Origin of the sequence: Desulfuromonas sp. TF, assembly GCF_000472285.1 — a bacterium.
In the GTDB taxonomy this organism is placed as follows: Bacteria; Desulfobacterota; Desulfuromonadia; order Desulfuromonadales; family ATBO01; genus ATBO01.
This window is the reverse complement of record NZ_KI421424.1, coordinates 4,154-61,824: the sequence shown is the minus strand read 5'-3', so window position 1 is coordinate 61,824 and position 57,671 is coordinate 4,154. Positions and strand designations below refer to the sequence as shown.

Genomic DNA, 57,671 nt, shown 5'->3' with positions numbered 1-57,671 from the left:
TTTCCAGTTTATGGATGACGCCCTGGACTATGTGGCTGATCAGTCCGAATTCGGCAAGGCGAAGGGGCACGATCTGGCGGAGGGCAAGATGACGCTTCCGCTGATTCACGCTCTGCGGCATTGCGATGCCGAGGAGCGGAAGAGGGTGGCCGAAATCGTCGAGAAGGAGGAGTTGACTTCTGATGATTTCGCCTATGTCATCGACCTGATAGAACGCTGCAAGGGTATTGACTATACCCGCTCGCGCGCCCGGGAACTGGTGACAATGGCCAAGAGACGCCTGGACGTTTTCCCGGATGGACCTGAAAAAGAGGCCCTTTTCAGTTTGGCCGATTATGCGGTGGACCGGCGCAAGTAAGCTGGAATTTTCCTGTTATTTGACTTAGTCGAGCTTAGTTATATCGCCCCTTCGCCCGAATCAGGCCGGAGGGGCGATTCTTTTTTGTGTGAGAAAACAGAGGATTCCAAGACTGTGGATTCGCGCGATGATGTTGGCTCAGAATTTGCTCATGTGTATTCCGGTTACGGGAAAAATTTACCGGACACTCTGCTCCGCCAAGCGAGAAATGCTATGGATACCGAGAATCTTGTTCACAGAAGCCACTTCAATATTGCAGGACGCGACTACGAAGTCCTGGTGTTCTGCCGACCTGACGGCAGTCATGTCGCCAAAACCTACTTCACTTCCGACGATGTGATCATCAATGATGGCCCGTCTCTGGATCATGTCCTCAATAAGCATCAACGGTTATTGCCCCTGGCCGTTAACTCAAGGCATATTCTTGAAGAGTTCCGACGCGAAACTTGATCAAGACTTTTTCCATCCCGGTTTTCCCCAGCATCTCTGCGCCGCTCCTAAGCTTTTAATCCAGCCTCGTTTTCTGCTATAATCACGCATGTTTCGCCTGAATCTCCATAAAAAAGTTCTAACTGCTTTTCTGGTCCTCTCTCTGGCGCCCCTGGTTCTGCTCGCCCTGAACTCGATCCAGAGTCTGCGCTCGGTCGAAGCGCTTTTGAGGGAGAGTGCGACCGAAGCTCTCGACACGCAGGCTGCACGCGCCCTGGAACTCAGGGCGGAGATGGTGGCCGGCGAGGTGGGCACCTTCCTTCGCTCGGCGGAAGAAGATCTGCGCACACTGGCCCTGCTCTCTCCGGAAGAGCAGACGTATCTCGCCTTCAGTCGCAATCATCGTCGCGAGATCTGGTATCGCGACGGGACAAACGATGCTCCTGTGGAGGTGCGGGAGGCCGTTCCCCTTTATAGCGAGCTGGCTTTCATCGGAGCAGACGGAAAAGAGCGGCTGCGCGTGGTCGGCGACCGTGCCGCGGGTCCTCTGCGCGATCTCTCGGATCCGGCCAATACGACCTACCTGACCGAAACCTACTTTATCGAGGCCAGAGAGCTTCCACCGGGCGAGGTGTACGTTTCCCACGTCACCGGCTGGCATGTCGACAAGGAGCAGCAGCTCCAGGGGGCGTCCACACCGGAGCTGGCCGTGGAGGGCGTCTCCTATGTCGGAGTCGTCCGGTTCGCCATGCCCGTGCGGGACCGGTCCGGGGAAGTCTCCGGAGTCGTGGTTCTCTCCCTTGATCATCGCCACCTGATGGAGTTTACCCAGCACATTATCCCGACCGCGGAAAATCACGTCCTTTTCCCCTCTTATGACAGCGGCAATTATTCCTTCATGTTCGATGACGAAGGCTGGATCATCACTCATCCAAAATACTGGGACATCCGGGGGCTGGACCGAAGGGGTAAGCTGGTTCCTCCCTATACCTCCAGTTCGTCGCCGGAAGTGGTGAAGAAGGGGATCATCCCCTACAATCTCCCTTTTGCCGGGTTTATTCATCCCAATTACCCGGTTGTGGCCGAGGAGGTCCTCTCCGGCAGATCCGGGGTGGTCGATGTCACCAATGTCGGCGGTTCTCAGAAAATCATGGCCTTTGCTCCTATCCCTTACCATGGCGGCGATTACCGGCGCCATGGTATCTTCGGGGGGATTACCATCGGCGCGGAGGTCGAGAACTTTCATAGGCCTGCCCTGGAGGCATCGGTTCTTATCCGGAAGAAATTCACCCAGTTTGTCGGGCAGACATGGGGTCTGATCGCCTTGACAGGTTTTCTGGTCCTTTTTGCCGCCTACCTTCTTTCGCGAAGCATTACTAAACCTCTGATGCAGCTCATCATCGGGACCCGGGAGATGGCCCGTGGCAATCTCTCGACCAGGGTGGTGGTCACCTCTCATGACGAGGTGGGGCAGTTGACTGAATCTTTTAATGCCATGGCCGGAGAACTCAATTCCCGGCGGGCAAAACTACTGAAGACCTTTGAGGCCCTGCGCCGCTCCCGTAAGGAGATCTTCCGGGAGCGCAATTTCAAGGAGACGATCGTCGAAAATATTGAAACCGGCATTCTGACGCTGGATGCCCGTGGTGATGTCACATCGGTCAATGGCCCAGCATGCCGCATCCTCGGCCTGGATGGCTCCCTCGTCTCCGCCCCGCTTTCGGATCTGTTCACCGACTGGCCCGAAATACTGCAGGCCCTGGAGGATGTCGACCTTCAGAAAGAACAGGGACACTGGAGCCGTTATGTCGACTTGGAGCGCAACGAAAAGAACCTGACCTTCAGGATTGCGCTTCTTCCCCTGACCTTCGGTGACGAGGGCGGACGCATTCTGGCTGTTGAAGATCTCACCGAAAGGGTCAATCTCCGCCAGCGCATGGAAAGAATGGAACGTCTTGCATCCCTGGGGCGGCTCTCCGCCGGGATTGCCCACGAGGTCCGCAATCCCTTGACAGGAATCAGTCTGTTGCTGGATGAACTTCATGACCGACTCATCGGCCAGACCGGGGATCAGGTGCTGATCCGCCGGGCCTTGGGGGAGATGGAGCGCCTGGAGCGCCTGGTCGGTGAATTGCTCAACTTTGCTTCCCAGCCCCAGATCAAACTGGAGCCCGGCGATGTGGGCGCCGTGCTCGGGGATAGTCTCTTTTTTATCAAGAAGCAGTGCCAGCAGAGCGGGATCGAACTGGTTGAGCTCATTGCCGAAGACCTTTCCCCCCTGATGCTCGATCAAAGCAAATTGAAGCAGGCGTTTCTCAACCTTTTCACCAATGCCCTCGAGGCCATGCCCAGCGGCGGCACCCTTACGGTCACCGCCCGAAAGGAAGGGGAAAATATCCTGATAATGGTTCGGGATACCGGAGAAGGCATGGCTCCGGAACGCATTCCTCTGATCTTCGAACCCTTTTATACCAGCAAGGGGGAGGGGACCGGCCTGGGGCTGTCTATCACTCATAACATCGTCTCTGAGCATGGCGGACGCATCGAAGTTGAAAGCCGTCCCGGGCATGGGAGTTCCTTCACCCTCCTGTTTCCCTTGACTTCAAGTGGCGGTTAAACGCCGATCCAGCCCCTTTCTTAACCCTTTGATCGCATCTTTTACCGTATCTGTGGCGAAAATCCACCATTTTTTTATTGCCTTTGGTGAAGTGCGCACCTAATATGGTATACGTTTTGCCTTAATGAGTTCTTTGGCTCGCCGAAGCTCAATCGTCGACGAAAACGAAAGATCCTGTTCCCAAGGGATGAAGGGTCCCTGTGTGAGTGATTTTGAAGCCGAGTCCGCCGTCCGGAACGGCAAGGAGCGTCCATGGTAAACATATTGATCGTCGATGATGAAGCCTTTATCCGCGAGAATCTGGAACGCATTCTGGCGGAGGACGGTTATCGCCCATTTTCGACGGAGAGCGGCGCCGAAGCCGTAAAAAAAGTCAGCGAGGAGGATGTGGACCTGGTCCTTCTTGATCTGAATCTGGCCGGCAAAAGCGGTCTCGACGTTCTTCGCGAGCTCAAGGAGATCGATCCCGAGGTTCTGGTGATCATCATTACCGGTTACGGGACGGTGGAAAGCGCCGTAGAGGCTCTCAAGATGGGGGCTTACGACTACATGAAGAAGCCCTTCAAGGCGGACGCCATCCGACTGATCGTCAAGCTTGCCCTTGAAACCCAGAGTCTGCGCAGGGAGGTCCGGCACCTGCGGCGCGACGCCAAGGACAAGGACCTCCTCGATTCGGCCGACATGGTCGGCTCCAGTCCCGCGCTGCTTCAGGTGTATCGCCAGATTCGGGAAGTGTCCAAGCATGAGACGGCGACCGTCCTTATCACCGGCGAGAGCGGTACCGGCAAGGAACTGGTTGCCCGGGGCATTCACAACCTGTCGCCGCGAAAGGAGCGCCCTTTTGTCGAAATCAATTGCGGCTCACTTCCCTTCAACCTGCTCGAAACCGAACTCTTCGGCCACGAGCGGGGCGCCTTCACCGACGCCAAGAACCGCAAAATAGGTCTTTTCGAGGAATCAAACGGCGGGACCATCTTTCTCGATGAGATCGGGGAAATGGACATGAATCTTCAGGTAAAGCTTTTGAGGGTTCTGGAGGACAGGAAGATCCGGCGCCTCGGGGGCAACCGTAATATCGACATCGATGCGCGGGTTATCGCCGCGACCAACCGAAACCTGAAAGAGGCGATCGAAGACAAAACTTTCCGCGAAGATCTCTATTACCGCCTCAATGTTTTCCCCATACATATTTCGCCACTGCGCGATCGGCGGGAGGATATCCCGCCTCTGCTCGATTATTTCATCAAACGCTTCAGCCGCGAATTCAACAAGCGGATCCGGGAGATTTCCCGCGACGCCCTCGACTTGCTTATACGCTATCACTGGCCGGGGAACGTCCGCGAGCTTCGGAACGTGGTCGAGAGAATCTGCATCATGCACAATGCGGAAGTGATCAAACCGGACTTTCTGCCCGGCGAAATATGGGGGGAGGCGCCGCGCCGGGAGGCGCCCTGTTCCTATGACATCCCTCCCGAGGGGATCATGCTTGAAGAAATGATCGGAGAGATTGAAAAGGATCTGATCGAAAAGGCGGTAAGGATCACCGGCGGCAATGTGGCCAAAACGGCCCGTTTGCTCAATGTCCCCCGCGGGACCCTGCGCTATAAACTGGAAAAGTACGGGGTGGCCGGAGAAGGCTGACACGGGAATTTTGGCCAAAAATAGCCATTTATGGCAGACACCTAAAGACCCATCCAGAAAAAGCGGCCAAATCCGGCCGCTTTTTCTGCGTTGAGCACCTGCAATGGCCAGTGGTTTTTATAACGATATTTGAAATCTATCGATTTAATTCTTTTCTAAGTCATTGAAACTCCAATGGTGTATACGCATTGAGCCTCGCAGACCCCCGTGGTTCAGCGGCGAATTGGCACCCGGGTTGCTAAAAGTAAAAAAGCGTGTCGATTTTGAGTTTTCATTTACATCATTGGAAGGAGAGTACGTATCATGATGACAGCAGTCTGGAACCGTCTCTGGCAAATGCATGATGAGACCAAGGCCCTCGTCCTGTTCAGCCCCAAGGCCCTTTTCAAAAAGATCAAGGGAGAAAACCTCCAGTTCAGCAGAGGCCGTCTGGAACGAGACGTCGACCTGGCTGACGAATTTGAGGAGGCGCCGGCGGAGCACTCCCGCCGCATCCAGTCGGGTCCTGGGGGAATAGAGGAGGGAGAGCCCCGGGAATACACCAGACGCCAACAGATCGGTCTTTTCCTGGGCCCCATCCTGTTTGCCCTGATGCTGGTGGCCCCCACGCCGGCCGGCATGGAGCCGATTGCCCAGAAGATGGCGGCCGTAGCCATGCTGATGGCTACCTGGTGGATGTGCGAATCGATTCCCATTCCGGCGACGAGCCTCCTGCCGATCGCCCTTTTCCCTATGCTGGGGATCATGCCCACAGGCAAGGCCACGGCTCCCTACGCCAGTCATCTTATCTATCTCTTCATGGGGGGCTTCATCATCGCCCTGTCCATGCAGCGCTGGAACCTGCACCGGCGCATCGCCATGAATATTGTCAAAATAGTGGGCTTTTCGCCGGGACGGCTGATCTTCGGCTTCATGGCTGCGACCGCCGCACTCTCCGCTTTCGTCTCCAATACAGCCACCACCGTCATGATGATGCCTATCGGCCTGGCCATCATCACGCACGTCATCGAGGAAGGTAAGAAGGAAGGTCTCGACCGGGAGATCGATTTTTCCCCCGACAAGTTCGCCTTCGGCCTCAACCTCATGCTCGGCATCGCCTATGCCGCCTCCATCGGCGGAATCGCCACCCTGATAGGCACCCCTCCCAACACCATTCTGGCCGGATATCTGCAGAAGACCTACGGGTACGAGATCACCTTCGCAGTCTGGATGAAAGTGGGGGTTCCCCTGGTGCTGGTGATGCTGCCGCTGTGCTGGCTGTGGCTGACCCGGGTGGCTAATCCGATGAAACTGAAGAAAGTACCGGGCGGCCGCGACATGATTAATCGGGAATTGCGGCAGATGGGATCCATGAACACCGGCGAACGATGGACTGCGCTGGTCTTCCTGCTGACCGCCTTGGCCTGGATTTTCCGCAAGAATATCGATTTCCTCTTCCCTGATCCCAAGATGGTGACCGACGCCGCCATCGCCATGACCGGGGCCATCGTCCTTTTCCTCATTCCGATCAATCTGAAAAAGAATGAATTCGTCATGGATTGGCATTGGGCCTCCAAAATGCCCTGGGGAGTGCTCATCCTCTTCGGCGGCGGTCTCGCCATGGCCGCCGGCTTCAAGGATACCAAGCTGGCCGACTGGATCGGATCCCAGGTGGGCCTGCTGAGCAACGCCCCGATCCTGATCCTGGTCATTGCCGTGACCACCCTGATCATCTTCCTGACGGAGCTGACCTCCAATACCGCCACCGCGGCCATGGTCATGCCGATCCTCTCGGCGGTCGCCATCGGCCTCGGCCAGAGCCCTCTGTTGCTGATCGTCCCGGCCGCTATCGCCGCTTCCTGCGCCTTCATGCTGCCGGTGGCCACCCCGCCCAACGCCATTGTCTTCGGTTCCGGCTATGTCACCATCCCGCAGATGGTCAAGAGCGGCTTCGGGCTCAATATCATCGGCATCGCCCTGACCGTGGTCGTCACCTATCTCCTGGTGCTTCCCATGTTCGGCGTGATGCTCAACGAAGTGCCCGCCTGGGCTCAGCTCGTCGTAAAGTAAAATAGAAAATTCCCCTTTGGACCCTTCCCCTCCGGGTCCCTTCGCCCCGCTTCCGGCCTCCTCCGAAGCGGGGCATTTTTTTTGAGGCGCGGGACGAGGGACGCGGGACGAGATGTTCATTGCCTCCTCTGCCCGGTGATGGTAAAAAGAGGGAAATTCTTCAAACTGGGAAGTTGAATGTCCGATCTGCAGCGCAGGCGCATCGAAATCGAAGGAATCGTTCAGGGAGTCGGTTTTCGTCCCTTTGTCTATCAGACCGCGCTGAAATGGGGAATTGCCGGTTGGGTGCGCAACGACAGCCGGGGCGTCACCGTGGAGGCGGAAGGGGAAATGAAAAGGCTGGCCCGTTTTCTCTGGGCCCTGCGGGAGGAGATTCCGCCCCTGGCTTCCATCTCCCGATTTGAGGTCGCCGGAGTCCCGGTGAGCGGCGAGACCGATTTCGTCATCCGCAAAAGCGAAGGGGAGGCGGCCAAGACGGCCCAGATCTCCCCCGATACCTTCGTCTGCCCCGACTGCCTCGACGAACTGTTCGAGCCCCAAAACCGTCGTTATCGCTACCCCTTCATCAATTGCACCAATTGCGGACCGCGATACAGCATCGTCATGGCGATCCCCTACGATCGTCCCAACACCACCATGGCCGATTTCCCTCTGTGTCCGGCCTGCCGCGCCGAGTACGACGATCCGTCCTCGCGCCGCTTCCACGCCCAGCCCAACGCTTGTCCCGAATGCGGTCCCCGCCTCTCTCTTCTCGACAAGAAGGGGAGAAGGATGTCTGCGGAAGATCCGATTGCGGCGACGGCCGAACTGCTGCGCCGGGGGAAGATCGTGGCGATCAAGGGGATAGGAGGGTATCATCTCGCCGTCGATGCGATGAACGATGACGCTGTTCGGAAACTGCGCCGGCGCAAGGCGCGGGACGAGAAGCCTTTCGCCCTGATGTCCTGGTCGAGCGCCCAAGTTCTCGAGTACGCCCATGCCGAGGTGGACGAACTGCGCCTTCTCTCCGGTGTCGAGCGCCCCATCGTTCTGCTGAGGCAGAGGGCGGGACATCCTCTCTCGGCGACTATCGCCCCGCGAAACCGTTATTTCGGCGTGATGCTCCCTTATGCTCCCCTGCATTATCTGCTGCTCAAAGACTCCTTCCTCGCCTTGGTCATGACCAGCGGCAACCTCTCCGACGAACCGATCGTCTTCGAGGACGGCGAGGCCGTCGTACGCCTCGGGGGCATCGCCGATGCGGTCCTCACCCACGACCGGCGCATCCATACCCGCACCGACGACTCCATCGCCCGGGTGATGGCCGGTAAAGCCCTGCTGCTGCGCCGCTCCCGGGGGTTTGTGCCGCGCGGCGTTTTTCTCTCCAAGGACCAGCCTTCGGTTCTGGCGGTGGGGGCGGAGCTCAAGAACGCCGTCTGCCTCACCCAGGACAACCGGGCCTATCTGAGCCAGCACGTCGGCGACCTGAAGAATGCAGAAGCTTGCGGCTCCTTCGAAAGGACGATCGAACATCTGCAGGGGATCCTCGAGGTGCGTCCGCGGATCGTCGCTCACGATCTGCATCCCGATTACCATTCCACCCGCTACGCCGAGGGGCTCGAGGGGGTGCGCCGGGTGGCGGTGCAGCACCACCACGCCCACCTGGCGAGCTGCCTGGCCGAACACGGTGCCGAAGGAGAGGCGATCGGGGTCATCTTCGACGGCATCGGATACGGCGACGACGGCCATATCTGGGGGGGTGAGTTCCTGATGGGGGATTGCGCCGGATACCGGCGGGCGGGGCATTTCGCCTATGTGCCGATGCCCGGAGGCGACGCGGCCACAAAGGAGCCCTGGCGCATGGCCCTCAGCTACCTCCACCTCGCCTACGGTCGAGACCTGCCGGAATTGCCGGTGGTGGAGGAAATTCCCGAAAGGGAACGCACGCTGCTGCTGCAGATGATCGAGAAGGGAATCAACGCCCCTCTTACCTCGAGCTGCGGGCGCCTTTTCGATGCCGTGGCGGCGCTGGCGGGAATCCGCAGCCGGATCAGCTATGAAGGGCAGGCGGCGCTGGAACTGGAGATGGCGGTCGAGGGGGAAGGGGAGGCGGGGTTCTATCCCTATGACATCGACCATGCCGGGGAGTGCTACATCATCGAGCAGGCCGCTGCTATCCGGGCAATCGTGGACGACCTGCGTGGCGGCGTGGCGGCGGGGGTGGTCAGCGCCCGCTTCCACAACACCCTTGCCGCCGTCATCGCCGAGACCTGCGCGCTCCTGCGCGGCGACACCGGCCTGTCCCGCGTCGCCCTCTCAGGCGGCGTTTTCCAGAACCGCTATCTCACGGAAAAGAGCGTGCAGATCCTTCGGCGCGCCGGCTTCGAAGTGCTCACCCACTCCCTTGTTCCCCCCAACGACGGCGGCCTGGCCCTCGGACAGGCGGTGATCGCAGGACATGCCTGCCGGTGAGTGCTGCGACGAAACTCATCACGATCTCTCTGCGCGATTTTGCCCTGCCGGTACCCCGTACCGGAAGCATTGAAGCTCATTCGGGGTATGGATGCTCAGCCGCCGATGGGCAGGAGATCCATGTCCGCGTGCAGAAGAAGAGGGAGAAGGACGATCCCCTGTACCAGTCCGAAGTGGCGATAAGCTCTCTGTTCGATCGGGAGGAGTATCGCTTCCGGATCGACGGCCGGATGGATGGTCTCTTCAAGCACGATCTGCCGAAGATCGAGGAAATCAAATCCGGTTTCAACATCCCGGAGCTTGGACGCCGGCTCGCTGACAACCCGATGGACCACCCCTATGGCCTGCAGCTTCTGACCTACGGATACTTCTACTGGCGCGAGCACGGCGTCCCTCCCGCACTTTCCTTCCACCTCGTCTCCTCCCGCAGCGGCGAATCCCAAGATCTCGACGTTACCCTCGATCTCCCCCTTTATGAACAATGGCTGAACTCCCGTCTCGACGAGCTCGTGGTGGACGCAAGACGGGCGAAAAAGCGTGCGGCCAGGCGGCGGAAAATCGCGTCCCGCTTCATGTTTCCCTTCCCGAACCCGCGACCCGGTCAGGTCGAACTTATGCAGGAGATCGAGCAGGGAATGACGGAGGGGAGACCAGTTCTAGTCCAAGCCCCTACCGGGCTCGGGAAAACCGTCGGAGTCCTCTATCCCGTGCTCCGGGAAGCGCTGAGCCGGGGGCAGAAAACGGTCTACGTCACACCGAAAAACAGCCAGCACTCGGTTGCCGAGGACGCGGTCACCCGTTTTCAGGGGACAGGCGCGCTCGTCAAATCCCTTTCGATCACGGCAAAAGCCAAAATCTGCTTCAAGGACGAGCCGCTGTGCAGCCCCGAATACTGTGAGTACGCCCGTGATTATTACGCGAAGGTCCAGGCTCACGAGCTTGTCGAGATCCTGGCGCGAAAGAGGAAGCTGAAGGCCCGCACCTTTCGCGATCTGGGCGAGCAATACCAGGTCTGTCCCTTCGAATTGCAGCTGGAAGGCGCCCAGGAGGCGGATGTCGTCATCTGCGACTACAACTACGTCTTCGCTCCGCGTTCGGCGCTGGGCCGCGTGACGGACCTCGGCATCGATCAGGCCGGAAAGCCCAGCCTGGTGATCGATGAAGCCCATAATCTCCCCGCCCGGGCCATGGACTATTACTCTCCGGGCCTCTCCTCCGTCACGCTGGAGAGGATGCGTGAAGAGATCCGCGACCTCCCGGCCCGCTTCCGGCGCGAGGCGGAGGAGCTTCTAGACGGCTGCATCCGGGCAGTGGAGTCCTGCCGCCAGGGTGAAAGACCAGGGCCGATGCGGATCGATCCGCCGGGAGATTGCTTTCTCGAACAGGATGCCAGGCTTCGCGCCTTTTTGTCCCGCTACCTCGACTCCGACGTGGAGATAAAGAATAAGGATGTGGTCCTGCGCCTCTGCTTTTACTGGTCTGAGTTCACGGAAATGCTGGAGTACGCCGGCGATCCCGGCAGACAGGAGTTCTTCACCACCTTTCATCCCCATCCGACCGGCGGCACAATCAAGATCAGCTGCTGCGATGCCTCTGCCATGCTGAAGGATTGCTATGGGGAATACGAGCAGGTGGCTGGGTTCTCGGCAACGCTGAAACCTTTCGATTATTACGTGCGGCTCTCCGGTCTGGATGCGGAGAGAGTGAGGACGGCGGAATTCGAAAGCCCCTTTCCGACGGAGAAGCGAAAGCTTCTGATCATTCCTCAGATCTCCACGAGATACTCCCGCCGCGAAAGCAATTATGCCAGGATCGCCGATGCCGTAGAACGAATAACGGTATTGCGCCGCGGCAACTATTTCGTGTTCCTCCCCAGCTTCGACTTCCTTGAAAGAGTGGCCGCTCTCTTTCGAGTCCCTGAAGGCTTCACCGTGCTGAGGCAGGAACGGGGGATGAAGGCCTCCGCCGTAGAGACCGTCGTCGACAGTCTGCGAAACCCTGAGGATCCCACGATTGTCTTTGCCGTGCAGGGAGGTTCGTTCGCCGAGGGGATGGACTACGCTGGGGACATGGTCATCGGGGCCTTTGTGGTCGGGCCGCCGCTGCCCAGTTATGATCTCGAACGAGAGCAGATGAAGGAATATTATCAGCGGAAGTACGGCGCCGGATTCGATTACGCCTATGTGATACCCGCCATGGCCAAGGCGATTCAGGCCGCCGGAAGAGTGATCCGCTCCGAGACCGACCGCGGGCTGATTGTCCTCATGGACAGCCGGTTCATTGAACCGGGCTACACCCGATCCATGCCGGCCGACTGGTTCGAATCCGATGCGACGGAACTGGTTTCCGGCAGCATCCTGAGGGAGATTGCTGATTTCTGGGGAGCTTAGCTCGGAACAGGGGTGGCCTTTGTTTCTGGTCCTTAGGGTCAAGGCAAGACCCTGAAAGGGCCACCCTGAACCAACGGAAGCGCATCGTTGGAAGCGGTTCCTGCTACAGAGACTGCGCTTTGCCGGCCTCTTGGGTATTTATGGCAGCGCCCTGCTGTATCTTCAGCGTTGCTACCGAAGACCGCTCTTCCCAAGCCAGTTTGGCCGTGTAGATCTGCTCGGTCAGCAGCAGTGTTATCCAACTGGTACCAACCACGATCAGGAGGATGGGGATCACGTTCCTGAGCAGGTGGTACCTGCAACGCTCAAGGGTCCTGAAAACATCAGAATGGTACGAGGTTCGCCCGTTAAAAGAAATGTTCCCTCCGGCGTGGTGGATTGCACGACTTCCCATCGTTGAGCCCTCCCTTCATTCGAATGCGCGCTGTTTGCCCCGGCACACCGTGGCAAGTGGTCTACACAGCTGCAAAAACCCAAGGCCCGTTATCACGGACCGATGGGGCATCCCTCTTTCGTCAAGGAAGATCAAGGTTGTTGATCAACTCTTCATCCCTCATGATCAGCTCAACGTCGCTCCCCACTACCTCGCGGTAGCGATCAGGGCTGAAAATATCGATACGCCGAAAATTGCCGACTACCACTATCTCCCGGTCGTCCTCCCCGATGCCGGCCCACTTGCGCTGGGCCTTGCTCAGCGGGATCCGTCCCTGCTTGTCGAGAAGGACCTCTGTTTTTGGGGCGAGGTAGAGGCGGTTCAGGGCCGTGCGTTTCTTGCCGCCGGCGCATTGCTCGAGTCCCTTGACGAACCTGACCCATTCCTCGGGGGGGTAGGCGGTGAGCCCCCCGTCCATGTTCTTGGTGACGACCAGGCCTTCCTCTCCCCCGGCCTGAGTCAGCACGTCCCTGAACTCCCTGGGGATGCTGACGCGGCCCTTATCGTCAAGGGATTTGAAGTGTTCGCCAAAAAACTCCACCCGTTACTCCCTGAGATTTGCCCACGTTTAACCACCAACTCCCACTAATTACCACAACTATATCTGCCGATATCGGCAAGTCAAGCGGGGATGCTTTTTTGTTTCTGCGAGGAATTCTGTGGCAGCAGGGTGCGGCCGTTTGGAGGGGGCTTTACTTGGCCTTACCCCGTTGCTATCCTAGAGCTAGCCCTGTTTTGGGGCGGCAGAGGAGGAGACAATTGAGGATACTGATCGCGGAAGACGACCCGACGGTGCGCCAGATGATGTCGACGCTTCTATCCCGCAAACGCATAGACTGCACCGTGGTGGGGGACGGCCTCAGCGCGGTGGAGGCGTGGGAGGAAAGCGATTACGATTTCATTCTGATGGATGTCCAGATGCCGGTCATGGATGGATTGAGCGCGACCCGAAAGATCAGGGAGAAGGAAAGCGAACGTGGAGGACATACGATAATCATTGCCTTGACCGCCTATGCGATGGCCGGTGACAGAAAGAGATGTCTCGACGCCGGAATGGATGAGTACATGTCCAAGCCGATCGATTTCGAGCAGCTGTTCTCTCTGGTCGACGACTATTTACAGCAAGGGCGATAGCGATACCCGACGCTTTCTCACGTTCAACTCACGACATTCCCATCTCTGTTTCCTCAATTAAAACCGCCATTCTATTTCGCCTTCGCCGTCGGGTGCTTCGAGCTGGGGGAGATTGTCCTTCAAGAGCTGATATTATTTGGAAAGATGACAGGCGGGCCGAACCCCCCTGAAAGAGAGAGAAATTTGGGCAAAGGGCGTGAATATATCCCGGATGAGAAGCCCCTGGACCATCCTGACCTGTACAGGGAGCAGATCTTGACGGAGCAGGTCCGGCAGCTCTATGCCCTGGCACCGATAGGCATTGTGGCGACAGTCATGAATTCGCTGCTCACATTCTTCATCATGAAGGATGTGATGCGCTACAGCTTGCTCGTCCCCTGGTTCGCTGCCGTGTTAATAATCACCCTCCTCAGAGGGGTGCTTGTTGTCCGGTTCCGGAGGGTAGAGCTCGATCCGGCAACGGCCAGAATCTGGGCGAACCGCTTTATTGTGGGTCTGGTCGCCATCGGTATCGCCTGGGGGAGCATCAGTCTTCTCCCTTTTTCGGACATTTCTCTGGCCCACCAGGTTTTCATCGCTTTCGTGCTGGGGGGGATGGCTGCCGGGGCGTCGTCGACATTCGCCATGGTAAGAAATGCCTATGCGGCATTCAGCCTTCCCGCTCTGGTGCCGCTCACCCTGCACTTCTTCCTGATGAACGACGGCTTTCATTACGCCATGGCGGCGATGATCGCTTTGTTCGGCCTGTTGCTCTGGAGAATATCCAATCATAACTATGCGGTCAACAGGATGTCGCTGCTGCTCAGATTCGAAAACAGGGAGATCATCGAAAGCCTCCAAAAAGCCAAGGAAGCCGTCGAAGGACTGAACGCGCAGCTTGTGGCTGAGATCGACGCCAAGCTGAACGCGGAAGCCGAGCTGAGATCTCATCACGAACATCTTGAAAGCGTGGTCAAGGAACGGACGGCCGATCTTGTCACGGCCAACCAGCAGCTGGCCGCCGCAAGGGACGCCGCTGAGGCTGCGAGCATCGCCAAAAGCGCGTTTGTTGCCAATATGAGCCACGAGATGAGGACGCCCCTGGCGGGAGCCCTGGGGATGATCAAACTTGTGCTGGAGATGGAGATCGGCGACGAAGAGAGAAAACTGCTGGAGATGGCGAAGCGCTCCGCCGATTCGCTTCTGCGGATCATAGCGGATGTGCTTGATTTTTCCCGACTGGAAGCAGGCATGATGAGCTTTGAGGACAAGTTTTTTTCCACCAACGACGTGGTAAAGACAGCCGTCGAGGTTGTTTCGTTACACGCCCTGGAGAAAGGGCTCCATCTTTCGTGGAAGGTCGAGGAGTCCGTTCCGGAACAGGTGAAGGGAGATGACGGGAGACTGCGACAGGTGCTGGTGAACCTTCTTGGCAATTCGGTGAAGTTCACCGAGCACGGTCGTGTCGAGGTAACGGTCCGCCTTTTCGATACTCCCGTAGCGGCCGGGCGCCGGTTCATCCTGTTTTCAATCAGGGACACGGGCGAGGGTATTCCGGCGGACCAGATTGAGAAGATTTTCGGCAAATTCACCCAGCTCGACTCGTCGCTCACCAGAAGGCATGGGGGGACGGGGATTGGTCTGGCCCTGACACGGGAGATCGTCGAAAAGATGGGGGGGGAAATCTGGGTCGAAAGCACCATGGGCGTCGGCAGTACCTTTTATTTCACTCTCCCCATTTGGAAATAGGTGTGTCGAACTAGAAAATCGGCTCTGCAACCGGACTCATGGCGAATTACTCCTGCCACCTTTTATTCCTCGCGCCTGCTGTATAATTCTCATATCCCCGGACTTCATATTAACTCAGGAAAGGGTGGTGCCCATGCCGCGTTTCCGGCAGGTGCTCGGTCATCGTCAATATACCTTCGACAGCCTGAAGAGCCTGATGGCCAAGGCGAGTCCGGCACGCTCGGGGGACGAGCTGGCGGGTATCGCCGCACAGAGCACGGAGGAGCGCGTCGCCGCGCAGATCTGTCTGGCGGAGGTGCCGCTCAAGACCTTCCTCGCCGAAACGCTCGTCCCCTATGAGGAGGACGACGTCACCCGACTGATCCTCGATTCCCACGATTCGGCCGCCTTCGCGGCGGTGAGTTCCTTCACCGTCGGTGATTTCCGCAACTGGCTGCTCTCCTATGACACGGACGCCGCGGCCCTTGCCGCCCTCACCCAAGGGGTTACGCCGGAGATGGCGGCGGCGGTTTCCAAGCTGATGCGCAATCAGGACCTGATCCTGGTCTCGAAAAAGTGCCGGGTGGTCACCGCCTTCCGCGACACCATCGGCCTGCCGGGGCGCCTCTCCGTCCGCCTGCAGCCCAACGATCCGACGGACGACCCGCGGAGCATCGCCGCCTCCATCCTCGACGGGCTTCTCTACGGCGCCGGGGATGCGGTGATCGGCGTCAACCCCGCCTCCGACAGCCTGCAGAAGGTCTGCACGCTGCTGGCGATGATCGACGATCTGCGCCGCCGCTTCGACATCCCGACCCAGTCCTGCGTGCTGGCGCATGTCACCACGACCCTCGCCGCCATCGAGGGCGGTGCGCCGGTCGATCTGGTCTTCCAGTCGATCGCCGGCACCGAGGCTGCCAACCGCAGCTTCGGCATCTCGCTAAAGCTCCTGGAGGAGGCTCGGGAGGCGGCGCTGTCGCTCCGGCGCGGGACCGTCGGGGAGAACGTGATGTACTTCGAGACAGGGCAGGGGAGCGCCCTTTCGGCCAGTGCCCACCACGGGATCGACCAGCAGACCTGCGAGGCCCGCGCCTATGCCGTAGCCAGGCACTTCAAGCCGCTCCTGGTGAACACCGTGGTCGGCTTTATAGGTCCGGAGTACCTCTACGACGGCAAACAGATCATCCGCGCCGGCCTGGAGGACCACTTCTGCGGCAAGCTGCTGGGCGTCCCCATGGGGTGCGACGTCTGCTATACGAATCACGCCATGGCCGATCAGGACGACATGGATACCCTGATGACGCTCCTCGGCGTCGCGGGATGCAATTATCTCATGGGGGTGCCGGGGGCGGACGACATCATGCTCCATTACCAGAGCACCTCCTTTCACGATGTCCTCTACCTGCGCCAGGTGCTTGGTCTCAGGCCCGCCCCCGAATTCGAAAGCTGGCTGGAGGCTATCGGGGTGATGCGCGGAGAGAGAATGCTGCCGGTCGGCGAGAAGCACCGGCTGCTCGAAGAGCTACTGCCGGAGGGAAACGGATGAGCGTCAAGGATGCGCCGGTGCGGGAATCCCTGGTCATCGCCGATTCATGGGCAAAGCTGCGGCAGGTCACCGGCGCGCGGATCGCTCTCGGCCGCGTCGGCGGCAGTCTGCCGACGGCCCCGCTCCTGGAGTTTCAGCTGGCCCACGCCCGGGCTCGCGATGCGGTGCATCTGGCCTTCGACGCCGAGGGGGTGCAGCGTCTTCTGCGGGAGCGCGGCCATGAAGTCCTGCGGGTCCACAGCGAGGCGGCAAGCCGCGCCGTCTACCTGCGGCGCCCCGACCTCGGGCGCAGGCTCGACGCACCCTCACGGACGGCGCTCATGGAGTTCGCAACGGGGGGCGGAAGCGGCTTCGATGCCGCTTTCGTCATCGCCGACGGCCTCTCCCCCCTGGCGATCCACCGCCATGCCGTCGCCGTCCTCGAGCTCGCCTGGCAGTCGCTGACGGGGCAGGGATGGCGGCTGGCACCGGTCGTCGTCGCCGAACAGTCGCGGGTAGCGCTCGGCGACGAAATCGGGGAGGTGCTCGCCTCCGAGCAGGTGGCCATCCTTATCGGCGAGCGGCCGGGGCTCTCCTCGGCGGACAGCCTGGGGATCTATCTCACCTATGCCCCCCGCGTCGGGAGCACCGACGCCGAGCGCAACTGCATTTCCAATATCCGCCCGGAAGGGCTCGGCTACCAGGAGGCGGCGCAGACTCTGGTACGTCTCATGATGCGGGCACGGCACTATCGGTTGACCGGCGTAGGGCTCAAGGATGATGGTGACAGCGCGCCGCTGGAGTGAAGGTACCGGCTCTCAATTCTTCTGCTTGTCGTCCGGCAGTTTACTGCGAAGGTTCGGCGGATGGTCGGCTTTCCCGGGGGTTGGGTCTCTCACGATCTCCCAACTCCACCCAGAAGGTAGCCCCGCCGCCGGGGGTCTCCTCGACCCATGAGGCTCCGGCATAGAACTGCGCGATCTTTTTCACCGTGGCCAGTCCGATGCCGGTACCGGCGATCTTCTCCCCCGTGGAGCCACGAAAAAAGACGTCGAAGATGCGATCGCGCTCCCTCTCCGGCACTCCCGGTCCGTGGTCCCGTACGAAAAAGCGCGCCTTTCCCATTATTCTTGTCCCACCGATTTCGATCGGGCCGCCCTGCGGACCCGCATATCGGATAGCATTGCCGATCAGGTTGGAGAAGACCTGGGCTAGAAAAGTCGGCGGTATGTGGACCGAGGGGAGTGGTTCGGTCCGGATATGCAGGCCGGCGTCGGCGATCTGGCTCCCCAATTCCTGGAGAACTTCCTGCAACACTTTTCCGGCATCGACCGCTTCAGCCGGCCTGGGCAATTTGCCGACTCTGGCCAACTCCAGCAGATCCTCCATCATGGCCGACATCCGCTCCGCCTGCTTCTGGATTTCCGCCAAGGCCACCCTGGCGTTCTCATCCAATTGCGTCGATTTCTGCTGCTCCAGAAGAAAATCCGAGAACCCGATGATCGCCGTCAGGGGTGAGCGCAGGTCGTGGGAGACCGTGTAGACGAAAGCGTTCAACTCCTGGAGCGCCCGCTCCCTTTCCGCTTCGGCCCGCTTGCGGTCGCTGATGTCGAGGAAAGTGACCAAGGCGCCGATTTTTTCTTTTCCCTTGATCGGGTGGGACCAGTATTCGATCGGAAAGCTGGTGCCGTCGGCTCGCCATAAAATCTCGTCCTCTCCGTGGATGGCTACATCCTTTCTCAGCACCTCGGAGATCCGGCACTCGTTCGACGGATAGGGCGAGCCGTCGGCGCGGGTGTGATGAATAAGGGAGTGGATCGGTTTTCCCAGTAATTCGCTCTCATCATGGTAGCCGAGCAACCGGAGAGCTGCAGGATTGCAGAACGTGCACGATCCTTCCAGATCAAGCCCGTAGATCGCTTCGGCAGTAGAGGTGAGGAGCAGATCGACCCTCTCTTTCTCCCTCCCCACGGCCGACTTGGCCCGTCGGAGCAGAACGACGCTGAAGCCCAGAACAAGGGTCAGCGCCGTCATGATGCCGATGATGATCCACAACTCCTCCCGGCTGAGGGCGTAGAATGGGGAGGGTTCGTGGACGAGCACGCTCCCTGGCGGCAGCCGCCGCATGGAAAGGGAGAATCTTCTCAGCTCGCGGTAATCGAACATGAAGCGATTGCTCTCGGCAACCACGGGAATTCGGTCCGGGTCTTCTCCCGCCAGAACACGCAAAGCCATCCGGGCGGCAACCTTTCCCTGCTCGCGGCCGTTCACCAGTTTGCCGCCGACGATTCCTTCCCCGAGAAAGAAGTCCCAGAAACTGTAGATGGGGCGGGGACAGGCCGCGCGGAGGGCGCGCATCCCCTCTTCATAGGACAGGATCCTGCCTGAACGGAGGGCGACCGAACCATTGAGGAGTACGAGCGTGTCGGCCGGAAGTTCCGCCATCCGGTCGGTCAATTCCTCAATGGGAATATCGTCCCAGAAGGTGAACCCAGCCGGGAAGTCGTTTTCGGTCAGTACGGATTGAATCATCTGGCGGTTTTGCCGGCTGGTGATGTTGGCGAAACCGCCGATGACGACCACCTCCGTCGTACCCGGATGAAGGTGCAAGGCCGTCTCGATCGTCTCCCGGTAGGACGGGTACTCGGCGACTCCGGTCACTTCCGGAAAACCGGCGACCATCGAGGGGTGAAAATTGTTGATTCCGCAAAAAACGATGGGAGTATCGAGAAAGAGGTCATCGCGGTGCTTGAGGACGAATGACAGTGCCGGATTGTCCGAAAGGAGAATCAGGTCGAACCTTCTTTCTTCGAGCTTGTAGTGGAAAATGGCGTCGAGGATGTAGGTCGCATAGTCCGGGCTCGTGTAACGCAGCGTGTCCAGATATTCGATGTGAAGATGAATATCGTCCCGACCCTTCAGGACTCCACGCATCCCCGCCATGATGCTGTCGGTCCACGGAAGCCCCGGGTGATAGGAATGCAGGATGAGGACGTCCTTATGCTCCCCCGCGTGGGCCGAGACCGAGACCGGACAGGCGGAATAAAGAAGAAATAAACCGAGCAACAGGAGGGTTCGTCCGAAAGGAGGGAGGAGTTCGGTTCGCATAAGGATAAGAACCTTTTCTTCCGGCACCGGCGCCGCAGGGAACTGAATTAGGCGATTATCTCCGTCCGCCACATTAACATTATCTATAATTCATTAGTTTAGTCAACTTGAAAGTCCACCCGCGCCAGATATTCGCTTTATGCCAATCCTAACCTAATCAAAGAGGAAAGACTGTTATCAGAGGCTTTTTTAGAGCATTTTTCTCTGCTCTGTTATATAAAAACAAATCTATACATCGTCCGCATGGAGGGCATTATGTCGATCTTCATTCCGGGTGAAGCCGGAGAAGGGCTCGAATTCCATTCGGTTGAAGGATTCCCGAATGCCATCATAAATGCATGGGACGGATGGATATACGTTGGCGGTCCCGACTTCCGCATCCGCTTCATGAATGGCCGTTTCATCGAAATGCTCGGTCGCGATGCGACCGGCGAACCTTGTTTTCACGCCCTGCATGGTCGCGGCGAACCCTGCCCCTGGTGCCCCCGGGAAGTCTTTGCCGGAAAGAGCGCCAGCGGAATTTTCCAGAAACCGACGGATGGACGCTGGTACCACGTCGTTAATTTACCCCTTCCCCTCTCCGACGGCGCCTTCGCCAAGGTGGCTTTCATCCGCGAATGTTCCGAACCGGAATCCCGGATAAAAGATCTGCCGGTTTTTCGCAACATCGTCGACCAATTGAGCGACGCCGTCTTTTTCCACGCCCCGGAGGACGGGAGGATTCTGTACGTGAACGACCTGGCCTGCAGCAGCCTCGGCCAGAGCCGGGAGGCGCTGCTGGGAATGCTGCCGTCCGGCTACGCGGATGCTCCCGTTTCGCCCCTGGCGTGGCGCAAAATGGTGGACCGCATCGAGAAAGAAGGAGTCGCCGTTTTCGAGGCGAGGCATCGGCGCAAAGACGGCATGTTCATCGATGTGGAGGTCAAGGCGACCAAGGTGCAGGCCGGGCTTGAGCGTTTCATCGTCACGGTGGCGCGGGACATCACCAAGCGGAAGCAGACCGAGAACCGCCTGGTCGAGGAACGGAACAAAGTCGAGGCGATCATGGAGGCCACGGGCGACGGGGTGACCGTCCAGGACCTGGACTTCCGGATCATCTATCAGAATGAAGTCCTGATCCGCCGGCGGGGCCACCGCCTCGGGGAACCTTGCTACCGCGTTTACGCCGACCGCGACGAGATCTGTGAAGATTGCCAGGCGCAGAAGAGCATCGCCGACGGGCAGGTGCATCGCCGCCCCTTTACAACGACGACCCCAGGGGGTGAGCCCCTCCATCTGGAGATCACAGCTTATCCTCTGCATGATGCCGCCGGCAAGGTGATGGCCTGCGTCGAGGTGGTGCGCGACGTGACCGAGCAAAGGCGGCTGGAAAACAGCCGCGAGGAGGCCTTCTCCGCGGTCAGCCATGAGATGCGCACTCCCCTGACCGCCGTTCTGGGTTTCGCCCAGTTCATGAAGGAGAACCCGACGTCGCCGGAGCAGCAGCGGGAGTATCTGGGCCTGATCGAAAAAGAGGGGCGGAGGCTGAAGCGGCTGATCGACAACATGCTCGGCCTGCAGCGGTTGCGGGCTGGATTCGGTCTGATGAATCCCGCTCCGGTACAGCTCTATCCCTTGCTGCACGAGGTAGCGGGACGTTTCTGGAATCCCCTGGTTCCTCAGCGGATTGAAATCGACTGTGTCCCCGACATCTTCCCGGTTCTGGGTGAAGCTGTCAGGCTCCAGGAGGCGCTGACAAATCTTCTCGACAATGCGGTCAAATACTCCCCTGCCGGGAGCATGATCGTCCTCGGTGCACAGGCGGACGGCGACCGGGCCCTGGTGTGGGTGAGGGATGAGGGTCCCGGCATTCCTATGGAGAAGCGAGAGAAAATTTTCGAGCAGTTTTACCGCCTGGAAGAGAGCAGGAGGGCGGCCGGAACCGGGCTGGGTCTCGCTCTGGTCCGGGAAATCGCCCATGCCCATGGTGGAAGGGTGTGGGTGGAAAGTGCCCCTCGGCAGGGAAGTACTTTCTATCTGAGCCTGCCGTTTGCCCCTGATTAGGGCCTGTCAGGAAATAAGTATCACATCTGGCATCTCATCTTCAGGCCATCTTTGACCGTGCCTCAATCGCCAAATCCTCAACGTAGCCTTGCTACGTCTGCGGTTTGGCTCAATCAGCTCAGCCAAATCTGACCTAAATCTGAGCGCCATAGTATTTCACTTATTTCTTGACATGCCCTTAGCCGGCATCAATCTTGAATCAGCTCCTCCAATAACTCCAGTGCCTCTTCAAGGCTCGAGAAGACGAGCTCAAAACAGGGTGTCCGTTCTACAAGGGCAAGCATCGCCTCGATGTCGCCGGAGAGGAATTTCCGGTCGGAGGAACCGGTGGCCGCCAGCCTCTGCAGAGCATCAATCTTGGTGAGCGGAGCCAGCCGGGTCTTCGATCCCTCCCGATAGATCGGATAGACGATGATGTCGATGGGAGCGGCACTGTTTCCCACACCTGTCAGGCTTTCCGGCGGCGGGGAGAGATAGCGCACGTGCTTGCCGTCCGCCCGATGATAAAGGGCACCCGAGGCGAGCCCGGGATAATACCGTTCCAGAGCCTGCACCGAGCCCGGCTTGATGCTCATCGGCATTGGAAACGGCGCAACGCGCAGGTCCCCGATGTCGAGGACCGCCAGTTCGTCGGAGAAAAACCGCCAGCCTCGCGCGGCCAGCGCCGCCGCCAGGGTAGTCTTGCCGCTGCCTGCCTCGGCAGGAAACAGTACCATCTTTTCCTTCCTGCCGATGACAGCGGCATGAAACAGCAGCGCGTGGGGCAGGGCCGCGCAGGTGCGGACGAAGACCAACGTGAAGAGATGGGGGAGGACCTCATTCTCGGCGGCTCCTTCGAGGAAGCGTCGGCCGTCCAGGTAGATGTCCCAAGTATTCTTCGCACCGTCTCCGACGACAGCCAGGCGGGTTTCGGCCCTTACCCTGCGATTCATGGAAAGGTGTTTCATGTACCCGACGAACGTTCGCCCCGGTCCGGGATCCTGGCTGCAGAGTTCGATGATGTGGTTGGGCGTTTGAAACAACTCCCGCAGGGGCCATCTCGCCGGCTCCGTCAAGAGGAGGGCAGAGGAAGGGATTTTCCACTCGCCGTCATCCTCAGGAAGGTCGACCAGCTTTCCTTCGCCCAGCAGTCCCTCATTCCCGAAACAGGCCAGGCTCGCTGCGGTATCCCGCAGGGCCGTGATCTCATCGAGTGAGAACTCTTCGGCCAGGGCTCTAGCCAGCTCATCGACACGGCGGATATTCTCCAGAGAGCGCCACAGAAAAGCGGCGGAGGTATTCAGGCCCCATACCCGGCGAGTGCCTTCCAAAAAAAGGACGCCTCCGCCGGCGAACGGATAAAAGCGGACAGAAGCGGAGGGTAAGGGGAGCGGTGATTCCCCTGCCTGGTGAAAGTGTGCACCGTTCACCCTACCCTCCTGTCATTGCATTGTTGTCCACGGTTAAGGAGTCGGATTGTTGTTCACGCCGACTCCCGGGTTTGGCCCGACCGTTCCGCCGTCGGGCGGTTTCGGCGTTGCGGGTCCCGTGATCTCGCCGTATCCCGAGTTCCAGGATTTCGCCGCACTCGCCTTGTTGACCAGCATCGCCATGATAACCGGTGTGGCATAGGCGGCATACATGCTGGTGCGCAGGAAGTCCCTGCGTCCTTCATCCTTCAATCCCGTTGCTTCAATCCCTTTTTCCTCTTCCATTTTTTTTCCTCCTCTCTCTCCATGTTAACGTCGGAGAACAATACATTCCTGATCTTCGATTTTGTAACTCCGTCTGCCCTGGCGAACCCGATTAAAAAACCGAGCGCACCACGGGGCTTTTGCACCCTTCGGCAGCTCGGCCATCTTCTGTATCGAAGATCCGCGGCTTTCCGCCCCTCCCTCATGGGAAGTTCGGCTTTGTCGGGGTTCCGGTTTTGCTACACGATTATCACCCCCCGATGTTTTGTCAATAATTACTCTAAGGAATTATTTTAGTCTCTTCTCTCCCTCCGCCCGTTTTTTTGCCTCGGCAGAAATCCCGAGGCCGCCCCTTGCCCATTTACGAAAAGTAAACGCAACTCGTAGAGGAAAATTTGCGGCCTCCGGGGCATAGTAGAGATTGCGCCACATCCAGGCCGGCTCTTTCACGCGGTAGTAAATCCTTAGCAGGAATCTGGTGGCCAGGGCGATGATTTTTGCCCTGACGGCCGACGGCGACTCGCCGTCGGCAACCCCTTGTTTTCCCGCGGCCACGATCCGGAACAGATGTATCCCGGCCGTGAAACGCCTCGGGACGCAATCGGGCCAGGGCAGGGCCATCAGCCGGTGGGCCAGCGACAGGTAGACGATGAACTCCATGCCGAGCTTCTGGCCGGCTCCCCGCCTGAACCACTCCTCCCAGTCCAGACGGGATTCGTATCTGCGGGACAGGGAAGCAAATTCGGCAAGATGCGTCAGTGCAATGGAAGAGCGGATGAAATTGCGTTGCGGAACCAGTGCGTGGACGGTGTTGTGCAGGAGGCGATGGGTTGGCGAGAGAATGGCGGCTTCGACGCCTTCCAAGGTCGTTTTTTCACTTCCCTCCCAGGCAAGGTCGTCCGGCAGCGTTCTGCCGTCCTGCCTTCTTGCCGTCCTGGTATGGATCTCTACCGCGACCGGCGTCCCCGGTTTGTTGAAGCGCGGCAGGTGATGATGACGGTTGCCGCTGAAAACCTCGATCTCGTCCTGCTCGCGGCGTACCTGTTGCTCATAACCCAGTTGGAGCAGAGCGGCTCGCGCTTTTTCCGAATACCGAGGTTCGATCAGGATGTCGAGATCCCCCATCATCCGAGCCCCCGGGTCTTCGTACAGGTCATCACAAAAAGTGGCGGCTCCTTTAAGCAGCAGGGTCCGTATGCCGAGCACCTGGAAGGTCCGCAGGAGCTCCTCCAGGGCAAGGCGAAAGGCATCGTTGCGCTCGATATTGGCTTGATGAAGGAGGTTCAGGTATTCCTGCAGCTCGCCGGGTAGAAAGGGTAGAAACCCCTTTTGCCGAAGGCGGACATACCAGAGGGGAGTGCAGAAATTAAGGTTCGCCCTATACAGCAGACTTCCCCAGTCGATCTTCTTCTGTTCGGCGGCCTGAAGAAGGGGGCCGGCCGCCGCATCATTGTTGGAGGGGGAAAGAAAGAATGCCAGCAGGGCATACGGATTGTCGAAGGACAGGCTGGCTAAAGGTCGGCTTTTCGGGCAAACGTCCATCAGATCGCCATTTAGGAATTGGGATGGTGAACGATCAGGTCCGGGAATGTGGCGACCGTCAGGCCGGCATTTCAGCTGGCGACGTCACTTCAAATTAACTGACCAGCACTCCGGCCAGCTTCAGCATGTCCGGATCGATGGGGTGGCTGCCGCTGTTGAGCACCTGGTCGAAGGGCGTCAGTCGCAGCGAGGCGCGATCGAGGCCGATCATGGCCCCCCCGCGGCCGGCTTTGAGAAACTCGACCGCCGCCACGCCGAACCGCGAACCGAGAAGGCGGTCGAAATGGGAGGGTGAGCCGCCGCGCTGGTAGTGGCCGAGGACCATCAGCCGGGTTTCGAAGCCTCCGCAGTCCTTGATCCTGTCGGCGATCTTCTGGGCGGTGGCCACTCCCTCGGCTACCATGATGATCGAATTGCTTCGCCCTTCGAGGTAGCGCTTGCGCAGATTCCTGCAGATTGCCTCCATATCATACTCGGCCTCGGGAATCAGCGCGTGCTCGGCACCGCAGGTGATCGCCGCGGCCAGGGTGAGATAGCCGCAATTGCGCCCCATCACCTCCACGACGAAGGCGCGGTCGTGGCTGGAGGCGGTATCCTTCAGGCAGTCGACGGCGTAGACGACGTTGTTAAGCGCCGTGTCGACGCCGAGAGAAATGTCGGTAAAGGGGATGTCGTTGTCGATGGAGGCCGGTATGCCGATGACGTTGATCCCATGGCGATGCAGGGAATGCGCTCCGCGGAGGGAGCCGTCACCGCCGACCACCACCAGCCCTTCGATGCCGAGGCCCTGGAGGATTTCGGCCGCCTTCTTCTGGCCGGCTTCTTCGAGCATTTCGGCGCAGCGGGCGCTCTGCAGGGAGGTTCCGCCGCGCTGGAGGGTATTGCTGATCAGGCGCGAGGTCAGGGTCTCGAAATCGCGGTTGAGCAGTCCTTTGTATCCTTTTCGAATGCCGAGCACCTCGATTCCCATCGCCTGACCCACCCGGGATACCGCTCGAATGACGGCATTCATCCCCGAGCAGTCTCCTCCGCTGGTCAACACCGCGATACGTTTCACTTTCACCTCCTGAATTTATTCGACCAATGCGAAGACCGACTGCGCACTCAACCTCTGTTTTTCAGTAATATCTTAGAGTTAAACATTTAAAGAATGCTTTGTCAAAGCCCCACACCATCTTGACACCCCAAGCCCCATTGATATTCTTATCTGCAACCCTGTCTATGAAGGGCATGCAGGACGCTCCGCAAAAGGATGCTCAAACTCCTCAAGGCCGAAGGAATATATCGATGAATGAAAAGGTTCTGAAAGAACAGCTTGATCGTTTCCAGAAAGAGCTCAGCCTTGCGGGGGCCGAAACGGACAAGAGTCTTCTCGAACTGAGAGTAGAGATGGACAGACTCAAACTTGAAACTGCCGCTTTGAGATCCTTTCTCAGCGCGGTCTATCCTTCATTCGCGGAACAGTTTCCCCAGATTCTGGCCGAGACAATTCAGGAAGTGGACCCCGAATCCGACTGAATCAGCAAGGGAGATATTCATGAACGGTCGACACCAGCCTATACCGCAGATGCTTCCGATTTACCCCATGCGGGAACAGGTGATGTTTCCTCATATGGTCTTTCCCCTTTTCATCCAGCCGGATGAGATGCCTCTTATAGAAGAAGCCATGCGCAGTGATCATCTGCTTGGCCTTGTCATGTGCTCCTCGAACCACGAGCCGCTGGTTTTTCAGGATCTCGCAAAGGTGGGTACGGTATGCCGCATCAACCAGGTGTTCCGTTTTCCGGAAGGCGGCTGCAAGGTCGTCGTTGAAGGGATCAAACGCATCCGACTGGTCATTGCCACCCAGATGTCCCCTTTTATCATCGCCAAGGTGAATGTGACGGAAGAGCAGGACAGCGGCGGTCTTGTCTCCGAGGCGCTGGTCCAGAGCGTCAACGCCCTGCTGAAGATCGCTCTGGCCTACGGACGTCCCCTGCCGGGCGATGTGGTCAAGATGATCGACCAGATCGAGGACGCCGGCCGGCTCGCCGACCTGGTGGCCGTTTATCTCAACCTTCCGGTTGGAGACCAGCAGCGTCTGCTCGAAATACTTGACCCGCTTGAACGGCTGAAGGAGGTTTACCTTCACCTGACCAGCGAGGTGCAGAAGCTTCAGGTGCGGGGGGAAATCCAGTCCGACCTGGCCAAGCGCATTGGCCGGACCCAGAAGGAATACCTGCTTCGGGAGCAGATGAAGCAGATCCAGGAGGAACTCGGCGATGAAGATCCCCGTCAGGCCGAGATCAACGAATTCAGAAAACGCATAGAAAAAGTGGGGATGCCGGACAATGTCAAAAGCATCGCCGAAAAAGAGCTCGGTCGTCTGGAGCGGATCAATCCCGCCTCGCCGGAATACACCGTGGCGCGAACCTATCTTGAATATCTCTGCACCGTCCCCTGGAGTCGCGGAACGCAAGATCTTCTCGACATCAACCTGGCCCAGAAGGTGCTGGACGAGGACCACTACAATCTCCAAGAGGTCAAGGAGCGGATTCTTGAATATCTCGCGGTCCGCTCACTCAAGACGACGACCAAGGGACCGATCCTCTGCTTCGTCGGCCCTCCGGGCGTCGGGAAAACCTCTCTGGGGCGCTCCATCGCCCGAGCCATGGGTCGCAAATTCATCCGTATTTCACTGGGGGGAATGAAGGACGAAGCGGAGATCCGAGGTCATCGCCGCACCTACATCGGCGCCCTGCCGGGGAGAATCATCCAGGAAATCTGCAGGGTCGAGGCGAACAACCCCGTCTTCATGCTCGATGAGGTGGACAAGATCGGTCAGGACTTCCGCGGCGATCCTTCCTCCGCTCTTCTCGAAGTGCTGGATCCCGAGCAGAACTATTCCTTCACCGATCATTACCTGGACGTTCCCTTCGATCTTTCCGGGGTGATGTTCATTACCACGGCAAATATCATGGATCCCGTTCCCCATCCCCTCAAGGATCGGATGGAGGTTATCCATCTCTCCGGTTACAGCGACGAGGAGAAGGTTCAGATAGCATTCAAGTATCTGATCCCCAAGCAGGTGGTGGAGAACGGTCTGGAGGGCCATACCCTGGAATTTGTCGAGCCCGCGGTGCTCAAAATCATCAAGGATTACACGAGAGAGGCGGGGGTGCGCAATCTTGAGCGGCAGATCGCCTCCATCTGCCGCAAGATCGCCAAGGAAATCGCCCAGGAAAGGACCGCCCGCCGGGCGATCACCTCGGCCGACGTGGAAGATCTGCTGGGGTCCCGCAAATACTTTTCCGATGTGGCCGGGGAAGAGGACAGTGTCGGGGTGGTCACGGGACTGGCCTGGACCGAGACGGGAGGCGACATCATCTTCGTCGAGGCGTCGCGCATGGCCGGCAAAAAAGAACTCACCCTCACCGGAAGCCTGGGAGAGGTGATGCAGGAGTCGGCCAAGGCGGCAATGACCTTCATCCGGGCTCACGCCGAAGACTTCGGAATCGACCCCGATTTTTTCACCAAAAGCGACATCCACATCCACGTTCCCGCCGGGGCCATTCCCAAGGACGGTCCCTCGGCTGGAATCACCATTGCGCTCTCTCTCATCTCCTTGCTTACGAGGCGCCCGGCTCGCAGGGACGTCGCCATGACCGGGGAACTGACCCTTTCCGGGAGGATCCTGCCCATTGGCGGGGTCAAGGAAAAAGTTCTGGCCGCCAGGCGGGCCGGCGTCACTACGGTCCTGCTCCCTGAACGAAACAGGGAAAACCTCTCGGATATCGAGGAGAATATTCGCGAGGAGATGAATATAGATTTTGTGTCCAGTCTGCAGGAAGTCGTGGATAAAACTCTTCTCCCGCCCCGGCGCTGTACGCCGACAGAGCCTTTTGCCGATCACTCGGCCCCTTCCTTCGATCATTGCCCCTGATCGAATCCGCCCGGTCGAAATTTACCGATTCTCTTCTCGACCGGGCGCGTTGCCAGGGTATATACTTGATGGCGTCGCAAAAAGTCCGCCCTGCGGCGTGAAAAACCACCTGGCCTTGCAGGACGAAATTTTTTCTTAGCCATCCTTCTGAGTTTCTGTGAGCAACATACGTGCGTTTTGAAAAGCAGGGTATCATTCGACCCCACAACCGATAAGGAGTTGCCATAGATGTTCCGTTTACCTCTCGGGCGGCTTGCCGCCGCCCTGACGATCTCTCTCCTCTTCTTTTCGGACGCCGTCGCCCAGCCGCTGGAGGAGAAGGTCAGGGAGCACACCTTCGAAAACGGTCTCAAACTGCTGGTTGTCGAGCGGCACGAATCGCCGACCTTTGCGGCCTATGTCACCTTCGGCGTCGGATCGGTGGACGAAACGAGCGAGTACAGGGGGGTCGCCCATCTCCTTGAGCACATGCTCTTCAAGGGGACCAAAACTCTCGGCACCACCGATTATCAGAAGGAGAAGCCGCTGCTCGAAGCCATTGAGGAGGCCGGCTCGGCGCTCGATGCTCTCAAGGGCCGCAAGGATGCGGAGCCGGAACGGCTGGCCGCCCTCCGGCAGCGCCTTTACGAACTGCAGCAGGAGCACAAGAAATATGTCGTCAAGGACGAGTTCTCCCGCATCTACTCCGAAAACGGCGGAGTCGGCTATAACGCGTTCACCAGCAAGGATCTGACTACCTACCTGATTTCGCTCCCCGCCAACAAGCTGGAACTCTGGGCCGCGATCGAGTCGGACCGGATGAAGAATGCCGTCCTGCGCGAGTTCTATACCGAGCGGGACGTGGTCATGGAGGAGCGTCGCCGCTCCTATGAAAGCAATCCGGATGGAAAGCTGTATGAAAGCCTCATCGCCGATGCCTTCACGGTTCATCCCTATCGGCACCCGATCATCGGCTGGAACACAGATATTGACAATCTATCCCTGGCCGAAACCCGCGAGTTTCTGCATAAGTACTACGCGCCGGTGAACACGGTTATCGCCCTGGTCGGCGATATTGATACAGATGACGCCATCGAGATGGTGGGGAAATACTTCGGATCGATTGCACCCGGCACTCCGGTGCCGCCGAACACCACGGTGGAGCCGCCGCAGGGGGGCGAAAAGCGCCGCCACATCGTGTTCGACGCCGAGCCGCGGCTTGCCGTCGCCTACCATAAACCGACCCTTCCGGAGCGCGACGACTACGTTTTCGACCTGATCGACAACATCCTCTCCCAGGGACGCACTTCGCGGCTTTACCGCTCCCTGGTCGTGGAGCGCGAGCTGGCCACCTCGGTGGGCACCTACGGCGCTCCCGGTTCCCGCTATCCCAACCTCTTCGTCGTATCGGCCGTGCCCCGCTATCCCCATACCACCCGGGAGGTGGAGGAGGCGATCTATGCCGAGCTGGAACGGCTGGCTAGAGAGCCGGTGACGTCCGAAGAACTGGAGCAGGCGCGAAATCGTCTGCGCGTCGATCAGCTGCGCAGCCTGAAAGAAAACGGCGGATTGGCGCGGATGCTCACCTACTACCAGACGGTCGCCGGTGACTGGCGTTACGTGGTGAACTACGATGAGATCGTCGCCACGATCACTGCCGAGGAGGTGATGGAAGCGGCCCGGACCTATTTCGATTCCTCCCGGCGCACCGTGATAACCCTCGGCAAGGAAGGTGAATAGTCATGCGGCGCAAGATTCCGGTGATTCCCTGTATTCTTTTCGTAATCGTCCTTTTTTTGTCGTCCTGCGCCCCCAGGCCTCAGGCTTTTCGTCCGGACCAACTTGAATTCGACCCCCTGGTCTTCCATGTGCCGCAGGTGGACCGTATCGATCTTCCCAATGGAATTCGCCTCTATCTCAAGGAGGACCACGAACTTCCCCTGGTGCAGGTGACCGCCATGGTCGGCGCCGGATCGATCGGCGAGCCCGCGGAAAAGACCGGTTTGGGGAGCCTGTTCGCAGCCGCCCTGCGCACCGGCGGCGCAGGCGGGTACAGTCCCGATGAGCTGGACCGGATTCTGGAGCGCCAGGCGGCGAATCTTTCCGTGGCTACGGGGACGTATGCAACCACAATCGATCTTTCGGTACAGGCCAGTGACCTTCCCCTGGGACTGGCGGTGGTGGCCGACCTGCTCCGACGCCCCGGCTTCGCCCCGGAGCGGATGGAGCTGGCCCGTAAGCAGATTATCGAAGACATCCGCAGGCAGAACGATCTGCCCTCCTCAATAGCTTCCAGAACCCTCTCCAGGGCAGTATACGGCGATCACCCCCTCGGCCGGACTCCGACGGTGGAAAGCGTCTCCTCCATCACCCGCGGCGAGCTGACCGATTTCCATCAGCGCTATTTTCATCCGAACAATGTGTGGTTCGCCGTTTCCGGTGATTTTGACCGGAAAGCCCTTCTGGATCTTCTGGATCGGCAGTTCGGCGGGTGGCCGCGCGTGGAGTTCGCTCCTCAGGCCATCCCTCCGGTGCAGAAATCCCGCGAGCCCAAAGTGCTGGCAGGGGACAAGACAGTGCCGCAGACGACCATCCTCATCGGCGAGTTGGGCATCGACAAGTCGGATCCCGATCTGCATTCGGTGCGGGTGATGAACTACATCCTCGGCGGGGGCGGATTCAACTCGCGACTCATGCGCGAAATCCGTTCCAATCGCGGTCTCGCATACTCTGTCTACTCCTATTATCAGGTGGGACGGCGACTCCCGGGACCCTTCATCGCGGGAGCCGAGACCAAGAGCTCTTCGACCCTGGACGTGGTGGAGACCATGCGGCGGATCATGGCCGAAATGAGAGAGGAACCCGTTACGGATGCGGAACTCGAGCTGGCCAGGGAAAGCCTGATCAACTCCTTTGTCTTTGCCTTTACCGACACCCACGATGTGGTGACCCAGATCATGCGGCTCGATTTCTACGAGTATCCGGAAGGATACCTGGAATCGTTCCGCGACCGTGTCGCAGCGGTATCGAAGGAGGACGTGCTTCGGGTCGCCCGGGAACATCTGAATCCGGAGAGTCAGAAAATCGTACTGGTGGGTGACCGCGCGGCTTTCGACAATTCGCTGGAAGCCTTGGGGATTCCGGTGGAAGCGGTCTCAGTTGAAGAGTGATGGCGTCGCAAAAAGTCCGCCCCACGGCGTTACGGCGTTTTTTCAGGACCTCGACATACCTGATGTATGCCTTCGCCCCTGAAAAACCACACGAACTTTTTGCTTAGCCGTCCTCTGAGTTTTTGCGAAGGCATCAAGGGTAGTTGCGGTGGCGTGAGGTGTGAGGTGTGTCTGGCAGTAGGATTTCTCCAAAAGGACTGAAATATGGACCCCCTTCGAAACTATTTCGACCTGGTATCCAGGGTCGATGAACTTTGTCAACGCATAGAGGAGGAATTCAGGACGCATCTGGCCTGTCGAAAGGGATGCGATGCCTGCTGCCGCCATTTTTCTCTTTTTCCCGTCGAAGCGGCCGCCCTGGCACAGGCGCTGGACAGTCGGGGCGCAGAGGAGACGGGGCGGATTCGCAGCCGGGCCCGACTGGCCCCCGAAGAGGGCATCTGTCCGCTGTTGCAGGACGGCGCCTGCCTCCTTTACGAAGCCCGTCCCATCATCTGCCGCACTCACGGGCTTCCCCTCCTCGCTGGTACCGGCAAGAAGCGACTGCTCGACTGGTGTCCCGAGAACTTTAAGGGGGTAAAGTCGCTGCCTGACGCAGCGGTGATCAATCTGGATGTGCTCAATACCACCCTGGCCACCATCAATTCCCTCTTCCTTGCCGAAATTCCTGCCGGAAAGCTGCACAAAGAACGATTTCTCCTCGCCGATGCTCTTCTGCTGGACCTTCCATAAAACGCATGTACAATTGTAAATGAAATTATTTGTGTTCCACTTAGCTTAATGTCTGTTCTTCAACTGCCTGTTGCCGGAGGGTTACCATGCCAGTTCAAGTCGATGTCCTTGCACTCATCATTACGATATTGCTCCTTCTTATTGCCGCCTTTCTCATTCCGCTTCTGATCCAGGTAAAGAATACGGCCCAGCGGGTCGACGCCTTCCTGAACGATGCTCAGAAAGACCTGCTGCCGGCACTTCGTGAACTGCGGGAGACGTCAGAGCGGCTCAATCAGGCATCCGCCAGGGCGGGAACTTTGTTCGAATCGCTGGGTGAGACGGGTGAGTCGATCCATATGATCAACGATTTTCTGCATCATGATCTGGGGAAATATATTGGAAATGCTGCCGGCCTCTGGCTGGGCATCAGGTCGGCAAGCAAGGTTTTTCTAAAACAGATAAAACAACAAGGAGGAGACTGATCATGGCTGAAGAGTACAGAAACGGCAGTTGCGGCAGCATCTTTATGGCTTTCGTCCTGGGCGCTGCGATCGGCGGCGGTCTGGCCCTGTTGACCGCTCCCCGTTCCGGACAGGAGACTCGGGACAAGTTCAGGGAGATGAGCGACGAATTGCTGGAGAAAACAAAAAAATCCGCCGATGAGGCAGAAGCCAGGATCAGGGCGGCGATCGATGAGGGGCGGGAAGTCCTGGCGGAGAAGAAGGAAATCATCAAATCGGCCATAGAGGCGGGCAGGGAAGCGATGGAGGCTGAACGCTCCAAGCACAAGGAGACGGCCTGAAGGTTGCCATGAAAAAGCCCACTTCAGGTGGGCTTTTTCATGGCTGGTATAGCGGGGCTCCGGGATTGAACCCAGGGCCTTCACTGTTTCGCCTTCCGCTTTCTTTTTTTCAGCATCTGCCTGGGAATCATGTCTCGATTTTCTGAAAAACTGCAAAAGGCCAAAGATTTCCTGGGCCGGGATGTCTGGGAGTTCGAGCCCGCCGAGTTGTCCCGCGCCCGCGCCTTCCTTCTGCGGCAGACCCAGGTGGCCATTCTTGTCGTTCGGGATTTCCAGGCTGACAGCTGCATCCTGCGCGCCTCCGCGCTCACCTATGTGACCCTGCTGTCCATCGTTCCCGTTTTCGCCCTGATGTTTTCACTGCTCAAGGGCCTGGGAGTTCAGAACACCCTGGAGCCGATCATCCTCAAGGAGATCGCCATCGGCTCCGAGCAGATCGTCACCGAAATCATCCGTTATATCAACAATACCAATGTGGGCCGCCTGGGAACCGTCGGTCTGATTACCCTGGTGCTGACGGTGCTGGCTCTTCTTTCCAATATCGAGGAGACCTTCAACACGATCTGGGGGGTCCAGGAAACCCGATCTCTTTACCGACGATTCTCAGACTATTTCTCGGTCCTGATCTTCGGGCCGATTTTCGTCCTGGTCGCCATCTCCATGACCACCACCCTGGAGAGTCAGGCTTTTGTGCAGACGCTGATGGAGATGGCCTACGTGGGGGAGGTGATCTATCTCCTGTTCAAGGTGCTCCCCTTTATAGCGATGTGGGCCGCCTTCACCTTTCTCTACATTTTTATGCCCAATATCAAAGTCGATTTTCGGGCGGCACTGATCGGCGGCATCTTTGGAGGAACTCTCTGGCAACTGGCTCAATGGAGCTATCTCTTCTTCCAGGTCGGGGTGGCTCGCTACAACGCCATCTACGGAACCATGGCCGCCCTGCCCATTTTCATGGTCTGGATCTATGTCTCCTGGATCATCGTGCTGCTGGGCATGGAGGTCTCCTATGCTTATCAGCACCTTCGGCACATTCGTCTGGAGATTCGCGGGGAAACCGTCAATTTCGCCAGTCGGGAGATGATCGCCCTCACCATCCTGCTTCAGGCGGCCGAGGCTTTCAACCGCGGGGAGAAACCCTGGCGCCTGAGGAATATCTCCGAGGGGCAGGGATTGCCTCCGCGGCTGGCCAGAAGCGTGATCGAGGAACTGGTACGACTGCGGTTTCTCTCCGAAGTGCGGGTAGGAGAGGATGACTTCGCCTACCAACCCGCCCGTGCCCTGAAAAATATGAAGGTGCACTCCGTGGTCAAAGCCCTCAAGGAAGACGGGGTCAACGTATCGCGGATGTACAAAACGCCGGAGTGGAAAATCATCACCGACCTCGAACGGCAGATAGAGCAGGCGGGCCGCGACAGCCTGGGCGAACTGACCCTGGAAGACCTGGTGGCGAAAATGGCCGGGCAGAAGAAGGAAGAGGAGGGGGAGAGAAAAAACGGAGAGAATCAGTAGGACCTGAGCTCGAACCTGCCGTTTTCGAAGACGGCATAGGAATACCGCTCGATCCAGTCGCCGAGGGCCACCATCGTTCCGCTTTCCGTCTCGGTCAGCGAGGGTTCATGGAAATGGCCCGTCACCACGGCGCAGTACCCCTCGGCGAAGAGTTTCCGGGCGTGCGCCATAAGCATGTCCACCGGCGCCCGGCGTTCGGAACTGCTTCCGCGGCTCCGGCGTCCGGCCCAGCGGGCGATGGCCCAGGCCCAGTCGGGCGGAATCAGGTTTTTCAGCCGACTCAGAGTGCGGCTGCGCAGGAAACGGCGCAGGATTTTGTATCCCCGGTCGTCGGGATTGACAAGGTCGCCGTGGCCGATGAAGATCTTTCGGCCGTCCAGATCGATGGGGCCGCCGTCCGGAAGAATGCGGCAGCCGAGGACGTCTTCAAAATAGGGACCCATGTGGAAATCGTGATTTCCCTCCACATAGACGATCTCGGTTCCGCTTTCCCGTAAGCGCCGCAGGGCTTCAAGAAGTGGCACATAAGGTGCGAAGACGGTATGCCGGTATCCCACCCAGAATTCGAAGATATCGCCGAGCAGAAAAAGGGTGCGGATCTGGCCCTTCTGTTCCTCGAAAAAAGACAGCAGCTTTCGGTAATTGGGGTCTTCGGGATCGACCAGGTGGGCATCTGCGATGAAGATATCTCTCATGGAGAGCAACTATAGGTTCTTAGCGGTGCAGAAGTCAAGATAGAGGCGAAGCGGCCGATGCCTCAGAATGATCTTACCCAGGCCGCGATCGTGCCGGTGAGGTGAGCTTCGATGACGCTGGCAACCGCCAGCAGAAGCACGATGGCCAGCATGCTCGCCTTTATGGCCCGGGAGCGGCTGAACCGGGTGATTTTACAGAATGCCTTCTCCGTCGCGCCGGCCTCAAGGTCTTTTTTGATCAGAAGATAGGCGGATGATGGTAGGGCTGCACCCAGGAGGATTGCGGAGACCTCAAAGATGCCATGGGGGATCAGCAGGGCGGCGACATATTCGAGAGAACCGATGACCGCATGGGCGGAGGCCATCATGCCGCCCGCCATCAGACCGAGTACGAGCAGGGGCGCGGCCGGAAGGACGCGGAGCCAGATGAAAATCGGACGCAGCTGCCTCTGCCGGATCGACCTGAATTCCTGCATCGGATAAAAGAGGTTGATCGTCGGATCCCGGAGAAACGATTTTCTCAAGTTCGCCGGAAACTCACCCATGCGATCGGGATTGAGGAGGGTCGCGGCTGACAGCAGGGACGCGATGGTGAAGGTGGCAAGGGTATTGAAGGCAAATATGACGACCGCCGGATCGATATGCAATTCAGCACTCCTGGCGATGACCGGAGAGCCGACATGCTGCAAGCCGACCGTCGAGAGGCCGAACAGTTGGAAGGGATCGACGCCAAAGAGGAAAATCAGGACAAGACCTCCGAAATAACCGTAGCAGAGGGCGACGAGAAAAATCGCCAGCAGGCGCTGCCAGGCTTTCAGGATGTTGGACACGTTCCCCATCGCGGCCCCCGAGAGTTTGCAGGCAATCTTTCGCTCTTTTCGAATCCAGTATATCGCAATGCCGTTTAAGGTCGAGGCGCCTGGCGGCGAAGGAGGAGTATGCGGTACGTGTTGACGGCCCTGCTGATAAGTGCTCTTTCGGGCTGCGCTTTTGTCAAGGTAAACGTCGGCTCCGAGCTCAAGGGGCTCGAGGAACGGGTCGTCTCGGGAAAGGGTCGGGCCAAGATCGTCGTAATCGATATTTCCGGGATCATCTCGATGGATCATCTCGGGTTGGAGCGCTTCGGCAAGGAGCCGCCGATGATTCCCCGTTTACAGGAGCAGCTCAATGCGGCCGGGGCCGACGGCGACGTCGTGGGACTGGTGGTTCGCATCGACAGCCCCGGGGGATCGGTGACGGCCAGCGATATTCTGTATCACGCAGTGAAAACCTTCGGCAAGGAGAAGGGTGTTCCGGTGGTGGCCTGCATCATGGACAAGGGTCTCTCGGGGGGATACTACGCCGCGCTGGGGGCCGATGAGATCATGGCCCATTCAACCTCCATTGTCGGAGGGGTGGGGGTGATCAGCTTCAGGTTCGACATCTCGGAAATGCTCGAAACTTGGGGAGTGAGGATCGGCACCGTCCAGAGCGGGCCGAAGAAGGATTTCTGGTCGCCGCTGCGTTCCGGCACCCCGGAAGAAAACGCCGTGATGCAGGGGATCGTCGACCGCCTCAACCAGCGCTTTCTGCAGATTATAAGGGAAAATCGTTCCCTTTCGCCCGCCTCTCTCGAAAAGGTGGCCGAGGGCGGGGTGTTCGACGCCGCGGCCGCCCTCGACCTGGGTCTGGTTGACGGGATCGGCTATCTGGAGGATGCGATAAGCCGGATCCGGAAACTGGCCGGGGTGAGCGAAGCCCGGGTGATCCTCTACCGCCGTCCGGGAGCCCTGGCCGAGAGCATCTATGCCGGTTCGGCGCCTCTTCTGCGCGCCCTCTCCAATGTTGAACTCGGCGTCGCCGAGATGCTGACGCCGTCTTTCCGCTATCAATACCTGCCGTGAAGATGGCGGCGGCAGCGATGATGATCGATCCATTCCGGATCCCGGCAGGGGCCTGATGAAATGAAGCAGAAGAATACGCTCTCGGCCGGACAGGTATTCCTGGTCTTTTTAAAGCTTGGACTGACCTCCTTCGGGGGGCCGGTGGCTCATCTCGGCTATTTTCGCGAGGAATTCGTCGTGCGCCGGCGACTGCTGCGTGAAGAAACTTACGCCGACCTGATGGCCCTCTGCCAGTTTCTCCCCGGTCCCGCCAGCAGCCAGGTCGGCATGGCCGTCGGCCTCTCGCAGGCAGGCTTTCCTGGAGCTCTGGCGGCCTGGACAGGTTTCACCCTGCCTTCCGCGGTCGTCCTCATCCTGTTCGCCTTCGGAGTAACTGCAGCCGGCGACGCTGCGGTTCACGGCGGCGGCTGGCTGCACGGGCTCAAGATCGCTGCCGTCGCCGTGGTGGCGCAGGCGGCCTGGGGAATGGCGAAGAGCCTCTGCCCGGACCGCCCCCGGAAGACGATGGCGCTGGCCGCCACCGCCCTGGTTCTGGCATGGCCCGGCGTCTGGGGACAGATCGGCGCCATAGCGGCCGGGGGGCTGTGCGGGGTGGTGTGGATGAGGGGCTCGGGCGGGGTTGCAACGGAAACCCACCTTGTGCCTGTGGGTAAAAAAGTTGCTGTTTTCAGCCTTGCGCTCTTTTTCTCTCTCCTGTTCGGCCTGCCGCTGCTGGCTGCCGCAACCGGCAGTCAGGTGATGATTCTCTTCGACAGTTTCTTCCGTTCCGGCGCGCTGGTATTCGGAGGCGGCCATGTGGTTCTTCCCCTGCTGCAGGCCGAGGTGGTCAATCCCGGATGGGTGGGAAATGATCTCTTTCTTGCGGGGTACGGCGCGACCCAGGCGGTGCCGGGGCCCCTGTTCACCTTCTCCGCCTATCTGGGAGCCGTCATGGGGGCGGGGCCCGGCGGCTGGGCCGGAGGAGCGCTGTGTCTGACAGCCATCTTTCTCCCCTCCTTTCTGCTGGTGACCGGCATGATGCCCTTCTGGGATGCCCTGCGCCGCCGCCCCATGGTGCGCCCCGCCCTGGCCGGGATCAATGCCGCCGTCGTCGGCCTGCTTCTGGCCGCCTTGTACATCCCGGTCTGGAGCAGCGGCATTCTCTCTTCAACCGATTTCATCCTGGGGCTGGCCGCTTTCGGCCTCCTGGCGATATGGAAGGTCACACCCTGGATCGTGGTCGGCCTGTGCGCTCTCGGAGGCGCGCTGATGAACTGATGAAAAACGTTCTGACCGCCTCATCCTCCGTTTTCGCGCATCTCTTGCACACGCCCTCGGTTTGTTGGATGATGAAGACAGGAACGGCGATGTATTCGCCGATGTGAAAGGAGGTTCATCATGGCCATAACCGTGCATGTACATCCCGACCCCCGGGGAGGATGGCTGATCAAGCGCGACGGATCCGCCAAAGACGCCGGGCATTTTCAAAGCCGTGGCGAGGCCGAGAACCGGGGCCGCGAGCTGGCCCGGGAATTGTCCGCCGAACTTGTTGTCCACCATCTGGACGGAAGCGAGAACCGCGAATCTCAGTGGCGGATTGCACACCGGACCTGAGAGCAGGTAAAATGGAATTCGGTACCTTGTTGCGGGAACCGGCCGAACCTGGTGCCCGGAAACGAAAGGGATTGTCCAACAGTTTGCGGAAAAATTCCATGCAACAAAAGAGGAGGATTAAGCATGCCCTTTGTCAACGTAAAGATCACCTCGGGCGCCACGGCGGAACAGAAGGAAGCCCTGATCGAAGGGATTACGGAACTGCTGAGCAGAGTGCTGGATAAGAATCCCGCATCGACTCATGTCGTCATCGACGAGGTGCCGCCCGAGAGCTGGGGAGTACGGGGTAAGACAGTGGCTGAACTGCGCGCCGCCGGCGCTCCGGGGGTTTCGAAAAAGTAGGTCTCTGCGGAGCAATGAAGAGGATGCGCCGGCAGGGCTTTTCTGCTATAGTGGCCTCCCTGTTTCTGTCCGGACTATCCGTCCGGAATTCATCCTCATCCGGAGCCCTGTATGGACGAAGAATTCGAAGACTATCCCGAAGAAGAGGAAGATCGGCTGGAGCTGGCCCAGATGGCCCTGGATCGGGGCGAAGACGAAACCGCCCTCGACCTGGCCGAGGAATACCTCGAATCCCATCCTCTGAACGTCGACGCCATCAATATCTGCGCCGTAGCCGCCGCCAACCTCGAGGATGTGGAAAAGGCCATGGCCCTCTACCAGATGGCTCTGCGTCTTGACCCGAAAAACGGGGTGATTCACCACAACTACGGTGTGCTGCTGGATCGTGTCCAGGAATACGAGGACGCCCTGCTGCACTTCAGCCGCTCTGTTGAGCTGCAGCCCGATTTTCCCGAAGCCTACGTCAATATGGGCAATGTTCTCGATGAGTTGGGGCGCACCGAGGAAGCGCTGCCGATGTACGACGAGGCGCTCCGGCGCATGCCGGAATCTCCCGATGCCCATTACAACAAGGGGTACGCTTTTAACCGATTGGGGCGCCATGAAGAGGCGATGGAGAGTTTCAACCGTGCACTGGAGATGGTTCCCAATGACGCCGCCAGCCTCAACGGGCTGGGTTTCGCTCTGGCAGGACTGGGTCGCGATGAAGAAGCGGTTAGCTGGTACGGCCGGGCGATCTCCAAGGCGCCCGAAATGGGGACGTATCGCTATAACCGCGGCCTGTCCCTTTTCCGCCTCGACCGTCTGGACGAGGCTCTGGAGGATTTCAACGCGGCTCTCGAACTCGATCCCCGTTCTTTGGACGCAGGGATCGAAAAGGTGAATCTGCTGGTCGAGATGGACCGTTTCGATGAAGCCCTCCCTCTCCTCGAGGAACTGGAAGGACTCGAGCCGGCAAGTCCGGAGCCCCCTTTCTATCGGGGAGCCATTCTGGCCCGGAAGGGAGACCTGACAGGCGCCCTTGCCCAGCTTGAGGAAAGCCTGCGCAGGGATCCCGACTCGGTCTACACCCTGAACAATATGGGAAACATTCTGATGGATCTGGGCCGCCTGGACGAAGCCCTCGCCTGTTTTGACGCCATCCTGCAGCGCACCGAAAGCTATCCGCTGGCCCGCTATAACCGCGCCTGCGTTTTCGCCCTGCAGGGCAAGGCGGAAGCGGCGGCCCGGGAACTTGCCGCGGCGGCGGCGCAGGAAGGACATTTTCTCGAGGATGCCCGGCTCGATCCCGATTTCGACCTGGTGCGCAACTCCGTTGCATTCCGCCGCATGGTCGGCGGCAAGAAGGCCGGGGTAAAAAGAAAGCTGACATGACGGAGATTTCCCTTCCAGTACGCGGGATGAGTTGTGGAAAGTGCGTCGCCAAGCTCACTGATGCGATAGGCTCCCTGGAAGGGGTGCGATCGGTGGAGGTTTCCCTCGAACATCGGGCGGCCCGCCTCTCCTACGACTCCGGGCTCCTCGGTCCGGAGCGCATCGTGGCCACCATCGAAAAAGCCGGCTTCAGCGTTCCCGAGGGAGAAACGGGCGGAGACAGAGAGACCCCGGCCAGGGAACCGGACGCTTCGGATGTTCTGACGACGGGCCGGGAGAAGGTCGTCCTGCGCATCGGGGGGATGACCTGCGCCAACTGCGCCGGAGCCATAGAAAAGGGGGTCGCCTCTCTCCCCGGGATCGTCCGGGCGGCGGTCAACCTTGCCGCCGAAAAGCTTACGGTTGAATTCGATTCCGATCGCCTCGAAAGGGCCGGCATTATCCGAAAGGTCGAAGATCTCGGCTACCGGGTTCGAGACCGGGAAGGGGAGAAGAAGGGAAAGCTGATCTTCGTCATCCAAGGGATGCACTGCGCCTCCTGTGCCGGGACCATCGAGAAGAAACTCTCTTCCCTTCCCGGAATGCGCTCCGTCCGGATCAACTTCGCGGAGGATTCGGGCACCATCGAGTTCGATCCGAAGAGTCTCGATCGGGAGGAGATTTTCGATGCCGTGCGCGATGCCGGCTATACTCCGCTTGAGGAGCGCAGCGCCGAGGAAGAGCGCGGCGAAACACGGCGGGAACTGTTCTGGGTTCTCTTCTCCGCCGCTCTCTCGTTTCCCATCATGGCCTTCATGTGGTGGCACCCCTTCGGCGCCGCCACTCTCTACGTCAACGCTGCCCTGGCCACGGTGGTCCAGTTCAGCGCCGGTCTCACCTTTTACCGCGGAGCCTGGAAATCCCTCAAGAACGCCTCGGCGAACATGGACGTGCTGGTAGCGATGGGGATCACCGCCGCCTACGGCTATTCGCTGCTGGCGGCTTTCGGAGTATTCGGCGTCTCCGGCGAGGTCTTTTTCGAGACCAGCGCCATGCTTGTCACTTTCATCCGCTTCGGCAAGTGGCTCGAGGCCCGGGCCAAGGGGAAGGCCGGACAGGCGCTGCGCCGGCTTCTGCAGATGCAGGCCGAGCGGGCAACCCTGCTGGTGAACGGCGAAGAGCAGGAAGTGCCGACCAGCCGGGTCCGGACCGGAGACCGCCTGGTGGTGCGCCCCGGGGAAAAGGTGCCGGTGGACGGCGAGATTGAAAGCGGCGAATCGGCTCTCGACGAATCGATGGTCACCGGCGAGTCGGTACCGGTGGAAAAGGGGCCCAGGGATGCCGTGACCGGCGCCACCATCAATAAAACCGGCCGGCTGGTCGTGCGGGCCACAGCAGTGGGGGAGGAAACGGTGCTGGCGCAGATCGTGCGCATGGTGGAGGAGGCCCAGGGAGATAAGGCCCCCATCCAGCGCCTCGCCGATGCTGTTTCCAACTGGTTCGTCCCTGCCGTGGTGACCATCGCCGCTTTTACTTTTCTGGGCTGGCGTTTCGGGGCCGGCCAGGAATTTCTCTTTTCCTTTAAGATGGGGATTGCCGTCCTGGTCATCGCCTGCCCCTGTGCCCTCGGACTGGCCACCCCCACCGCCATCATGGTGGGAAGCTCGGTGGGACTCACCGCCGGAATCCTTTTCAAGCGGGCCTCGGTGCTGGAGAATATCTCCCGGCTGGATATTCTGCTCTTCGACAAGACCGGGACGCTGACCCGCGGCGAGTTTTCAGTGACCGACCTTGTCCCTGCCGAAGGGATTGAAGAAGGGGATCTGCTGCGCCTTGCCGCCGCCGCCGAGAATGCCAGCAACCATCCCCTCGCACGGGCGGTGGTTCGTTGTGCGAAGGACCGAGGGGTGGATGTGCCCGTGGCCGAATCGGTCGAGGAAGTCGGCGGGCACGGCCTGATCTGCACCGTCGAGGGGGACAAGGTGCTGGCCGGCAGCGTGCGTCTGATGGACCGCGAAGACATCCCGACTGAAGATTTCGGCTCCATCGACGGTCTCCAGGCCGGCGGCAAGTCCCTCGTCTTCGTCGCCCGCGGGGGCCGTCCTCTCGGGGTGGTCGCTCTTGCCGACACACTGAAGGAGGGCAGCGCCGAAACCATCTCCCGGCTGCGCGGGCTCGGTCTGCGTACGGTCATGATCACCGGCGACCGGCGCGAAGCCGCCCGGGCGGTGGCGCAGGAGATCGGGATCGACGCGGTCGAGGCCGAAGTCCTTCCCGGCGATAAACTGCAGGTGGTGCGCCGCTATCAGGATGAGGGATATGTGGTCGGCATGGTCGGTGACGGCATCAACGATGCCCCGGCCCTCGCCCAGGCTGATATCGGCATCGCCATCGGCAGCGGCACCGACGTGGCCAAGGAGACCGGGGATATCATCCTGGTCAAAGGAGACATCCGCGACGTGGAACGGGGAATCCGCCTCGGACGCAGGACCCTGGGCAAGATCCGGCAGAACCTCTTCTGGGCCTTCTTCTACAACGTGGTCGGCATTCCGATCGCCGCCGGCCTGCTTTATCCGGCCCTCGGCCTCGTCCTGAAGCCGGAGTTCGCCGGCCTGGCCATGGCGTTCTCCAGCGTATCGGTGGTGACGAACAGCCTGCTGCTGAAGCGGTATGCGCGGAAGCTGTGACGTGGGACATGGGACGTGAGGCGCCCTCCAAATGACAACGGATAACTGACAACTGACAACCGAAGTGTCGAGGTGATCTCCATGCCGATGGATTTAGCCCGTTCAAAGGAGTTTTCCAGCCAGGTCATCGAGTGGGTGCGTGGCAAGGGGCACATTCTCATCGTGGCCCACGACAATCCCGACCCCGACTCTCTGGCGGCCGCATTCGCTCTGCGCCACCTGCTTCTGGTCAAGACCGGCCAGGACGCCACCATCGCCTTCGGCGGCATCATCGGTCGGGGAGAAAACCGCGTCATGGTGCAGAAGCTGGAGATCTCCGCCGTCCCCATTGACAGCCTGGATCTCGACGAGTTCCAGGTGGTCTGCATGGTCGACACCCAGCCTGGAACAGGGAACAATTCCTTTCCCGCCGATCGACCGGTGCATCTGGTGATCGATCATCATCCCCGCCGAGACATCTGCACCACCTGTCGCTGGGTCGATATCCGGGAGGATTACGGAGCTTCGGCGACCATCCTCTTCGAATACCTCATGACTCAGGAGGTTTCTTTCGGGACCAAGCTGGCCACCATTCTCTTCTATGCCATCAAGTCGGAAACCCAGGATCTCGGCCGCGAGTGGTGCCGCTCCGACCGGGAGGCTTACCTCCGGTTGCTCCCCCTGGCCAATAACCGCATTCTCTTCGACATCACACACCCCGAGGTGCCGCGGGAATATTTCCTTTCCTTCAGCAATGCCATTCGCAACGCCAGGACCTACGGAGATGTCCTGGTGTTCAATCTGTACGACATCGACAATCCCGATATCGTCTCGGAAATTGCCGATTTCCTCCTCCGCGTCGACGGAATCCGCTACGTTCTGGGCATGGGTTGTTTCAACGAGGAAGAAATCCTTTCCATCCGTACCCTCTCCCAGGAGGCGAAAATGGGAGATGTTATCCGGGAGGTGGTGAACGGTCTGGGCACGGCCGGAGGACACGGCATGATGGCCGGAGGCCAGATCCGGCCGATGCAGGGAGGGCAAGCCGTCCAGAGGGAACTGGAAGCCACCCTGACCAGGCGCCTGCTGACGGTGCTGAACAAAAAGCCTCAACGGGGCAAGAAACTGGTGTCCTCCTGAACGGGAACTTGATGCACTCGCAAAAACTCAGAGGATGGCTAAGCGACGCCATCAACCTTCCGACCTCTTCATTGACAGCTGCGGTGAAACTGGGGTATAAAACGGGACGTTTTAAGTCTTGAGGTGACCATGTTTCGTTTATTCCCGTTAGTTTTGCTCCTCCTTGTCCTGGCAATTCCGGCCGGTGCAACCGTGGAGATCGCCTTGAACGATGAGCCGTCGGTGACCATCAATGAGGTTTACCTGCACGAAGGCGTCCCATTTCTGCCTGTGGAGGAAGTCCTTGATGTTCTCCACCTGGGCGGCCAGTGGGATTCGGTGGAGCATGTCTACCGGATCCGGACTTCCAGGGGAACCGCTGTGATCTCTCCCGGCAGTCATTATCTGCGGCTGGGGGAGCGTTTTGTTCCCCTGACCCATCCGCCCCGATTCATCGACGGCCGTCTCAGGGTCTCGGAAGATTTCGTGACATCCCGGCTGTCGTCCCTGCTTGATGCGCCGGTACGGTACCGCAATCTCGATCCCCCCGCCATGGCTTCCGACAAACCCCAGACCCCCCTCGACAAGCTCTTCTCCTTTATGGTACGAAAAAAGACCGAAGGGGGGGGCGGCGCCCTGCGGGGAGTCGCCATCGACCCCGGCCATGGAGGCCAAGATACGGGCTCGCTGGGAATCAGAGGCATCAAGGAAAAGGATGTGGCTTTCGGGGTTGCCAGACGCCTGGAGAAACTCGTGAAGATGCAGCTTGGTATCCCCGTTTACCTCAGCCGGGACGGCGATTACGCTCCGGATATGCGCCAGCGTCTGGAGATTGCCGCCAATCCCGAGGTCGACGCCCTGATCCTCCTCCACGCACAAGCTTCCCTCAGCACCGCTCCCCGCGGATTGACCTTCTTTGTCCGCCCAGAGGAGGTCTTCGAAGGACAAGCGCCGCCGGTGGGGGAAGGCGAAAGCAAGCGCCTGGCGCAGTTTCTTGCCGACGCCTGCCGGGCCGGAGGACTGGAAGTGGCAGGAATCGTGGAGGCTCCGCTCCTGCCCCTGGGACGGGGAAATCTGCCTTCCGTTCTCGCCGAACTGGGCTATCTTTCCAATTCGGCCGATCTGGCCCTCTTGCAGGATCCGGACGGACAGGAACGCCTTGCAACGGCCCTTTACAGCGGCCTTAAGAATTTCGCCGACGAGCGGAAGGAGACCCGACAATGACAAGGACGGAAAGACCACGCCCTGACGGCCGCACTCCCCGAGAATTGCGGACGGTCACTTTCAGCCGCGGATTCACCCGTTATGCCGAAGGGTCGGTGCTGGTTTCCTTCGGTGAGACCCGTGTCCTGTGCAATGCCACCGTTGAGGAAAATGTCCCTTCCTTCATGCGCGGGGAAGGGCGGGGATGGGTCACTGCCGAATACTCCATGCTTCCCCGGGCCACCCACAGCCGCTCGCCCCGGGAGTCGACGCGGGGCAAAGTGGGTGGGCGCACTCATGAGATACAGAGGCTCATCGGTCGTTCGCTGCGGGCCGTGGTCGATCTCGAAGCCCTGGGGGAACGGACTGTTCTCATTGACTGCGACGTCCTTCAGGCCGATGGGGGAACCCGCACCGCCGCCATCACGGGTGCCTATGTGGCCCTCGCCGATGCCCTGAGCGGATTGGTGGAGAAAGGGCTCCTCCCTGAGGTTCCCTTCAAGGAAAGCGTCGCCGCGGTCAGTGTGGGGATCGTCGACGGCGCCCCGGTTCTTGATCTCAATTACGATGAGGATTTTCATGCTGCCGTGGACATGAACTTCGTCGTGACAAGTTCCGGACGGTTCGTCGAAGTCCAGGGAACGGCGGAAGGTGAGCCCTTTACCGGGGCCGAACTCGACGCCCTGCGCGAGCTGGCGGTGCACGGCTGCCGAGAACTCACCTCGCTGCAGGAAAAGGCGTTGAAGGACACTTGATATGGAACTTGTCGTGGCTACCCGCAATGCCGGAAAGCTTCGGGAGATAAGCCGTCTGCTGGCGGAAACGGGAATCCGTGTGCTCGGGCTGGACGCCTTTGCCGACCTGCCCGAAATCGAAGAGGACGGTGAAACCTTCGAGGCGAATGCGCGCAAGAAGGCTGAAACCGTCGCCCGCCTCACCGGCCGGCTGACTCTGGCCGACGATTCGGGGCTGGTGGTGGACGCCCTGGGCGGCCAGCCGGGTGTCCGCTCCGCCCGCTTCGCCGGGGTCGATGCCACCGATGAGGAGAACAATCTCAAGCTGCTGGAGGAGCTGGCCGGGGTTCCGCGCGAGCGCCGAGGGGCCGCCTTTCACTGTGCCATGGCCCTGTGCCGTCCCGAAGACGAATGTCTTCTCTTCTTCGGGCGGGTGCCCGGGATCATCCTGGATGCCCCTCGCGGTGAAGAGGGCTTCGGTTATGACCCCCTCTTTCTGGTGCGGGAGTACGGCAAAACAATGGCCGAACTGCCCCTTGACGTGAAAAATCGCATCAGTCACCGCGGCCAGGCCCTGCGCCGGGCCGTCGATCACCTCCTGAGCCCGAAGTAAACTCCGCGCAATTCTCTCCTCCCGAATCCCGCTGCAACGCCCATCCAGGTTTCCGCCGATCGGCTCTCTCCGCCTGAACCGGTTGACAGCTCGCCAAAATCTGCTCTTATTTGAGTACAACAATGAATTTCCAAGGAGGTGAGGCGATGCGAAAAGGCAAAATGGCAGTGGGGTTGGCCGGTCTGAGTCTGTTTGTCCTGACCGGCTGCGCGGCTCAGCTTTCCCCCGCCGACAGGGAGGTGCTGAACCAGGCTCAACAGGAAAGTCGGGATGCCGCGCAATCGGCGCAGAAGGCCGAAGATGCGGCCAAGCGGGCGGAACAGGCCGCCAGCCGGGCCGAATCGGCGGCGGGCAAGGCCGAACAAGCGGCGAATCGGGCTGAATCCGCGGCCCAGAAAGCGGGCGGGGAAGCAGATCGGGCCGAATCCGCGGCCAATAAGGCTGAAAAGGCCTTTGAAACGGGTCTGAGGAAGTAGCCGAGGCTGTCGAAAACGGAGGCTGAAGTGATTCAGCCTCCGTTCGATTGCGTCACTCGAATGCCTCTCGCGATATGACTCTCGGGACGCCCCGTGCCGTCTCGACCTCCTCACCGACTGTCTTCCAGTCGATTTCCCCCCGCCAGCCCAGCTCTCCGATCTGCCTGCTCACATCCGCAACAGGGTCGGGCAGGCGATCCGAGTAGTCGTGGTGAATCTCCACGAACAGAGCTCCTCTCTTCAGACCCACCTTGACCGGCTGGTAAATGATCCTCACCGGCGTGCCGATCTCCACCCTCTCGAACAGGTCGCGGATGTCCTCGGGATAAAGACGAAGACATCCATGACTGACCCGCCTCCCCACACCGAAGGGTTCGCTGGTGCCATGAATGCCGTATCCCGGCCGCGACAGGCCCAGCCAGAAATCCCCCAATGGGTTTTCCGGGCCGGGCGGAACGGTTGGGGGCAGCTCCGGTCTTTCCAGGCCGATGGCGTGCGGGACGATCCAGGTGGGCTTTTCGACCCTGTTGCTGATCGTGAAAACGCCTTCCGGAGTTTCCCAACCGCTGATCCCGATGCCCACCGGGTAGATGCGAACCCGAAGCCGGCCGTTCTCCCGAAAGAGATGATAGAGTCTCATTTCCGCCAGGTTGACGGTAATTCCAGAGGTGAGCGGGCCAGGAACGATGCTTGTGTAGGGGAGGAGCAGCGGAAGTCCCGGCTCGGGAAGCCAGGGATCGACCCCCGGATTGGCACGGACCAGCCCGTCGTATCCCACTCCCTTGGCGCGGGCGATTTGCGTCAGGGTGTCCCCCTCTTCGACGGAGGAGGTTGCGGCCGTGCCGACGACCGGGGACGGAATCTCATCCCGGAGAAAGGCCTCGGCCGGAGACTGAGGGTACCAGCACAAAAGGGGGGAGGGAAGCATGCAGAAGGATGCGCATAATGCGCAGAAGAATCCTCCTCTCATGATCAACGCTCTGTGGCGGCTGTTATTGGTCCGGCGAAACAGATTTGTCGGGCGACCACCAGGGGCCGCCTTACTGCAGCCGAGTCTCTACGGCGTCAATGATCTGATCGCAGCACCCGCACACTTCCATTGACAGTTCGACCACGCTCGGTCCCTTGCAGAGGATGTGCGGCTGACGATGATGATGTTCGCATTCCACTTGGCCGACCCTTTCTCCAAGGGCCTCGCGGATGGTGGTCAGCATGGCTTTCTGAAGACCGCCGCCCATCGTTTTCGGATCGACTTTCTGCCCGTTGAGTTCGAAAGAGATTTCGATCATTGTTCAGCCCTCCAGCAAATGTTTCGTTCAACAATTCTAACTGGCGGCAGGTAATTGTCAAAGGGGGGATGGGTCTTCTATCTATTGCCTGAACTGCAGGCCGACGCCGTAGCGGGTGAGGGAACGGTTGTAATCGATCAGGCTTTCACCATAGCCGGTCCAGAGCTGGGCATGGAAGAAGAGGTTTTCGATCCGGGTAGGAATGCTGTAATCGAGCTGCAGGCCCCCTTTGTCGGTGGCAAAGTTCCAACGAAGCATCATCGAGGCCAGGTGCCGGCGGAGCGTCTCATAGGAAAGGCGCAGCTCTCCGTAGCCGTAAAATTCCTCGATATCCGGATTCTCATCTCCGGCGGGGTCCAAAGGGTCCTCCTTGATCTCTTCGGAAATCCGGTGCCACAGCTTCAGCTCGGTTCGCAGTCTGCTGTATTCGACAAAGGGGGTGATGTAAAGGCGGTCCCAACTGCGCGAGGTCGGCTCCCGTGCGCCGTTCGATTCGTGCTCATAGCCCAGGTCGGCCCCCCAGACCCCCCAAGGGGGCGAACGCTGAGGCAGGCGGTAGAAAACCTGAGGGTTATGGTCGGTCACGCGGAAGGGGCGCGAATCCTCCTTGTCAAGAATGCGCCAGAATGACTTCTGGGTGTAGGCCAGGAAGAAATCGCGGCCAAAGTGCTGCTTGAAGCTGAGTTGAAATTTGACTTCCGCATCCTCGGCGTCCCTGGCAGTGTTTCCCCAAGTCAACGGGAGAATATAGTTTTCTTTGTGCATACTGAACCCCCTGCCGATGCGCCCGAGGATTCCCTTGTCGCTGGTCGATTGCGATTCCTCTCCGGAGCCAGCGGCCGGACGGGGGGAGTTGAGGGGGTCGGCGAAAGCAGCCGGCGGCAGCAGTATCAGCAGGGCAAGGGAGGCAATGAACAGGCTTCGAATCATAAATGATTTCCAGGTTTTCTTTTGCGCAGCAGCACCGTGCTGAACTGCTCGAGCATCCGGTTGCGGATAATCTCGCATCCCAGCCTTTCATAGTGCTGTCGGACTTCGAAATTGTATTCCCAGAGAATGCCGGAAAGGAGCAGGAGGGCGCCGGGACGGGCCCGCCTGGTCAGGTCCTCTGCCAGATTGAGGAGGATGTCGCCGTAGATGTTGGCCAGCACCAGGTCGAACGGGTCTTCTCCTGCGGAACCAAGTGTCCCGGCACGGTGGATGAGACGATCGGTCAGGCCATTGAGCTCTCCGTTACGTCGGGCGGTCTCCACCGCCTGGGGGTTGATGTCGACGCAGACGGCGCGGGCAGCGCCGAGCTTGAGGGCTGCGAAGGCGAGAATGCCGGTGCCGCTCCCCAGGTCGAGGACTCTTGCTCCCCGGACCTCGGGAAGCTCCGCCAGTATTTCCAGGCAACTGGCGGTGGTTTCGTGCTCCCCCGAGCCGAAAGCGCCGCGATCCATGACCAGGTCGATGCGCCCCTCGGTCGATGCCGGCGTGCCGGGGGGGACGATGCGGAAGGTGGCGCCGATGGTGAATGGTGGGTACATGCAAATCTCCGAAAAAGAAGGCATCAGTTCCGAGACCGAGACCCGAGACTTGGGTTTTACGTAACACACACGAAATCCCGTCCCTCGGCCAGCCCTGCCTCGCCCGCCCATGCCCGCACCTGACTGCGGGCCCCTTTGACGCCTACAGTCACCAGGATTTTGCCCTGGCCTGGCTTAAGGTTCTCTATGGGGACGACCGGTGCACCATGAATGGTCTGGCCGATCTTGCGCGGATCGATCTCGGCCCAGCGGCTGACGGTGATCCCTTCGGCCTGCAAAGCCTTGCGCCAGGCCTTTCCTTCGAGACCCGCTCCCCACAGGGTGACAGCTTCTTCTTCCCGCAGAAAGCCCAGCTTGAGGTGGTGGACCTTGCAGGCCCGAAACGCCTCCAGGGTGCAGTTCCCGGCGGTGCGGGTGAGGCGCTCGGGACGGTCGCGCCAATACAGGAGTGTACGGGGCAGCCGGGCGAAGCGGGCGCCGACGGCGGCAAGGCGCAGCCAGAGATCGTAGTCTTCAGCCCAACCCCTATCGCGATAGCCGCCGACCCGCTCCACGGTCTTCCTGCGGAAAGCCACGCTGGGATGGGCGAAGGGGGATTCGACGAAGAGGTCGCGGCAGATGGCGTCGTGATCGAGCAGGGCGTTCTGCCATTTCTCGTAGGCTTTCATCCCCTCCTGCAGGCCGGGACGGGGGAAGTGACGCACGGCGCAGGCTGCCAGGGTGAGTTCAGGCATTTTGGACAGCAGATGGACCTGATGCTCGAGGCGGCGCGGATGGCAGATATCGTCGCCGTCCATGCGCGCCACCACGGGGGCGCGGCATAACGAGAGTCCGGCATTGAGCGCCGGCACCAGCCCTGCGGGCGGGCGGCTCAGAACCCGCACCCGGCCGTCGGCCCGTGCGGCCGTCCGGAGAATCCCGGCTGTTCCGTCCGTGGAGCCGTCGTCCACCGCAATCAGCTCCCAGTTTTTCAGGCTCTGGCGGAAGAGGGAGGCGAGGGCTGCCGGCAGGTAGCGTTCTTCGTTCCGCACCGGCATCAGAATCGAAACCTGCGGCTCGCTCACAGTCCCAGTGTTCTCAGGATGAAGAGGGCGGCGGTGTAGGTGAAGACGGAGAGGAGAGTGGAGATCATGACGATGGAGCCGGCGAGTTCGGCATCCCCCTTCATCTCGTGGGCCATGATATAGGTAGCGGTCGCCGCCGGGGTGCCGGCCATGAGGACTCCGATGGAGAGGTCCATGCCGCGCACGTTCAGTGCGGTCAGGAGTGCGGCGGCGATCAGCGGCAGCCAGACGATCTTGATTGCGGTGGCAAAGCCCGCCCGGATCATGTCTCCTTTGAGTTTGGCGAGAGAAAAGGATCCGCCTATGGCGATCAGGGCCAGAGGAAGGGCCATCCCGGTGGCGATATTCAGGGTGCGGTCGAGAACGGTCGGGAGAGGGAGCTGGAAGAAACTCCAGAAGATGCCGATGAAGGAGGCGACGATCAGGGGATTGAGAGCGATCTGGCGAATCCAGAAACCGGGACTTCTGCCTCCGTCGCCGCCGCGATGAGGCAGCAGCAGCGCCAGGATCGCCAGGAAGTTGAGAACAGGAACCAGGAATCCCATGAGAATCCCCGCCCGGGTAAACCCCTCTTCTCCGTAGGCATTGAAGACGATGGCCAGTCCGATATAGGCGAGATTGCCCCGGAAGGCCCCCTGGCTGAACGTGCCGCGGGCCGCCGGCGGGTAGCGGCGCAGGGAGGCGTATCCGTAGGAGAGAAGGAAACCGGCGGCGATGGCCAGTGAGGAGCCGACCACCAGGGCGCCGTTGAAGGAAGTCCCGAAATCGGCGGTTCCGATCTTGTAAAAAAGAAGAAGCGGAAGAGCGATGTAGTAGACCAGTCGGTTGGTCTGATGGAGAAAAACGCTGTCGATAAGCCCCAGCCGCTTCAGCAGGTAGCCCAGGGCGATGACCAGAAAAACGGGAAGGACGATCGTGATGATTTCCAGGAAGAGGGACATGGGTGAATCTCCTGCGGGCGAAGATACCTTATCACCTTCGGCACTGTCCAACATAAATTTGATGGCGTCGCAAAAACTCAGAGGATGGCGACGCCATCAAATTTTAATTCCATGATTTTCCATGATGGAGACAGATTTGCTCCCGGCGCTTCCATTCTGCACAAAGGATGTTAAAGTTAAATCAACAAAAGCGGTTATTACGCTTTTGCCTCCTGATTTTCCCCCTCTCGTAACCGGGAGGGGGCTTTTTCTTTGCAAAACTCTTGAATTCACAGGGGGCATGGAGTAAAAACATGCTATGCGCAGAAACGAAATCATCCGTCTGGCCGTCCTGATAGCCCTGGTTCTGGGAATCACGGCCCTGCATTACCTGACGACGGTTCAGAAAGCCCACTTTCATGACATCTACCGCCGCCTCTACTATGTGCCCATCGTACTCGGGGGACTCTGGTTTGCCCTGAGGGGCGGTTTGGGAACGGCCATTTCCGTATCCATTCTCTTTGCGCCGCATGTCGTCTTCCAGTGGGGCCATCACCCCACCTCCCGTCCCGAACAGTACCTTGAAATTTTTCTCTATAACGTGATCGGTTTTCTCACCGGTTTTCTCAGCCAGCGCGAGACCGAACAGAAGCTCCGTTATCAGAAAGCCGCCCAGCACCTGGAAGAGAGCTACGGCAAGCTCAGGGCTCAGGCCGATCTGATCCTGGAGATCGAGGAGCAGTTGCGCCGGGCCGACCGGCTCGCCGCCCTGGGGGAGCTTTCCGCAGGAATGGCCCACGAGATCCGCAATCCCCTCGGCTCGATCCGCGGCACGGCGGAGATCCTTCGTGAAGGGATCGACCCCGCCGACAGGCGCCACGAGTTCGCCGGCATACTGATCAAGGAGGTGGACCGGCTTAACCGGGTGGTGCAGGATTTCCTCGATTTCGCCCGCCCGGCCCCCGTAGAGCGCGGCCGTGTCGATATCAACGAGGCGCTCCGGGAACTTCTCGTCCTCACCCGCCAGCAGACGGTCAAGAGCGGAGTGCGGGTGGAGCTGCTGCCGGGCGACCTGCCGAAGGTGCCGGGTGACCGGGAGCAGCTCAAGCAGGCCTGTCTCAATCTCCTTCTCAATGCTCTGCAGGCCATGCCTGCCGGCGGCCTTCTCACCATTGCGACAACTCCTCTCGATGGAGAGGTGCAGGTCCGCTTCGCCGATACCGGTCAGGGGATTCCGCCGGAGAGCCTCGAGAAAATCTTCAATCCCTTTTTCACTACCCGCCAGGAGGGGACCGGCCTGGGACTGGCCATCACCCACCGCATCGTTCAGGGGCACGGAGGGCGCATCGAAGTGGCCAGCCGCATCGGGGAGGGGACGACGTTCACCATGGTGCTGCCGGTTGAGAAACGGTGACGCGTGAGGAGTGAGGAGTGAACGGGCCACGAACCACGGACAACAAACAACGGTTCCCCAACAAATGACAAATGACGATTTTAAAACCGTACTGATCATCGATGATGACGATTCCCTGCGCCGGGTGACCGAATACACCCTGCAGGAGACGGGATGCCGGGTGATCTCCGCCTCCGACGGCCATGAAGGGCTGCGGCTCTTCGAGCTGGAAAAGCCGCCGGTGGTGATCACCGACATCCAGATGCCCGGCCTCTCCGGTTATGAGGTGCTGAAGCGCATCAAAGAGGAGGCGCCCGAAACCCTGGTGGTGGTTATTACCGCTTTCGGGACGGTGGAAAAGGCGGTCGAAGCGATGAAGCTCGGGGCGCACGACTATCTCACCAAGCCCTTCAGCCGTGACGAACTGCGCCTCACCGTCGACAAGGCGTTTTCCTACTGCGGGCTCAAGGAGGAAAACGTCCGCCTGCGTGAGCAGTTGACGGAGAAGATCGATTTCACTCACATCATCGGCATCTCCGACGAGATGCAGCAGGTTTTCGGCATTGTGCGCAGGGTAGCCGCCAGCGAGGCGACGGTCCTGATCACCGGTGAAAGCGGGACCGGCAAGGAGCTCATCGCCAAAGCCATTCATCACGGCAGCGATCGGCGTCAGGAGCCTTTCATCCCGGTCAACTGCGCCGCCATCCCCGCCGATCTGCTGGAGAGCGAACTCTTCGGACACGTCAAGGGGGCTTTTACCGGCGCCGTCAAGGATCGCAAGGGAAAGTTCGAAATGGCCGACGGCGGCACCCTCTTCCTCGACGAGGTCGGGGATCTGCCGCTGGAGCTTCAGCCCAAGCTTCTGCGGGCCCTGCAGGAGCGGGAAATCGAGCCGGTGGGGGGCGCCTCCCGTAAAATCGACGTCAGGCTGGTGGCCGCCACTAACCGCGACCTGGAGGCCGATATGGCCGGCGGAAACTTCCGGGAGGATCTCTATTATCGTCTGGCGGTCATCCCGGTGCATCTGCCGGCGCTGCGGGAGCGTCGGGCCGACATCCCGCTGCTGGTGCAGCACTTTCTTGGCAAACACGGCGGAGGGACCGGGATCCCGGTGGCCGATCGGACCATGGAGGCCCTGACGGCCTATGACTGGCCGGGAAATGTGCGGGAGCTGGAAAATGCCGTCGAACGCATGATCATCCTGAGGCGGGGCGAAGTGCTCGAGGAGCGGGACCTGCCCCCCAAGATTTCCGGACGCGCCAGGCCCGTGGCAGGCGGAGTGCTTAATCTGCCCGATGACGGATATCCCCTGGAGGAGTTGGAGAAAGAGGCCGTCATGGAGGCCCTGCGGCGCTGCGACTGGAATCAGACCCGAGCGGCCGCCTTCCTTCGCATCCCCAGGCATACCCTGATCTATCGGATGGAGAAATACGGAATTGCCCGTAACGCGTGACAGGTGACCGAAGGACGGTTCTTTTGCGGAGGCGTCAATATTGAACAGGAAAGATTTCGAAAGAGAGGTGGAGCTGTCCATCGCCGCCGTTCCCGAGGAGTTTCTGTCCCGGGTCGAGAACCTGTCCTTCCAGGTGGAGGACTGGCCCGATGCCGAAACCCTGGAGGAGGTCGGATTCGATGATCCCCGCGATCTCCTCGGTTATTATCGCGGCCTGCCTCTTTCCGAGAGGTCCCACGCCTACGGCGGCTGCCTTCCGGACGTCATTACGATCTACCAGGGAGCGGTGGAGGACTATGTCCGGGAGACAGGGGAGCCGTTTCGCAAGGTCATCCGCGAGACGATCATCCACGAACTGGCTCACTACTTCGGTTTCAGTGAAGAGGAGATGGATGCGATCGAACGACTCTGGGCCGGAGAGGGGGACGGGAAAAGTTGATCTTGACTTTTTCGCGGTCACGGACTAGAACAGCAGGGCGGCCGCACTGATGCTTCTTCCGGGGCCGGAAAGGTTTTTTGCCATGGCATTTCGTTCTCTTCTTGTCGTACTGCTTCTTTCTTTTTTTGTTGTGCCCGCATTTGCCTTGTCTGAACGACCCCAGGAATCGCCTGCGGGAAGTCTCGAAGCGGGCCGGACAGCTCCCGATTTCACCCTGAAGACCCTCGATGGGGATGCCGTGTCGCTCTCGCAGTTCCGCGGCAAGGTGGTCTTTCTCAATTTCTGGGCGTCCTGGTGTCCCCCCTGCCGGGCGGAGATGCCTGCCATGAACCGCCTGAATGAAGTCTTCTCCAACAGGGACTTCGTCATGCTGGCGGTCAATACCGAGCAGGACAAAGACGTCGTTGAGGATTTTCTCTCCAGCCATCCCCACGACTTCACCGTGCTCCTTGACCCCCAGGGCGCGGCGCAGAACCTCTATCAGGTTTTTCGTTTTCCGGAAACCTTCCTGCTCGACAAGGAAGGCAGAATTGTCGAAAGATTTCTCGGCGCCAGGGACTGGTCCGCCGTCGAGTTTCTGAAGCGGATCGAGCATCTGGTGAAGGAATAAGTCCATGTCTTCTGGTTCCGACATCACCATCTGGATTGCCTTTACCGCCGGCATACTCTCCTTTTTCTCTCCCTGCGTGCTGCCGCTGATTCCCTCCTACATCACCTACATCACCGGCCTCTCCTTCGGCCAGCTCAAGGAGGCCCATCCCAGCACCAAGGTGCGCGTGACGGTTCTGCTGCATTCGCTCACCTTCATTGCCGGCTTCTCGGCTGTTTTCATCAGCCTCGGCGCCGTGGCGGGCGTCGCTTCTACGGCATTTCAGACCCATATGCGCGAAGGCCTGGTGTGGATCCAGAAAATCGGCGGAGTCCTCATCTTTCTCTTCGGCATTCATATGTCGGGGCTGTTCCACTTCGGCATTCTACTGGGCGAGAAGCGGGTGCAAATCCACCGTAAGCCGAGCGGATTCATCGGAACCTTCCTGGTCGGACTCGCCTTTGCCGCCGGATGGACCCCCTGCATCGGGCCGATTCTCGGAGCCATCCTGGCCCTGGCTGCCGGGAGCACGGGCGGCGTCGGACGCGGGATTCTACTGTTGACCGTCTATTCCGCGGGACTGGGCATTCCGTTTCTGATCTCGGGCCTGTTGTTTCACACCTTCCTCGCCTTTTTCAACCGCTTCCGCAAGCACATCCGAATCATGGAGATACTCACCGGCATTCTTCTGATGATCGTGGGGGCGATGCTCTTCTTCGATGTTTTCGGCCGACTGGCCGGTTACCTCTACCGGTGGTTCCCGGTGGTGTAGCCCCTCGTGGAATGGCCTTGACATCATGCGGTGCGCCTGTTAGTTTGATTTTCGATTTCAATGGGGGTCGTCATGGCTGAAAACAAGAATGCTTTCAGGGAATACCTGGCCCAGAAGGGCCTCAAATCGACCCGGCAGCGGGATATCATTCTGGATGAGTTCCTCAGGGCCGGTTCCCACCATCTCTCAACCGAAGAACTCTATCTCAAGCTGCGCAAAAAACATCCCACCATCGGTTATGCCACCGTCTACCGCACCCTGAAGCTCTTCGCCGAGTGCGGGATCGCCGCCGAATGCCATTTCAGCAATCGGGAGACCCGCTACGAGGCGAGTTCCGGAGAAGAGCA

51 protein-coding genes, 1 pseudogene and 1 riboswitch (1 of these 53 cut by a window edge) are annotated in these 57,671 nt (G+C 59.6%); of the genes and pseudogenes, 37 read left to right on the top strand and 15 right to left on the bottom strand.

Translation table 11 applies throughout. The features are described from left to right. From DTF_RS0116555 to DTF_RS0116525, 7 genes are all read left to right on the top strand, one after another. On the top strand, window positions 1–358 hold the 3' end of the coding sequence (locus DTF_RS0116555) for a polyprenyl synthetase family protein (RefSeq protein WP_027716226.1). Its footprint begins 611 nt before the window's first position; only the last 358 of its 969 coding nucleotides appear in the window; its start codon lies off the left edge, out of view; the stop codon is at window positions 356–358. Window positions 359–472: 114 nt separating this feature from the next. Continuing rightward, the gene (locus DTF_RS26280; protein ID WP_226989392.1) at window positions 473–808 is read left to right on the top strand and encodes a hypothetical protein; all 336 of its coding nucleotides are present in this window, start codon (window positions 473–475) and stop codon (window positions 806–808) included. 88 nt (window positions 809–896) lie between these two features. After that, a complete protein-coding gene (locus DTF_RS0116545; protein ID WP_027716224.1) occupies window positions 897–3,404 on the top strand; it encodes a PAS domain-containing sensor histidine kinase in 2,508 nt (835 codons plus the stop codon). A 252-nt stretch (window positions 3,405–3,656) separates the two neighbouring features. Next, window positions 3,657–5,045, top strand: coding sequence for a sigma-54 dependent transcriptional regulator (locus DTF_RS0116540; RefSeq protein ID WP_027716223.1), 1,389 nt, complete (start codon window positions 3,657–3,659; stop codon window positions 5,043–5,045). 303 nt (window positions 5,046–5,348) lie between these two features. Then, window positions 5,349–7,094 carry a DASS family sodium-coupled anion symporter gene (locus DTF_RS0116535; protein ID WP_027716222.1) on the top strand — a complete coding sequence of 582 codons (1,746 nt, stop codon included), beginning with the start codon at window positions 5,349–5,351 and terminating at the stop codon, window positions 7,092–7,094. Between the two features lie 177 nt (window positions 7,095–7,271). Further along, window positions 7,272–9,545 carry a carbamoyltransferase HypF gene (gene hypF, locus DTF_RS0116530; protein ID WP_027716221.1) on the top strand — a complete coding sequence of 758 codons (2,274 nt, stop codon included), beginning with the start codon at window positions 7,272–7,274 and terminating at the stop codon, window positions 9,543–9,545. Further along, window positions 9,542–11,935, top strand: coding sequence for an ATP-dependent DNA helicase (locus tag DTF_RS0116525; protein ID WP_027716220.1), 2,394 nt, complete (start codon window positions 9,542–9,544; stop codon window positions 11,933–11,935). Before hypF ends, DTF_RS0116525 begins: the two co-directional genes overlap by 4 nt. A gap of 103 nt (window positions 11,936–12,038) precedes the next feature. Here the strand turns inward: DTF_RS0116525 and DTF_RS27350 are convergent, their stop codons facing one another. Continuing rightward, complete coding sequence (locus DTF_RS27350; protein ID WP_027716219.1) at window positions 12,039–12,329, bottom strand: hypothetical protein; 291 nt, start codon at window positions 12,327–12,329, stop codon at window positions 12,039–12,041. Between the two features lie 121 nt (window positions 12,330–12,450). Then, the gene (locus DTF_RS0116515; RefSeq protein WP_027716218.1) at window positions 12,451–12,909 is read right to left on the bottom strand and encodes a division/cell wall cluster transcriptional repressor MraZ; all 459 of its coding nucleotides are present in this window, start codon (window positions 12,907–12,909) and stop codon (window positions 12,451–12,453) included. Between the two features lie 218 nt (window positions 12,910–13,127). Here DTF_RS0116515 and DTF_RS0116510 point away from each other — a divergent pair, with 218 nt between their 5' ends. From DTF_RS0116510 to eutC, 4 genes are all read left to right on the top strand, one after another. After that, window positions 13,128–13,502, top strand: a complete 375-nt coding sequence (locus DTF_RS0116510; RefSeq protein WP_027716217.1) for a response regulator — start codon at window positions 13,128–13,130, stop codon at window positions 13,500–13,502. Window positions 13,503–13,685: 183 nt separating this feature from the next. Beyond that, the gene (locus DTF_RS25720; RefSeq protein ID WP_226989391.1) at window positions 13,686–15,230 is read left to right on the top strand and encodes an ATP-binding protein; all 1,545 of its coding nucleotides are present in this window, start codon (window positions 13,686–13,688) and stop codon (window positions 15,228–15,230) included. Between the two features lie 133 nt (window positions 15,231–15,363). Beyond that, window positions 15,364–16,755 (top strand): ethanolamine ammonia-lyase subunit EutB, encoded by a 1,392-nt coding sequence (locus tag DTF_RS0116500; RefSeq protein ID WP_027716216.1) that lies wholly within the window; start codon window positions 15,364–15,366, stop codon window positions 16,753–16,755. Beyond that, the gene (eutC, locus tag DTF_RS24080) at window positions 16,752–17,540 is read left to right on the top strand and encodes an ethanolamine ammonia-lyase subunit EutC (protein WP_051361404.1); all 789 of its coding nucleotides are present in this window, start codon (window positions 16,752–16,754) and stop codon (window positions 17,538–17,540) included. Before DTF_RS0116500 ends, eutC begins: the two co-directional genes overlap by 4 nt. A 40-nt stretch (window positions 17,541–17,580) precedes the next feature. Here the strand turns inward: eutC and DTF_RS0116490 are convergent, their stop codons facing one another. Next, window positions 17,581–19,842, bottom strand: a complete 2,262-nt coding sequence (locus tag DTF_RS0116490) for an ATP-binding protein (RefSeq protein ID WP_155890850.1) — start codon at window positions 19,840–19,842, stop codon at window positions 17,581–17,583. Between the two features lie 255 nt (window positions 19,843–20,097). On the opposite strand from DTF_RS0116490, the gene DTF_RS25715 reads away from it, so the two are divergent. Further along, window positions 20,098–21,885 (top strand): PAS domain-containing sensor histidine kinase, encoded by a 1,788-nt coding sequence (locus DTF_RS25715; RefSeq protein WP_051361403.1) that lies wholly within the window; start codon window positions 20,098–20,100, stop codon window positions 21,883–21,885. A 188-nt stretch (window positions 21,886–22,073) separates the two neighbouring features. On the opposite strand, the gene DTF_RS0116480 is transcribed toward DTF_RS25715, so the two are convergent. The 4 genes from DTF_RS0116480 to pfkA form a co-directional block, all read right to left on the bottom strand. Beyond that, the gene (locus tag DTF_RS0116480) at window positions 22,074–23,195 is read right to left on the bottom strand and encodes a PqqD family peptide modification chaperone (RefSeq protein ID WP_162148662.1); all 1,122 of its coding nucleotides are present in this window, start codon (window positions 23,193–23,195) and stop codon (window positions 22,074–22,076) included. Window positions 23,196–23,327: 132 nt separating this feature from the next. Next, window positions 23,328–23,579, bottom strand: a complete 252-nt coding sequence (locus DTF_RS0116475) for a hypothetical protein (RefSeq protein WP_027716213.1) — start codon at window positions 23,577–23,579, stop codon at window positions 23,328–23,330. Window positions 23,580–23,706: 127 nt separating this feature from the next. Beyond that, window positions 23,707–23,786: riboswitch (cyclic di-GMP riboswitch) on the bottom strand. A 60-nt stretch (window positions 23,787–23,846) separates the two neighbouring features. Beyond that, window positions 23,847–25,100 carry a nucleotidyltransferase family protein gene (locus tag DTF_RS0116470; protein ID WP_027716212.1) on the bottom strand — a complete coding sequence of 418 codons (1,254 nt, stop codon included), beginning with the start codon at window positions 25,098–25,100 and terminating at the stop codon, window positions 23,847–23,849. A gap of 94 nt (window positions 25,101–25,194) precedes the next feature. Continuing rightward, the gene (pfkA, locus tag DTF_RS0116465) at window positions 25,195–26,157 is read right to left on the bottom strand and encodes a 6-phosphofructokinase (RefSeq protein WP_027716211.1); all 963 of its coding nucleotides are present in this window, start codon (window positions 26,155–26,157) and stop codon (window positions 25,195–25,197) included. Between the two features lie 230 nt (window positions 26,158–26,387). Between pfkA and DTF_RS0116460 the strand changes: the two genes are divergently transcribed. From DTF_RS0116460 to DTF_RS0116425, 8 genes are all read left to right on the top strand, one after another. Then, a complete protein-coding gene (locus DTF_RS0116460) occupies window positions 26,388–26,618 on the top strand; it encodes a hypothetical protein (protein ID WP_027716210.1) in 231 nt (76 codons plus the stop codon). A 19-nt stretch (window positions 26,619–26,637) separates the two neighbouring features. Further along, window positions 26,638–29,022, top strand: a complete 2,385-nt coding sequence (lon, locus tag DTF_RS24070; protein WP_081703047.1) for an endopeptidase La — start codon at window positions 26,638–26,640, stop codon at window positions 29,020–29,022. Between the two features lie 228 nt (window positions 29,023–29,250). Continuing rightward, window positions 29,251–30,741: a pitrilysin family protein gene (locus DTF_RS0116450; RefSeq protein WP_027716209.1), complete on the top strand. Its 1,491-nt coding sequence runs from the start codon at window positions 29,251–29,253 to the stop codon at window positions 30,739–30,741. A 2-nt stretch (window positions 30,742–30,743) separates the two neighbouring features. Further along, window positions 30,744–32,171 (top strand): pitrilysin family protein, encoded by a 1,428-nt coding sequence (locus tag DTF_RS0116445; RefSeq protein WP_035057754.1) that lies wholly within the window; start codon window positions 30,744–30,746, stop codon window positions 32,169–32,171. Between the two features lie 204 nt (window positions 32,172–32,375). Then, window positions 32,376–32,903: a YkgJ family cysteine cluster protein gene (locus DTF_RS0116440; protein ID WP_027716207.1), complete on the top strand. Its 528-nt coding sequence runs from the start codon at window positions 32,376–32,378 to the stop codon at window positions 32,901–32,903. Between the two features lie 86 nt (window positions 32,904–32,989). After that, window positions 32,990–33,367 (top strand): DUF948 domain-containing protein, encoded by a 378-nt coding sequence (locus DTF_RS0116435; RefSeq protein WP_027716206.1) that lies wholly within the window; start codon window positions 32,990–32,992, stop codon window positions 33,365–33,367. Between the two features lie 2 nt (window positions 33,368–33,369). Then, a complete protein-coding gene (locus DTF_RS0116430; protein WP_027716205.1) occupies window positions 33,370–33,687 on the top strand; it encodes a YtxH domain-containing protein in 318 nt (105 codons plus the stop codon). 129 nt (window positions 33,688–33,816) lie between these two features. Continuing rightward, entirely contained in the window at window positions 33,817–35,199 is a 1,383-nt protein-coding gene (locus tag DTF_RS0116425) for a YhjD/YihY/BrkB family envelope integrity protein (protein WP_035057752.1), read from the top strand. Here DTF_RS0116425 and DTF_RS0116420 read toward each other — a convergent pair. Together DTF_RS0116420 and DTF_RS0116415 are read right to left on the bottom strand one after the other, a co-directional pair. Continuing rightward, entirely contained in the window at window positions 35,193–35,894 is a 702-nt protein-coding gene (locus tag DTF_RS0116420; protein ID WP_027716203.1) for a UDP-2,3-diacylglucosamine diphosphatase, read from the bottom strand. The genes DTF_RS0116425 and DTF_RS0116420 overlap by 7 nt on opposite strands. Window positions 35,895–35,956: 62 nt before the next feature. Beyond that, a complete protein-coding gene (locus DTF_RS0116415; protein WP_027716202.1) occupies window positions 35,957–36,733 on the bottom strand; it encodes a stage II sporulation protein M in 777 nt (258 codons plus the stop codon). 99 nt (window positions 36,734–36,832) lie between these two features. Between DTF_RS0116415 and sppA the strand changes: the two genes are divergently transcribed. From sppA to DTF_RS24065, 11 genes are all read left to right on the top strand, one after another. After that, the gene (gene sppA, locus DTF_RS0116410; protein ID WP_027716201.1) at window positions 36,833–37,777 is read left to right on the top strand and encodes a signal peptide peptidase SppA; all 945 of its coding nucleotides are present in this window, start codon (window positions 36,833–36,835) and stop codon (window positions 37,775–37,777) included. Between the two features lie 60 nt (window positions 37,778–37,837). After that, a complete protein-coding gene (gene chrA / locus DTF_RS0116405; protein ID WP_027716200.1) occupies window positions 37,838–39,034 on the top strand; it encodes a chromate efflux transporter in 1,197 nt (398 codons plus the stop codon). Between the two features lie 120 nt (window positions 39,035–39,154). Further along, the gene (locus tag DTF_RS0116400; protein WP_027716199.1) at window positions 39,155–39,370 is read left to right on the top strand and encodes a DUF2188 domain-containing protein; all 216 of its coding nucleotides are present in this window, start codon (window positions 39,155–39,157) and stop codon (window positions 39,368–39,370) included. 123 nt (window positions 39,371–39,493) lie between these two features. Beyond that, complete coding sequence (locus DTF_RS0116395) at window positions 39,494–39,712, top strand: 4-oxalocrotonate tautomerase family protein (protein ID WP_027716198.1); 219 nt, start codon at window positions 39,494–39,496, stop codon at window positions 39,710–39,712. Between the two features lie 111 nt (window positions 39,713–39,823). Continuing rightward, window positions 39,824–41,086 (top strand): tetratricopeptide repeat protein, encoded by a 1,263-nt coding sequence (locus tag DTF_RS0116390; RefSeq protein ID WP_027716197.1) that lies wholly within the window; start codon window positions 39,824–39,826, stop codon window positions 41,084–41,086. Beyond that, complete coding sequence (locus tag DTF_RS0116385; RefSeq protein ID WP_027716196.1) at window positions 41,083–43,752, top strand: heavy metal translocating P-type ATPase; 2,670 nt, start codon at window positions 41,083–41,085, stop codon at window positions 43,750–43,752. Before DTF_RS0116390 ends, DTF_RS0116385 begins: the two co-directional genes overlap by 4 nt. Window positions 43,753–43,833: 81 nt before the next feature. Then, complete coding sequence (locus DTF_RS0116380; RefSeq protein WP_035057751.1) at window positions 43,834–44,871, top strand: bifunctional oligoribonuclease/PAP phosphatase NrnA; 1,038 nt, start codon at window positions 43,834–43,836, stop codon at window positions 44,869–44,871. 129 nt (window positions 44,872–45,000) lie between these two features. Beyond that, on the top strand, window positions 45,001–46,074 hold the full coding sequence (locus DTF_RS0116375) for an N-acetylmuramoyl-L-alanine amidase (protein ID WP_081703043.1): 1,074 nt from the start codon (window positions 45,001–45,003) through the stop codon (window positions 46,072–46,074). Further along, complete coding sequence (gene rph / locus DTF_RS0116370; protein WP_027716193.1) at window positions 46,071–46,808, top strand: ribonuclease PH; 738 nt, start codon at window positions 46,071–46,073, stop codon at window positions 46,806–46,808. The genes DTF_RS0116375 and rph overlap by 4 nt, the downstream gene beginning before the upstream one ends. Window position 46,809: 1 nt before the next feature. Then, window positions 46,810–47,400 carry an XTP/dITP diphosphatase gene (locus DTF_RS0116365; RefSeq protein WP_027716192.1) on the top strand — a complete coding sequence of 197 codons (591 nt, stop codon included), beginning with the start codon at window positions 46,810–46,812 and terminating at the stop codon, window positions 47,398–47,400. 146 nt (window positions 47,401–47,546) lie between these two features. After that, on the top strand, window positions 47,547–47,876 hold the full coding sequence (locus tag DTF_RS24065) for a hypothetical protein (RefSeq protein WP_051361402.1): 330 nt from the start codon (window positions 47,547–47,549) through the stop codon (window positions 47,874–47,876). Window positions 47,877–47,928: 52 nt separating this feature from the next. On the opposite strand, the gene DTF_RS0116355 is transcribed toward DTF_RS24065, so the two are convergent. The 6 genes from DTF_RS0116355 to DTF_RS0116330 form a co-directional block, all read right to left on the bottom strand. Then, window positions 47,929–48,846: a L,D-transpeptidase family protein gene (locus DTF_RS0116355; RefSeq protein ID WP_081703041.1), complete on the bottom strand. Its 918-nt coding sequence runs from the start codon at window positions 48,844–48,846 to the stop codon at window positions 47,929–47,931. Window positions 48,847–48,916: 70 nt separating this feature from the next. After that, entirely contained in the window at window positions 48,917–49,165 is a 249-nt protein-coding gene (locus DTF_RS0116350) for a hypothetical protein (RefSeq protein ID WP_027716190.1), read from the bottom strand. A gap of 81 nt (window positions 49,166–49,246) precedes the next feature. Next, the gene (locus tag DTF_RS24060) at window positions 49,247–50,095 is read right to left on the bottom strand and encodes a phospholipase A (protein ID WP_051361400.1); all 849 of its coding nucleotides are present in this window, start codon (window positions 50,093–50,095) and stop codon (window positions 49,247–49,249) included. Then, window positions 50,092–50,694 carry a 50S ribosomal protein L11 methyltransferase gene (locus DTF_RS0116340; RefSeq protein ID WP_027716189.1) on the bottom strand — a complete coding sequence of 201 codons (603 nt, stop codon included), beginning with the start codon at window positions 50,692–50,694 and terminating at the stop codon, window positions 50,092–50,094. Before DTF_RS0116340 ends, DTF_RS24060 begins: the two co-directional genes overlap by 4 nt. A 56-nt stretch (window positions 50,695–50,750) precedes the next feature. Next, a complete protein-coding gene (locus DTF_RS0116335) occupies window positions 50,751–51,758 on the bottom strand; it encodes a glycosyltransferase (protein ID WP_027716188.1) in 1,008 nt (335 codons plus the stop codon). Continuing rightward, entirely contained in the window at window positions 51,755–52,699 is a 945-nt protein-coding gene (locus DTF_RS0116330) for an AEC family transporter (protein ID WP_027716187.1), read from the bottom strand. The genes DTF_RS0116335 and DTF_RS0116330 overlap by 4 nt, the downstream gene beginning before the upstream one ends. 298 nt (window positions 52,700–52,997) lie before the next feature. On the opposite strand from DTF_RS0116330, the gene DTF_RS0116325 reads away from it, so the two are divergent. The 6 genes and pseudogenes from DTF_RS0116325 to DTF_RS27345 form a co-directional block, all read left to right on the top strand. Continuing rightward, window positions 52,998–54,092 (top strand): nitrogen regulation protein NR(II), encoded by a 1,095-nt coding sequence (locus DTF_RS0116325; protein WP_027716186.1) that lies wholly within the window; start codon window positions 52,998–53,000, stop codon window positions 54,090–54,092. 64 nt (window positions 54,093–54,156) lie between these two features. Further along, entirely contained in the window at window positions 54,157–55,524 is a 1,368-nt protein-coding gene (locus DTF_RS0116320) for a sigma-54 dependent transcriptional regulator (RefSeq protein ID WP_027716185.1), read from the top strand. Window positions 55,525–55,564: 40 nt separating this feature from the next. Next, window positions 55,565–55,963: a metallopeptidase family protein gene (locus DTF_RS0116315; RefSeq protein ID WP_051361399.1), complete on the top strand. Its 399-nt coding sequence runs from the start codon at window positions 55,565–55,567 to the stop codon at window positions 55,961–55,963. Window positions 55,964–56,045: 82 nt separating this feature from the next. Continuing rightward, a complete protein-coding gene (locus DTF_RS24055) occupies window positions 56,046–56,573 on the top strand; it encodes a TlpA disulfide reductase family protein (RefSeq protein ID WP_162148661.1) in 528 nt (175 codons plus the stop codon). 4 nt (window positions 56,574–56,577) lie between these two features. Beyond that, on the top strand, window positions 56,578–57,324 hold the full coding sequence (locus DTF_RS0116305) for a cytochrome c biogenesis CcdA family protein (RefSeq protein WP_027716183.1): 747 nt from the start codon (window positions 56,578–56,580) through the stop codon (window positions 57,322–57,324). Window positions 57,325–57,396: 72 nt separating this feature from the next. Continuing rightward, window positions 57,397–57,671: pseudogene (locus DTF_RS27345) on the top strand (Fur family transcriptional regulator); the annotation flags it as partial.

What these genes read in the sequence shown, in the direction of transcription:
- DTF_RS24065 (WP_051361402.1), top strand. Translation starts at nt 47,547, where the DNA reads ATGCGAAAAGGCAAAATGGCAGTGGGGTTGGCCGGTCTGAGTCTGTTT.
- DTF_RS0116365 (WP_027716192.1), top strand. Translation starts at nt 46,810, where the DNA reads ATGGAACTTGTCGTGGCTACCCGCAATGCCGGAAAGCTTCGGGAGATA.
- DTF_RS0116490 (WP_155890850.1), bottom strand. Translation starts at nt 19,842, where the DNA reads ATGCGAACCGAACTCCTCCCTCCTTTCGGACGAACCCTCCTGTTGCTC.
- hypF (WP_027716221.1), top strand. Translation starts at nt 7,272, where the DNA reads ATGTCCGATCTGCAGCGCAGGCGCATCGAAATCGAAGGAATCGTTCAG.
- DTF_RS0116340 (WP_027716189.1), bottom strand. Translation starts at nt 50,694, where the DNA reads ATGTACCCACCATTCACCATCGGCGCCACCTTCCGCATCGTCCCCCCC.
- DTF_RS0116450 (WP_027716209.1), top strand. Translation starts at nt 29,251, where the DNA reads ATGTTCCGTTTACCTCTCGGGCGGCTTGCCGCCGCCCTGACGATCTCT.
- DTF_RS0116420 (WP_027716203.1), bottom strand. Translation starts at nt 35,894, where the DNA reads ATGAGAGATATCTTCATCGCAGATGCCCACCTGGTCGATCCCGAAGAC.
- DTF_RS0116390 (WP_027716197.1), top strand. Translation starts at nt 39,824, where the DNA reads ATGGACGAAGAATTCGAAGACTATCCCGAAGAAGAGGAAGATCGGCTG.
- DTF_RS0116500 (WP_027716216.1), top strand. Translation starts at nt 15,364, where the DNA reads ATGCCGCGTTTCCGGCAGGTGCTCGGTCATCGTCAATATACCTTCGAC.
- rph (WP_027716193.1), top strand. Translation starts at nt 46,071, where the DNA reads ATGACAAGGACGGAAAGACCACGCCCTGACGGCCGCACTCCCCGAGAA.
- DTF_RS0116425 (WP_035057752.1), top strand. Translation starts at nt 33,817, where the DNA reads ATGTCTCGATTTTCTGAAAAACTGCAAAAGGCCAAAGATTTCCTGGGC.
- DTF_RS0116540 (WP_027716223.1), top strand. Translation starts at nt 3,657, where the DNA reads ATGGTAAACATATTGATCGTCGATGATGAAGCCTTTATCCGCGAGAAT.
- eutC (WP_051361404.1), top strand. Translation starts at nt 16,752, where the DNA reads ATGAGCGTCAAGGATGCGCCGGTGCGGGAATCCCTGGTCATCGCCGAT.
- sppA (WP_027716201.1), top strand. Translation starts at nt 36,833, where the DNA reads ATGCGGTACGTGTTGACGGCCCTGCTGATAAGTGCTCTTTCGGGCTGC.
- DTF_RS24055 (WP_162148661.1), top strand. Translation starts at nt 56,046, where the DNA reads ATGGCATTTCGTTCTCTTCTTGTCGTACTGCTTCTTTCTTTTTTTGTT.
- DTF_RS25715 (WP_051361403.1), top strand. Translation starts at nt 20,098, where the DNA reads ATGTCGATCTTCATTCCGGGTGAAGCCGGAGAAGGGCTCGAATTCCAT.
- DTF_RS0116415 (WP_027716202.1), bottom strand. Translation starts at nt 36,733, where the DNA reads ATGGGGAACGTGTCCAACATCCTGAAAGCCTGGCAGCGCCTGCTGGCG.
- DTF_RS0116535 (WP_027716222.1), top strand. Translation starts at nt 5,349, where the DNA reads ATGATGACAGCAGTCTGGAACCGTCTCTGGCAAATGCATGATGAGACC.
- lon (WP_081703047.1), top strand. Translation starts at nt 26,638, where the DNA reads ATGAACGGTCGACACCAGCCTATACCGCAGATGCTTCCGATTTACCCC.
- DTF_RS0116380 (WP_035057751.1), top strand. Translation starts at nt 43,834, where the DNA reads ATGCCGATGGATTTAGCCCGTTCAAAGGAGTTTTCCAGCCAGGTCATC.
- chrA (WP_027716200.1), top strand. Translation starts at nt 37,838, where the DNA reads ATGAAGCAGAAGAATACGCTCTCGGCCGGACAGGTATTCCTGGTCTTT.
- DTF_RS0116460 (WP_027716210.1), top strand. Translation starts at nt 26,388, where the DNA reads ATGAATGAAAAGGTTCTGAAAGAACAGCTTGATCGTTTCCAGAAAGAG.
- DTF_RS27350 (WP_027716219.1), bottom strand. Translation starts at nt 12,329, where the DNA reads ATGGGAAGTCGTGCAATCCACCACGCCGGAGGGAACATTTCTTTTAAC.
- DTF_RS0116395 (WP_027716198.1), top strand. Translation starts at nt 39,494, where the DNA reads ATGCCCTTTGTCAACGTAAAGATCACCTCGGGCGCCACGGCGGAACAG.
- DTF_RS0116325 (WP_027716186.1), top strand. Translation starts at nt 52,998, where the DNA reads ATGCGCAGAAACGAAATCATCCGTCTGGCCGTCCTGATAGCCCTGGTT.
- DTF_RS0116400 (WP_027716199.1), top strand. Translation starts at nt 39,155, where the DNA reads ATGGCCATAACCGTGCATGTACATCCCGACCCCCGGGGAGGATGGCTG.
- DTF_RS0116330 (WP_027716187.1), bottom strand. Translation starts at nt 52,699, where the DNA reads ATGTCCCTCTTCCTGGAAATCATCACGATCGTCCTTCCCGTTTTTCTG.
- DTF_RS0116350 (WP_027716190.1), bottom strand. Translation starts at nt 49,165, where the DNA reads ATGATCGAAATCTCTTTCGAACTCAACGGGCAGAAAGTCGATCCGAAA.
- DTF_RS0116470 (WP_027716212.1), bottom strand. Translation starts at nt 25,100, where the DNA reads ATGGACGTTTGCCCGAAAAGCCGACCTTTAGCCAGCCTGTCCTTCGAC.
- DTF_RS0116430 (WP_027716205.1), top strand. Translation starts at nt 33,370, where the DNA reads ATGGCTGAAGAGTACAGAAACGGCAGTTGCGGCAGCATCTTTATGGCT.
- DTF_RS24060 (WP_051361400.1), bottom strand. Translation starts at nt 50,095, where the DNA reads ATGATTCGAAGCCTGTTCATTGCCTCCCTTGCCCTGCTGATACTGCTG.
- DTF_RS0116445 (WP_035057754.1), top strand. Translation starts at nt 30,744, where the DNA reads ATGCGGCGCAAGATTCCGGTGATTCCCTGTATTCTTTTCGTAATCGTC.
- DTF_RS0116440 (WP_027716207.1), top strand. Translation starts at nt 32,376, where the DNA reads ATGGACCCCCTTCGAAACTATTTCGACCTGGTATCCAGGGTCGATGAA.
- DTF_RS0116305 (WP_027716183.1), top strand. Translation starts at nt 56,578, where the DNA reads ATGTCTTCTGGTTCCGACATCACCATCTGGATTGCCTTTACCGCCGGC.
- DTF_RS0116385 (WP_027716196.1), top strand. Translation starts at nt 41,083, where the DNA reads ATGACGGAGATTTCCCTTCCAGTACGCGGGATGAGTTGTGGAAAGTGC.
- DTF_RS0116545 (WP_027716224.1), top strand. Translation starts at nt 897, where the DNA reads ATGTTTCGCCTGAATCTCCATAAAAAAGTTCTAACTGCTTTTCTGGTC.
- DTF_RS0116435 (WP_027716206.1), top strand. Translation starts at nt 32,990, where the DNA reads ATGCCAGTTCAAGTCGATGTCCTTGCACTCATCATTACGATATTGCTC.
- DTF_RS0116355 (WP_081703041.1), bottom strand. Translation starts at nt 48,846, where the DNA reads ATGAGAGGAGGATTCTTCTGCGCATTATGCGCATCCTTCTGCATGCTT.
- DTF_RS0116475 (WP_027716213.1), bottom strand. Translation starts at nt 23,579, where the DNA reads ATGGAAGAGGAAAAAGGGATTGAAGCAACGGGATTGAAGGATGAAGGA.
- DTF_RS0116320 (WP_027716185.1), top strand. Translation starts at nt 54,157, where the DNA reads ATGACAAATGACGATTTTAAAACCGTACTGATCATCGATGATGACGAT.
- DTF_RS0116375 (WP_081703043.1), top strand. Translation starts at nt 45,001, where the DNA reads ATGTTTCGTTTATTCCCGTTAGTTTTGCTCCTCCTTGTCCTGGCAATT.